General features: G+C 37.7%; 49 protein-coding genes and 1 other RNA gene. 30 read left to right on the top strand and 20 right to left on the bottom strand.

The annotated features are described in order from the left end of the window. Positions 1-150 precede the first annotated feature (150 nt). The 5 genes from F3G66_RS08005 to typA form a co-directional block, all read right to left on the bottom strand. Positions 151-459, bottom strand: a complete 309-nt coding sequence (locus tag F3G66_RS08005; RefSeq protein WP_149707751.1) for an SEL1-like repeat protein — start codon at positions 457-459, stop codon at positions 151-153. 204 nt (positions 460-663) lie between these two features. After that, complete coding sequence (locus tag F3G66_RS09485; protein WP_188115851.1) at positions 664-840, bottom strand: hypothetical protein; 177 nt, start codon at positions 838-840, stop codon at positions 664-666. A 19-nt stretch (positions 841-859) separates the two neighbouring features. Beyond that, the gene (proC, locus tag F3G66_RS08000) at positions 860-1,774 is read right to left on the bottom strand and encodes a pyrroline-5-carboxylate reductase (RefSeq protein WP_149707750.1); all 915 of its coding nucleotides are present in this window, start codon (positions 1,772-1,774) and stop codon (positions 860-862) included. Then, positions 1,771-2,328 (bottom strand): hypothetical protein, encoded by a 558-nt coding sequence (locus F3G66_RS07995; RefSeq protein ID WP_149707749.1) that lies wholly within the window; start codon positions 2,326-2,328, stop codon positions 1,771-1,773. Before F3G66_RS07995 ends, proC begins: the two co-directional genes overlap by 4 nt. A gap of 276 nt (positions 2,329-2,604) precedes the next feature. Beyond that, positions 2,605-4,407, bottom strand: coding sequence for a translational GTPase TypA (gene typA, locus F3G66_RS07990; protein ID WP_149707748.1), 1,803 nt, complete (start codon positions 4,405-4,407; stop codon positions 2,605-2,607). Between the two features lie 161 nt (positions 4,408-4,568). Between typA and F3G66_RS07985 the strand changes: the two genes are divergently transcribed. From F3G66_RS07985 to F3G66_RS07975, 3 genes are read left to right on the top strand one after another with little or no spacing between them, the layout of a single operon-like run. Then, positions 4,569-5,966, top strand: coding sequence for a flagellar hook-length control protein FliK (locus tag F3G66_RS07985; RefSeq protein WP_149707747.1), 1,398 nt, complete (start codon positions 4,569-4,571; stop codon positions 5,964-5,966). 8 nt (positions 5,967-5,974) lie between these two features. After that, entirely contained in the window at positions 5,975-6,682 is a 708-nt protein-coding gene (locus F3G66_RS07980) for a flagellar basal body rod modification protein (RefSeq protein WP_149707746.1), read from the top strand. Positions 6,683-6,687: 5 nt separating this feature from the next. Beyond that, positions 6,688-8,289 carry a flagellar hook protein FlgE gene (locus F3G66_RS07975; RefSeq protein WP_188115850.1) on the top strand — a complete coding sequence of 534 codons (1,602 nt, stop codon included), beginning with the start codon at positions 6,688-6,690 and terminating at the stop codon, positions 8,287-8,289. Between the two features lie 45 nt (positions 8,290-8,334). On the opposite strand, the gene F3G66_RS07970 is transcribed toward F3G66_RS07975, so the two are convergent. Then, positions 8,335-8,760, bottom strand: coding sequence for a hypothetical protein (locus tag F3G66_RS07970; RefSeq protein ID WP_072595304.1), 426 nt, complete (start codon positions 8,758-8,760; stop codon positions 8,335-8,337). A 112-nt stretch (positions 8,761-8,872) separates the two neighbouring features. Between F3G66_RS07970 and ffs the strand changes: the two genes are divergently transcribed. Beyond that, an RNA gene (gene ffs / locus F3G66_RS07965) (signal recognition particle sRNA small type) lies at positions 8,873-8,970 on the top strand. On the opposite strand, the gene F3G66_RS07960 is transcribed toward ffs, so the two are convergent. The 5 genes from F3G66_RS07960 to dnaA form a co-directional block, all read right to left on the bottom strand. Continuing rightward, entirely contained in the window at positions 8,957-10,192 is a 1,236-nt protein-coding gene (locus tag F3G66_RS07960; protein ID WP_149707745.1) for an HD domain-containing protein, read from the bottom strand. The genes ffs and F3G66_RS07960 overlap by 14 nt on opposite strands. After that, entirely contained in the window at positions 10,192-10,809 is a 618-nt protein-coding gene (queF, locus tag F3G66_RS07955; RefSeq protein WP_223154243.1) for a preQ(1) synthase, read from the bottom strand. The genes F3G66_RS07960 and queF overlap by 1 nt, the downstream gene beginning before the upstream one ends. Positions 10,810-10,826: 17 nt before the next feature. After that, positions 10,827-13,136 (bottom strand): DNA topoisomerase (ATP-hydrolyzing) subunit B, encoded by a 2,310-nt coding sequence (gene gyrB, locus F3G66_RS07950; protein ID WP_149707744.1) that lies wholly within the window; start codon positions 13,134-13,136, stop codon positions 10,827-10,829. A 14-nt stretch (positions 13,137-13,150) separates the two neighbouring features. Then, entirely contained in the window at positions 13,151-14,224 is a 1,074-nt protein-coding gene (dnaN, locus tag F3G66_RS07945; protein WP_149707743.1) for a DNA polymerase III subunit beta, read from the bottom strand. 154 nt (positions 14,225-14,378) lie between these two features. Further along, a complete protein-coding gene (gene dnaA, locus F3G66_RS07940) occupies positions 14,379-15,689 on the bottom strand; it encodes a chromosomal replication initiator protein DnaA (protein WP_149707742.1) in 1,311 nt (436 codons plus the stop codon). Between the two features lie 122 nt (positions 15,690-15,811). On the opposite strand from dnaA, the gene ruvC reads away from it, so the two are divergent. The 4 genes from ruvC to F3G66_RS07920 all read left to right on the top strand — a co-directional run bounded on the left by ruvC (position 15,812) and on the right by F3G66_RS07920 (position 18,756). After that, positions 15,812-16,291: a crossover junction endodeoxyribonuclease RuvC gene (gene ruvC, locus F3G66_RS07935; RefSeq protein WP_178140253.1), complete on the top strand. Its 480-nt coding sequence runs from the start codon at positions 15,812-15,814 to the stop codon at positions 16,289-16,291. A 17-nt stretch (positions 16,292-16,308) separates the two neighbouring features. Further along, positions 16,309-16,998 (top strand): MOSC domain-containing protein, encoded by a 690-nt coding sequence (locus F3G66_RS07930; RefSeq protein WP_149707741.1) that lies wholly within the window; start codon positions 16,309-16,311, stop codon positions 16,996-16,998. Positions 16,999-17,132: 134 nt separating this feature from the next. Beyond that, entirely contained in the window at positions 17,133-17,648 is a 516-nt protein-coding gene (luxS, locus tag F3G66_RS07925; RefSeq protein WP_149707740.1) for an S-ribosylhomocysteine lyase, read from the top strand. A 1-nt stretch (position 17,649) separates the two neighbouring features. Further along, positions 17,650-18,756, top strand: a complete 1,107-nt coding sequence (locus F3G66_RS07920; RefSeq protein WP_149707739.1) for a DNA adenine methylase — start codon at positions 17,650-17,652, stop codon at positions 18,754-18,756. Between the two features lie 45 nt (positions 18,757-18,801). Here the strand turns inward: F3G66_RS07920 and thyX are convergent, their stop codons facing one another. The 3 genes from thyX to F3G66_RS07905 all read right to left on the bottom strand — a co-directional run bounded on the left by thyX (position 18,802) and on the right by F3G66_RS07905 (position 23,503). Next, entirely contained in the window at positions 18,802-19,431 is a 630-nt protein-coding gene (gene thyX / locus F3G66_RS07915) for an FAD-dependent thymidylate synthase (RefSeq protein ID WP_149707738.1), read from the bottom strand. Positions 19,432-19,549: 118 nt separating this feature from the next. After that, on the bottom strand, positions 19,550-22,015 hold the full coding sequence (gene flgE, locus F3G66_RS07910) for a flagellar hook protein FlgE (protein WP_149707737.1): 2,466 nt from the start codon (positions 22,013-22,015) through the stop codon (positions 19,550-19,552). Positions 22,016-22,135: 120 nt separating this feature from the next. Next, positions 22,136-23,503: a Na+/H+ antiporter NhaC family protein gene (locus tag F3G66_RS07905; protein WP_149707736.1), complete on the bottom strand. Its 1,368-nt coding sequence runs from the start codon at positions 23,501-23,503 to the stop codon at positions 22,136-22,138. A gap of 119 nt (positions 23,504-23,622) precedes the next feature. Between F3G66_RS07905 and pyrE the strand changes: the two genes are divergently transcribed. The 15 genes from pyrE (at position 23,623) to F3G66_RS07830 (ending at position 39,264) form a co-directional block, all read left to right on the top strand. Then, complete coding sequence (gene pyrE, locus F3G66_RS07900) at positions 23,623-24,231, top strand: orotate phosphoribosyltransferase (protein ID WP_149707735.1); 609 nt, start codon at positions 23,623-23,625, stop codon at positions 24,229-24,231. Positions 24,232-24,474: 243 nt separating this feature from the next. Further along, positions 24,475-25,164 carry a response regulator transcription factor gene (locus F3G66_RS07895; protein ID WP_054197345.1) on the top strand — a complete coding sequence of 230 codons (690 nt, stop codon included), beginning with the start codon at positions 24,475-24,477 and terminating at the stop codon, positions 25,162-25,164. Beyond that, positions 25,154-26,581, top strand: coding sequence for a c-type heme family protein (locus tag F3G66_RS07890; protein WP_149707734.1), 1,428 nt, complete (start codon positions 25,154-25,156; stop codon positions 26,579-26,581). Before F3G66_RS07895 ends, F3G66_RS07890 begins: the two co-directional genes overlap by 11 nt. 95 nt (positions 26,582-26,676) lie before the next feature. After that, entirely contained in the window at positions 26,677-28,743 is a 2,067-nt protein-coding gene (locus F3G66_RS07885) for a multiheme c-type cytochrome (RefSeq protein WP_021090404.1), read from the top strand. Between the two features lie 44 nt (positions 28,744-28,787). Then, positions 28,788-29,546: an FKBP-type peptidyl-prolyl cis-trans isomerase gene (locus F3G66_RS07880; RefSeq protein ID WP_149707733.1), complete on the top strand. Its 759-nt coding sequence runs from the start codon at positions 28,788-28,790 to the stop codon at positions 29,544-29,546. Positions 29,547-29,566: 20 nt separating this feature from the next. Beyond that, positions 29,567-30,238 carry a 4Fe-4S dicluster domain-containing protein gene (locus F3G66_RS07875; protein ID WP_149707732.1) on the top strand — a complete coding sequence of 224 codons (672 nt, stop codon included), beginning with the start codon at positions 29,567-29,569 and terminating at the stop codon, positions 30,236-30,238. A gap of 1 nt (position 30,239) precedes the next feature. Beyond that, the gene (gene nrfD / locus F3G66_RS07870; RefSeq protein ID WP_084109952.1) at positions 30,240-31,205 is read left to right on the top strand and encodes an NrfD/PsrC family molybdoenzyme membrane anchor subunit; all 966 of its coding nucleotides are present in this window, start codon (positions 30,240-30,242) and stop codon (positions 31,203-31,205) included. 14 nt (positions 31,206-31,219) lie between these two features. Beyond that, positions 31,220-33,835 (top strand): cytochrome c biogenesis protein, encoded by a 2,616-nt coding sequence (locus F3G66_RS07865; RefSeq protein WP_149707731.1) that lies wholly within the window; start codon positions 31,220-31,222, stop codon positions 33,833-33,835. Positions 33,836-33,843: 8 nt separating this feature from the next. Next, the gene (locus F3G66_RS07860; RefSeq protein WP_149707730.1) at positions 33,844-34,668 is read left to right on the top strand and encodes an SEL1-like repeat protein; all 825 of its coding nucleotides are present in this window, start codon (positions 33,844-33,846) and stop codon (positions 34,666-34,668) included. Between the two features lie 67 nt (positions 34,669-34,735). Beyond that, the gene (locus F3G66_RS07855) at positions 34,736-35,857 is read left to right on the top strand and encodes a nitrous oxide reductase accessory protein NosL (protein WP_149707729.1); all 1,122 of its coding nucleotides are present in this window, start codon (positions 34,736-34,738) and stop codon (positions 35,855-35,857) included. 1 nt (position 35,858) lies between these two features. After that, entirely contained in the window at positions 35,859-36,044 is a 186-nt protein-coding gene (locus F3G66_RS07850) for a hypothetical protein (RefSeq protein WP_103625229.1), read from the top strand. Continuing rightward, entirely contained in the window at positions 36,034-37,143 is a 1,110-nt protein-coding gene (locus tag F3G66_RS07845) for an ABC transporter permease (RefSeq protein ID WP_149707728.1), read from the top strand. Before F3G66_RS07850 ends, F3G66_RS07845 begins: the two co-directional genes overlap by 11 nt. Beyond that, positions 37,140-37,808, top strand: a complete 669-nt coding sequence (locus tag F3G66_RS07840) for an ABC transporter ATP-binding protein (protein WP_149707727.1) — start codon at positions 37,140-37,142, stop codon at positions 37,806-37,808. Before F3G66_RS07845 ends, F3G66_RS07840 begins: the two co-directional genes overlap by 4 nt. Continuing rightward, positions 37,805-38,758, top strand: a complete 954-nt coding sequence (locus F3G66_RS07835; RefSeq protein ID WP_149707726.1) for a hypothetical protein — start codon at positions 37,805-37,807, stop codon at positions 38,756-38,758. Before F3G66_RS07840 ends, F3G66_RS07835 begins: the two co-directional genes overlap by 4 nt. Continuing rightward, positions 38,755-39,264 carry a hypothetical protein gene (locus F3G66_RS07830; RefSeq protein ID WP_149707725.1) on the top strand — a complete coding sequence of 170 codons (510 nt, stop codon included), beginning with the start codon at positions 38,755-38,757 and terminating at the stop codon, positions 39,262-39,264. Before F3G66_RS07835 ends, F3G66_RS07830 begins: the two co-directional genes overlap by 4 nt. 10 nt (positions 39,265-39,274) lie before the next feature. Here the strand turns inward: F3G66_RS07830 and F3G66_RS07825 are convergent, their stop codons facing one another. From F3G66_RS07825 to rsmA, 5 genes are all read right to left on the bottom strand, one after another. Then, positions 39,275-39,844 (bottom strand): tetratricopeptide repeat protein, encoded by a 570-nt coding sequence (locus F3G66_RS07825; protein WP_223154242.1) that lies wholly within the window; start codon positions 39,842-39,844, stop codon positions 39,275-39,277. Between the two features lie 108 nt (positions 39,845-39,952). Further along, entirely contained in the window at positions 39,953-40,726 is a 774-nt protein-coding gene (locus F3G66_RS07820; protein ID WP_149707723.1) for a pseudouridine synthase, read from the bottom strand. 1 nt (position 40,727) lies between these two features. Then, positions 40,728-41,681, bottom strand: coding sequence for a KpsF/GutQ family sugar-phosphate isomerase (locus F3G66_RS07815; RefSeq protein WP_149707722.1), 954 nt, complete (start codon positions 41,679-41,681; stop codon positions 40,728-40,730). 9 nt (positions 41,682-41,690) lie between these two features. Further along, positions 41,691-43,820: a ribonuclease J gene (locus F3G66_RS07810; protein WP_188115849.1), complete on the bottom strand. Its 2,130-nt coding sequence runs from the start codon at positions 43,818-43,820 to the stop codon at positions 41,691-41,693. Beyond that, positions 43,786-44,628 (bottom strand): 16S rRNA (adenine(1518)-N(6)/adenine(1519)-N(6))-dimethyltransferase RsmA, encoded by an 843-nt coding sequence (gene rsmA, locus F3G66_RS07805; protein WP_149707784.1) that lies wholly within the window; start codon positions 44,626-44,628, stop codon positions 43,786-43,788. The genes F3G66_RS07810 and rsmA overlap by 35 nt, the downstream gene beginning before the upstream one ends. Positions 44,629-44,734: 106 nt before the next feature. On the opposite strand from rsmA, the gene F3G66_RS07800 reads away from it, so the two are divergent. The 4 genes from F3G66_RS07800 to rlmN are packed head-to-tail and all read left to right on the top strand — an operon-like array spanning position 44,735 to position 50,584. Continuing rightward, on the top strand, positions 44,735-48,019 hold the full coding sequence (locus F3G66_RS07800) for a DEAD/DEAH box helicase (RefSeq protein ID WP_149707721.1): 3,285 nt from the start codon (positions 44,735-44,737) through the stop codon (positions 48,017-48,019). Further along, positions 48,016-48,771 (top strand): imidazole glycerol phosphate synthase subunit HisF, encoded by a 756-nt coding sequence (hisF, locus tag F3G66_RS07795; protein WP_103649234.1) that lies wholly within the window; start codon positions 48,016-48,018, stop codon positions 48,769-48,771. Before F3G66_RS07800 ends, hisF begins: the two co-directional genes overlap by 4 nt. Further along, a complete protein-coding gene (locus tag F3G66_RS07790) occupies positions 48,771-49,451 on the top strand; it encodes a purine-nucleoside phosphorylase (protein WP_149707720.1) in 681 nt (226 codons plus the stop codon). Before hisF ends, F3G66_RS07790 begins: the two co-directional genes overlap by 1 nt. After that, positions 49,448-50,584: a 23S rRNA (adenine(2503)-C(2))-methyltransferase RlmN gene (rlmN, locus tag F3G66_RS07785; protein ID WP_149707719.1), complete on the top strand. Its 1,137-nt coding sequence runs from the start codon at positions 49,448-49,450 to the stop codon at positions 50,582-50,584. The genes F3G66_RS07790 and rlmN overlap by 4 nt, the downstream gene beginning before the upstream one ends. 260 nt (positions 50,585-50,844) lie before the next feature. Here rlmN and F3G66_RS07780 read toward each other — a convergent pair whose 3' ends face one another. Continuing rightward, entirely contained in the window at positions 50,845-51,759 is a 915-nt protein-coding gene (locus tag F3G66_RS07780; RefSeq protein ID WP_149707718.1) for a pseudouridine synthase family protein, read from the bottom strand. Between the two features lie 184 nt (positions 51,760-51,943). Between F3G66_RS07780 and purB the strand changes: the two genes are divergently transcribed. The 3 genes from purB (at position 51,944) to F3G66_RS07765 (ending at position 57,576) form a co-directional block, all read left to right on the top strand. Further along, positions 51,944-53,275: an adenylosuccinate lyase gene (purB, locus tag F3G66_RS07775; protein WP_149707717.1), complete on the top strand. Its 1,332-nt coding sequence runs from the start codon at positions 51,944-51,946 to the stop codon at positions 53,273-53,275. 217 nt (positions 53,276-53,492) lie between these two features. Beyond that, the gene (locus F3G66_RS07770) at positions 53,493-55,868 is read left to right on the top strand and encodes a ribonucleoside-diphosphate reductase subunit alpha (protein WP_149707716.1); all 2,376 of its coding nucleotides are present in this window, start codon (positions 53,493-53,495) and stop codon (positions 55,866-55,868) included. Between the two features lie 34 nt (positions 55,869-55,902). Continuing rightward, the gene (locus F3G66_RS07765) at positions 55,903-57,576 is read left to right on the top strand and encodes a DUF262 domain-containing protein (protein WP_149707715.1); all 1,674 of its coding nucleotides are present in this window, start codon (positions 55,903-55,905) and stop codon (positions 57,574-57,576) included. Positions 57,577-57,671: the final 95 nt, after the last annotated feature.

Raw genomic sequence — 57,671 nt, 5'->3', positions numbered from 1 at the left:
AGCTTTTATAAACTTAAAAACTTAAATTAGTAAACTTCTTGCAGTATTTATAAGCATGCTAAAAGTTACTACTCTACATTGCTAGCTATGTTAAGACTTTCTAGAGTTTTATCGTTTTAAAAATTTTTATCAAAACGCCTTATTATCAATCTAACAGCTTTGCTTATCGCCTAGCTCGCACGCCTTTTTTCGCATTTGCTTTGCCTTTTTCGCGTCTTTTTTTACTTGCTCGTATCTGTTTTCGTTGAAATTTCCCTCATACAGCCACGTCGCCCTCTCACAGCCGCCTACGTAGCCTAGCTTACACGAGCGCTCGTAATACTCCATCATCTCGCCTATATCGCCTCCCGTTCGCTCTATCATCCAGCCCACGTTGTAGCATCCGGGAGCGTATTTTTTGTTGCATAGAGTATTGTTTATCGCAAACGACTGCACCTCGTCGCCTAGCTCTTCTTGCATGAAATTTGCTAATGCCAAGCAACCTGGCAAATAATCGTAAAGGACGCAGCTAGCCTTGTAATACGCGCTAATCTTGGTCTCGCGCTCGCTCTTATCCGCGGCTTTTACTAGATTATTTTTATAAAGTTCGCCAAGATAAAAGCAGCCCTCGCCGTCTCCTTTAGCGCAGGCTAGGCTAAATAGCCCCTCCGCCGCGCCGTAGTCTTACTTTAAGTTAGCCACTACCATGCCCGCTTGCACGCACTCTTTGGTGGCGTTTAGGTCGGGATTTTTGCATTTTTTGAGCTTTTCTAGCGTATCTGCGGCTAGCAAGGGCGAAAGGCCAGGCTCGCTAGCGAATAAATTTAACGCTACAAAGAGCGCAAATAATAAATTTTTCATTTTTATCCTTTAAATTTACCTAACCCCGCGCTTTGGCGATGCAAGCGGCGACGGCCTGCATCAAAGCGCCGCGAAATCCGCCGTTTTCAAGCGCGGTAAGCCCCTCGATCGTGGTTCCCGCCGGCGAGCAGACCTCGTCTTTTAGCGCGGCAGGGTGCTTGCCGCTTTGGATCAGACGCGCCGTTCCTTCTACGGCTGCGCAGACGGCGTCGTAGCAAAGCTGCCTAGGCAATCCGCCCCGCACGCCCGCATCGGCCGCAGCCTCGATAAAGGCACACGCATACGCCGGCAGGCTTCCCGCGATGCCCGTAAATGCGGCAAACCCGGCCTCGTCTATCTCGTAAATTTTACCGATTTTAGCGATTATCTCGCGCACGGTCTCTTTCTTAGCCTCGCTAAATCCAGCGTCAAAGCAAAGAGCCGTGGCCGACGCTCCGATGCAAGCCGCGATATTTGGCATCGCGCGAGCTATATAAACGCCCTCGCCTACGATTTGCCTAGCGCGATTTATGTCAAAATTAGGCGCCAAAAGAAGCAAAATTTTGCCCGCAAGCTCGGGCGCGATCAGGCGCAAGATAGCCTCGTAGCTAGCAGGTTTAGTAGCCAGTACGACCGCATCCGCTTCGCGCGCTAGATCCGTTTCGCTCGCTGCTATTTTTACGCTAAATCTCTGCCGCAAGGCTTCGTTTTTGCTTCTAGCATAGGCTAGGATTTCAAATTTCGTCTTTTTTTCGTATTCGCGCGGGCTTACGTTTTTATCCGTTTGTGCTAAATTTTCCGCCCCATGTGCCTCGCCACCGCCGTCAAATTTTCGCTCGTCCTCGGCCAAGCTTCGCCCCGCGTCCGCTTCGTCAGATTGCGCGCGCCAAAGCGCCTCTATCATCGCGCCGCCCATATTTCCGCCGCCGATAAAGCCGATTTTTACGCCTTTCATTTCGCCGCCTTTTTTAGAGTGCTGATTTTGACCGCTTTGCCCGCGATCGCCTCGCGTACCGCCGCGCTATCCGCCCAGATCGCGCCCGCGACCAGCTCATAGACGTCCTTCGTGTCGTTTTCAAATTTGATCGCTGCTTTTAGCGTCGGCGCTTCGCCCTGTTTCGCCGCGCCCGCGTACTGCTCGAGCATGTTTTTGCTAAGCTTGCCGTAGACTTCGCCGTCTTGGCTTAGATATATCCGCACGGCGCGCTTATCCGAGTTTTTGCCGCCCTTTTCGCCCTTGCCGGCGCTAACGCTCATCTCGTAGGCGGTTTCTCCCGTCGGGAAGTCCTTAAATTTAGCGTCCGGGACGAAAATGCGAACATTATCCGTTACCGTCTTCGTTTCGTGCGTCTGCGGCGTTATACCCGTTAGCACGATCGTGGATTTCACGTCCGAGCCTTTGTCCGAAACAAGCGCGGAGATCGGCACGCGCGTAAGTAGCGTCGTCTCGTAGCAGCCGCTAAAAATAAACGCCGCAGTAAGAGTGAAGATAAATTTTAGTTTTTTCATCGGTTCCCTTTAAATTTTCGCCGATTCTAGCATAAACTAAGCATTTTCATATTGATTACATTAAAAGTAAAAATAGAAAAGTAAGTATGGTATTTTAAAGTATAAATGGTTTTAAGATTGATAAATTTTAAATGAGAGAATGGCTCTATTTCGTCTTAAACAAAGCCGATTTAAATAAATAATGCAAAAAAGTATGAGAAATTTATATAATTTTTTTGCCGTTTTTAGAGTTTAATTATTAGCCCCTTTACAAAGGGGCTAAAATGATAAATTTGATTAAAGTTTTGCTTTTCTTTTGCGTTCTGTTGGATCTAAATAGCGCTTGCGAACGCGGATATTTATAGGCGTAACCTCGACTAGCTCGTCATCTTCTATCCACTCTAGCGCGCGCTCAAGGCTTAGCTTTCTAGGTGGCACAAGCTTGATCGCATCGTCACTACCGCTAGCACGCACGTTTGTTAGGTTTTTACCCTTGATAGGATTTACGTCAAGGTCGTTTGGACGGCTGTGCTCGCCGATGATCATGCCCACATAGACTTTTGCTTGCGGATCAAGGAAAAGCACACCGCGATCTTGTAAGTTAAATAGCGAATAAGCAAGCGTTACGCCGTTTTCCATCGAAACTAAAGCACCATTTGTTCTATGCTCGACGGTACCGCTAAGTGGTCTAAACTCCAAAAAGCTGTGGTTCATAACGCCCTCGCCTTTTGTGTCAGTTAAAAACTGACTTCTAAAGCCGATAAGTCCGCGCGCTGGAATCTCAAACTCGATCCTTGTTTGGCCATCGCCTGTTGGGTTCATAGAGACCATTTCCGCTTTTCTTTTGCCAAGTTTTTCTATGACTGTGCCTGTCGTATCATCAGGTGCGTCGATAACCAAAAGCTCATATGGCTCGCATTTTACGCCGTTTATCTCTTTTACGATGACCTCAGGTCTGCCAAGTAAAAACTCATAACCCTCGCGGCGCATATTTTCAGCCAAAATAGTAATCTGAAGCTCACCACGGCCACTTACTTTAAATTTGCCCTCGCCGATGTTTTCGTATTTCATCGCGATATTTGTCTTCATCTCGTTTGCAAGGCGCTCATCGATCTTGTTTGATGTGACGTGTTTGCCTTCAGTGCCTGCTAGTGGGCCGTCATTTACAGAAAATACAACGCTAAGGGTTGGCTCTTCGATATGGAGTGGATCAAGCGGATGAGGGTTGTTTGGATCAACGACGCTATCGCCAACGTCAAGCGCATCAAAGCCAGCGATCGCTACGATGTCGCCGGTACCAGCTTCGTTAATATCGGTTCTTTCAAGACCCATAAAACCAATTAACTTTGAAATTCTACCAGTTGTCTTTGTACCATCAGCCTTTGCGAGCATGACATTTTGGTTTTTAGATATCTTGCCGTTAAAAATTCTTGCAATACCGATCTTGCCGACGTAGTTATCATAATCAAGAGTAAACACTTGAAGCTGGAGTGGGTTCTCGTCACTACCACTTGGAGCTGGCACATGAGCTAGGATGGTCTCAAAAAGTGGCTGCATATTTATATTTTCATCACTTAGTTTTAGCTTTGCATAGCCATTTTTAGCAGCGGCATAAACGACTGGAAATTCTAACTGCTCATCGTTTGCGTCAAGTGCTACAAAAAGGTCAAAAATTTCATTTATAACGCGGTCTGGATCACCTGCTGGCTTATCTATCTTATTTACAACAACGATTGGACGAAGTCCTAGTGAAAGCGCCTTTTTGACGACGAATTTAGTTTGTGGCATAACGCCCTCTTGCGCATCGACAAGTAGCAAAACGCCATCAACCATCTTAAGAACACGCTCAACCTCACCACCAAAGTCAGCATGGCCCGGAGTATCGATGATGTTGATCTTTGTATCTTTGTAACGAATAGCAGTATTTTTAGAAAGAATCGTGATACCACGCTCTCTTTCGATGTCGTTACTATCCATTACACGCTCGCCAAGGTTTTGATGCTCATTAAATGTTCCTGACTGTTTTAAAAGCTCATCAACCATTGTTGTTTTACCGTGGTCGACGTGTGCGATAACGGCTATATTTCGTATCTTTTCCAAATTTTTCTCCGTTTATTAGTTTGCTATTTTTCGTTTGTCAGTTTTAAAATAGGGGCAGATTATAGCCAAATTTTTATAAATTTTAAGCTGATATCAAGAAATTAATTTTTGGAATAGATTTTGCATGTTTGGTATTAAGTTTAAAAATTTGAAAGGTTTAAATGCAAGCTTATACAGCGAAAAATAACGTAGATTTGCTGGCTCCTGCTGGAGGTAAAAAGCCATCTGCTTCTAAGAAATCCCAAAACAACGGCGAATTTTTGTCTATGGTTTTAGATGCAGCTGCAAGCAAAGCAAATAGCGGCCAAAAAATCACTGAAAAAGATGTCAAAGAGATAGTAAAAACGGTTACCACTCAAAAAGAGACATTGCAAAAAGCTCAAAGCGAAAGTGCAGCAAAAATTTCAACCGCACTTGAAGAAAATTTGGATGAAAATACAAAAAATGAGCTCTATGAAAATGCAAATTTCATGCAGCTTTTACAAGTTTTAGAAATTCTAAATGGCAATGAAAAAGTAAGTAAATTTCCAAATTTCAGCGACAAAATAGCAAATTTCTTAAGTGTGCCTGAAAACGTTGAAGAGCTTAGCAATGTTAAAAGCGTTAGCGATCTTATCGACCTTGCTAAGAAATTTGACCTTGGCCTTAAAAATATAGAAATTTCAAACGAAGATGTGCCAAAACTAAATGAGATGTTTAAAAATTTAGGTAAGAAAGAATTTTTCACACCAATAAAAACTGAAGAGAAGCCTTTTTACCTAAAAGAGCTAAAAAATGAAGTCGAGCAAACCATTATCAAAAATGAACCAAAAGAGGTCGTAAAGCTTGATACCTTATTAAAAGAGGTAGTGGCAAATCCAACTAATGAAGTTAAAAATTTAGTAAAAGAAGAGCCTAAAAAGCTAGATAGTGAAGTAAAGCTTGATGATGAGATAGTGGATGTTGAGCCAGAGGAGCAGCTAAAAGAGCCTAAAGTAAAGGTAAATTTACAAGAGCAAAAGGCGCAAAAAGCTCCAACTCTCGAGTCGCTACTCTTCCCAGAAAGAGAGCAGATGAGCGAGCCTGAGCCAAGCGAGGAGACATTTAACAGCGATAATAAATCAGAGCTAAATCAAATGGTAAAAGATATCGCTAGTAGCGCTAAACACCAGCTTCAAACAAAGGCTGAGATAAAAGAGACGCTTAGTAACTTCTCTTCTACACTAAAAGAGCAGGTGCAAAATTACAAAGCTCCGATCACTCGTTTTAACATAACGCTTAATCCACTAAATTTAGGTGAAGTTGAGATCACGATGGTAAATCGAGGTAACAACTTACATGTAAATTTTAACTCAACCACGGCTACTATGAATTTATTTTTACAAAATCAAGCCGAGTTTAAAAATAGCCTTGTAAATATGGGATTTACCGAGCTTGAGATGAATTTCTCAGATCAAAATCAAAGACAAGATAAAAAAGAACAAGCAAAAAACAAATATAGCTCAAATCAAAGTGAAGAGAGCGAAAACGCTCAAGCGGAACAAAGCTTGCTTGAGCTAGTAATACCAAGATATATTTAGGAGAGATAATGGCTTCAGTTTCAGATATAACTACACAAACAACACAACAAAAAAATGCCGAGAAAAAGGCAAAAGCAAAGCAAGATGCAGCAGCTGGCACAGGAACTAACCCAAATGCGCAGCTAGATAAAGATGCATTTATGAAGCTACTTTTAACAGAGCTTCAGTATCAAGACCCAACAAGTCCTATGGATACTGAAAAGATGCTTACACAAACTAGCCAGCTAGCATCACTAGAGATGCAACAAAATACAAACTCAGCTATGAAAGAGCTTGTAAATCAATTAAAATCAAATGCAAATGCCTACGCTATCTCAGCCCTTGGTAAAATGGTCTCAACTGGTTCAAACTCAGTTTTACTAACAGATGAGCAAAAAACTGTAAATTTTGCACTTTATTTTAAATCAGATCTTGTAAATGGTAAGCTTGAAATTAAAAATGCAAATGGAGAGGTCGTTCGTTCAATCGATATAAAAGATCTAAAATCAGGAGTTCGCAGAATATCTTGGGATGGTAAAGATGATTCTGGAAAACAATTACCAAATGGTGCATATACAGTCTCTGTTAATTACACTGGAAAAGATGGTAATTCATACAAGACTCAAGTAGGTAGCTATCCGGTCGAGGCAGTAAAATTTGTAGATGGTAAAGCTATGATAAAAATCGCAGGCGAATATGTCCCAATGGATAAAATATCTGAATTTTACGAAGGATAAAAGCCATGATGAGAGGTTTTTACAACGGAATTAGTGGCATTAAAACACAAAGCTTTGGCATGGATGTTTGGGCAAATAATATCTCAAATATCAACAACGTAGGTTTTAAAGCTTCAATCCCTGAGTTTAAAAATTTAATCAATCAACATATGGCTTCTGCTGGAAGTGGTCCAACTAACAATCAAGTAGGTCTTGGAGCTACGAAACAAACGACAGCTTTAAAGATGACAAATGGTAGTTTTCAAAATACCGATAATAACTTCGACCTAGCCATAGGTGGTAAAGGTTTTTTTGGTGTCGTTGATAAAAATGGTAGAAACTACTACACAAGAACAGGTAGCTTTGATATAGATGGGGCTGGAAATTTAGTAGATAATAAAGGCAACTTACTTCTTGGTACGTTAACAAGTTTTACTCCAGTCACCCCAAGTGCTAATGCTCTTAGAAAATATGGTCAAACAAAAGGTACCACGCAGGCATTTACTGCAAAAGAAGAGGATCTAAAACTAGGCGATACTGGCTCACAAAAAGGTATAAATTTACCTCATTTTTTATATATGCCAGCCAAGCAAACAAAAAATATAAATTTAAAAGGTAACCTAGACTCAAGTCTAATAACAAATAGACAAACAACAGCCATTGATGCGGCAAATTTTAATTATACACTTGATAATACAAACAAAACTATCTCACTAAATGGACAAATCCCGCTAAGTCAGACAAGATTTGGTGCAAAAGCAGGCGATAGCGTAGTGGTAAAAGTAAAAGACGGTGATGGTAAAATTAGTGAGTTTTCAACCACACTAGAGAGCGATGGCAGCTGGCATATAAACAATAAAAGCCTAAAATTTATGAATTTTGCTAGCTTAGATGTAAAAGCTGAAGTTACATCACTAGTTGAAGTAGCTAATAAAGAAAAACTAAGCTCAGAGATATATAACAGTGATGGTACAAAAAGCTTAGTAACTATAAATTTTACAAAGCAAATCCCTCAAGGTGGCAATCAAACTATCTGGAATGCCACAGCTACGATAACTGATGCTAATGGTGTTGTACAAAATACAGCTATGGGAACACTTACTTTTGATGGTAGCGGTAGGCTTGTTACAAATACATTAACAAGCGTTGGAAACGTAGCTTTAAATTTTCTTGGCGATGGAGATGCAAATGTCTATAATGGCATAACAAGCTCGGCTAATTCAAAAAAAGACTTTGTCATAAAAGCAGATGGCTACGCCGAAGGAAATCTCACAAAATATAGCGTTGATGATCGTGGAAATATCATGGCAAATTTTGACAATTCGCGCTCATTTATAGTTGCAAAAATAGCTCTATATCACTTCCAAAATGAACAGGGCGTATCAAAAGTGGGTGATAATCTCTATGAAGCAACTCCAAATTCAGGCGAGGCATTTTTTTATAAAAATAAAGCTGGTGAGACTATTTATGGCTCACAAATTCTTGCAAATAAACTTGAAATGAGTAACGTCGATCTTGGTCAAGCGCTAAGTGAGGTTATCGTTACGCAAAAGGCTTATGAGGCTAGTGCAAAAAGTATCACAACAAGTGATGAGATGATCCAGACTGCTATTCAGATGAAGAAATGATTTTTATACTAGTTGATGATTAAAAATTTAAAATGAATGATAATTTCAAGAATAGAGTTTAACTTCGTTTATCAAAAACTCATAAACTCTTTGCTGAACTAAAATTTCTTCCTCACAGCCACTCATCAAGCGACGAAGGTGAGAAAAATCTATCTTTTTGGCGTATCTTTTGTGATCTTTTAGGTCTTTATCAATGCTTAAAAGTAGTGCATCAAGTGTGATCCTATCGTTTCTTTTAACTCTTGCTACATACTCTTTAACAGTTTGGATCAAAAAGTCTTTTCTTGTTTGGTCATTTTCATAAATTTCATTTGTAATGTCATTTAAAACAAAAAAATCATCTTCGTCTGGGTCAAATTTAGCAGAGATCATTGCGGCAAAAATTTTGGCACGAAACTCTAAAGATTTGTGATGATAGATAAAAAAATCTCTAAAAGCTGATAAAAAACGAAGTTTAAACTTTCCAGACATTACTCTACTTTTTATGAAATTTGGGCTGATTATATACTTTTAAAGCTAAATTTTTAAAAATGTAACTATAAAACAAAATTTAAGTATAGTTTCTGTATGATTGCGAAGCTCCTTCTTAGACCTGTGCAATGCTTTTTATGAGCACCGCTTCAGGGTGGGAACACAGCAGAGCACTTGTATTAAGTGTGTGCCGCAGTTATCTGAGAGGGGGTCTTTCTAAACCAAAATGTTCATTAAAATCATCACAAATTTCTAAAAAATCCACTCCGTCGATCTTAGGTTTTTCGCTAAAAAATTTATACATATTATTAAATCCATCAGTTAGCTCTTTTGACTTGACGCCATAGCTTATAGAAATTCCAGCTTCTATGTAGGCTGATAGCTTGTCGCAGTATTTTAGTGCTTTGCCATCGATTGGGTTAAATTTATCATCATTTACGTTCTCCATCGTTCCTTCGTGGCAGATGATTTTACGCTCGTAAGTTCTATTTTCAAACTCATCTTTTATAAATTTTTCACCATCTTTTCTGATACCAAGGATGTAGCTAAACTCATCTTTGATCTTTTCTGGCACAAATGGTAAAATCCTCTCATCAATAAGCCTCATCTCATACTCACTGATGATCTCATTTAGCCCCTTTACACCGTACTTTACAGGGCTTATGATATCTCTTGTGAGACTCTCTGGTAGATCATGAAATAGTGCGCAAAAGAAGTTATTTTCTAGGCGTTTTTTGCAAGCTTTTGCTTTTAGTGAGTAAAAATAGCTAAGTATCGCAACAACTAGCATATGTCCTAAGACTGCGGTTTCAGGGATACGAGGCGTTTGTGCCCAGCGCTTTTGAAACCTTAGCCTGCCGCTTAGATCTACAAGGCGGGCTAATTTTTGATTCATAGCGATCTTTCTAACGCCAATTAACTCATAATAATCCTCCATCTCCTCCTCAACCTTAGCCTTAAGCTCTTCTATATCACTTAAAAACTGGCTCGTTTGATAGACGATAGAAAATTCCCACCTCGTGGCAAGATAGCTCGCTGCTTTTAGTATAAGGCGCTCTTTTTCGTGAGTTTTGTCGTTTTTATAGTGGTTTTTAAATCTCTCTAAAAACTCGCCATTTTCAATATCTGAAATAAGGCTATCAAGATTACTTAAGACCCAGCTATTTATCTGCTCTTTTTTTGTCTTTTGGATGTGGTGAAAGACATCTGGTCGTATGTCTGTGACTACAACCCTACTTAAAAACTCAAAAATTCCAGCCTCTATGATATAGTTCATATCGGCGTCTTGCTCTTGTTTTGCTATGAAATAAGCGATGATAAATTTATGAGCTTGCTTATCAAGCTCTACTAAATTTGTCATCTTTGGATAGTCGTTCCAACGTGATATAGATGCTGCTTTAAAGATATGTTCTATAAGCTTAGCACTTATCATTATTTATCCTTTTTGACTACTTTTGGCTTCTTATCATCGGCATAGCTTATCTTTCTAAAGCCCTCTTTATTTGAGCTTCTTCTTGGTTTGTCATCTTTTTTAAATTTATCATCTCTGCTGCCCCTGCTGCTACCACGATCACTTGTGCTTCGTCTCTCACGTGGCTTATCGCTAAAGTTTCTCTCCCTACTTCTTGGAGTAAATTCTTTCTCCTCAGCTGGCTTTTTTACGACTAGATCAGAGCTGATCTCGATAACTGTATGGACATTTCCACGTGGGTTAAAGTCACCAACTATCTTCATAAATTTTGGCTCAAGTTTTTTCTCTAAAACAGAATAAATTTCATTTATACTATCTTCGTGGCTGATGTTGCGGTTCATAAAGCTATTTATATAAAGCTTTATCGCTTTTAACTCTACTACAAGCTTATTTGGGATGTATTCAAGATATATGGTCGCAAAGTCGGGATAACCAGAGCGAGGGCAAAGGCAGCAAAACTCAGGCAGAGTGATCTTTATGACATAGTCCCTTGTTTGCTTATTTTCCCAGACCTCAAGGTCACTCTCTACGTCAAATTCTTTTAAAATTTTCTCACCGTATTTCATCTCTTCGCTCATTTTTTATCCTTTTTCTTTTAAATATCCAAGTGTTTAACGTCTTTTGCGTGGTCTTGGATGTAATTTCTTCTTGGCTCGACCTCATCGCCCATGAAGAGATTAAACGTATCAGAAGCGCTTATAGCATCGTTTATATCGATCTTTAAAAGTCTTCTGTTCTCAGGGTTCATCGTAGTCTCCCAAAGCTGCTCAGGGTTCATCTCACCAAGACCTTTGTAGCGCTGGATATATGCACCTTTTTTCGCATTCTTCTCTACTTCATCAAGCACATCTATAACGTCACTATGCAAGTCTAGGCCGCGCTCTTTTATCTTTTGGCTGATGTAAAGCGCCTCTTCATAGAGTGGGTTTGTAAATAAATTTTCATTTACCACAAGCTCTTCTAAGCCGCTTTCAGTTTGCACATAAATTCTAATCTCATCTTCACTAACGTAGTGGTTTAGTATATTGTGACCCTCAGCTTTTAAGAAATTCTTTAAAATTTCAAAAATTTCATTGTAGCTTTTTGAGACAATGTCTGGATTTTCTATCATATAGCGGATCGCTGAAAGGACGTTAAAGCGTTTTTCAAGCTCTTTTAAGACGCTTCTATAAGCTGCAACGATCTTTAAGAAATCAATCAAATCAGCACTGCCTATACCCTCTATATCAACACCTTCGATACCAGTTTCGATGAGAAATTCATTTAGCGCCTTTTCATCTTTTAGATAAATTTCTTTCTTACCTTTTTTATAGCGATAAAGTGGCGGCTGAGCTAGGTAGATATGACCATTTTCTACAACTTTATTTAAAAATCTAAAGAAGAAAGTTAAAAGTAGTGTTTGGATATGGCTACCATCGACATCGGCGTCGGTCATTATGATGATCTTATGATATCTAAGCTTTTCAGCGTCAAATTCATCTCCAATACCGCAACCTAGCGCTGTTATCATATTTTTTATCTCATCAGACTTTAAAATTTTATCTAGTCTTGCCTTTTCAACGTTTAGAATTTTACCTTTAAGCGGCAATATCGCTTGAAAAACCCTATCACGCCCCTGCTTTGCTGAACCGCCCGCAGAGTCGCCCTCCACTAGATATAGCTCGCTAATTACTGGATCTTTACTTTGACAATCAGCTAATTTGCCAGGTAATGTGCCTACGCTCATACTCTCTTTTTTGCGAGTTAGATCCCTAGCTTTTTTAGCAGCTTCTCTACCACGAGCTGCCATTAGAGCTTTATCCATTATCGCTCTTGCTTCGATAGGATTTTCTTCAAAATACTTTGTAAGCACGTCGAAAACCATCTTTTGAACGATAGGTTTTACATAGCTTGAGCCTAGTTTGCCCTTTGTTTGTCCCTCAAACTGCGGCTCTGGCACCTTTACGCTTACAACTGCGATAAGTCCCTCACGGATATCTTCGCCAGTTATCTTTGTATCTTTTTCACGTGCAGCAGCGTTTGCTTGAACGTAGTTTGTGATAACTCTTGTAAGACCAGCTCTAAAGCCAGCCTCGTGCGTACCGCCATCTGGAGTTTTGATGTTATTTACAAAGCTTAGTAAATTTTCACTGTAAGTGTCGTTGTAAAGCAAGGCAAAATCAACCATAACGTCATCTTCACCACCGCTAAATGATACTGCTTTACTGACAGCATTTGCCTTATTCATATCAGTTACAAAGCTCTCAAGTCCGCCCTCAAAATGAAAACTCTCACTTCTGCCATTTCTTTGATCTTTAAAATTTATAGTTATCTTTGGGTTTAGATATGCTAGCTCGCGAAATCTTTTTACTAAAATTTCATCATCAAATTCAGTCACTTCAAATATACTATCATCTGGCCAAAATTCGACTTGTGTGCCTGTACGGTTTGTAGTTTTTATGACTTCAAGATCGCTTTGTGGAATACCTTTTGCAAATTCTTGTCTGTGAAGTTTGCCATCACGTTTGATATTTACGACTAGTTTTTTAGAAAGGGCATTTACTACAGATACACCAACGCCGTGAAGACCGCCAGATACCTTATAAGTGTCCTTGTCAAATTTACCACCAGCGTGAAGTACAGTTAGAACAACAGTCGCAGCTGAAATTTTCTCAGTTGGGTGCATATCCACTGGGATACCACGGCCATTATCGCTGATGATCGCTGAGCCCTCACGTGTAAGCTCAACATCTATAGTATCGCAGTATCCAGCCATCGCTTCGTCGATAGAGTTATCAACGACTTCGTAGATCATATGGTGAAGACCGCTTATGTTAGTATCACCTATATACATGCCTGGGCGCTTCCTGACCGCCTCAAGCCCTTTTAGTACTTTGATATTTTCTGCGCCGTAATTATTTTCCATAATCTTGCCTTATCTTATAAATTTATCGGCATTATAACTGTTGTCAGCTCCTTTGAACTTACAACAAATGCTAGTGAGCTTTCATTAAATCCAAGCTCAAAATTTTCATCCTCGATGCTACTTAAAAAGTCAAGTAGATATCTATTTTTTATACCTATGAAAAATTCATCTCCAATCTCTAAACCAGTTTGATAATCTATCGTAGTTTTTGCTTCAGAGTTATCTTCTATAACACTTTCAAATGTTATATTGTCTTTTGAAAAAGTTATTTTCATTGTATCACTTAGCATTGAGATAGTTTTTATACCCTCTATCATCTTATCTCTACTTAGCTGAAGTCTTTTTCTAACCTCTTTTGGTATGACACGCTCGTAATCTGGAAATTTACCATTTATAAGTTTTGTGAAAAATTCAAAATTTTGGCTTTGAGCGATTAAGATATTTTCATCATAGTAAATTTCTATCTTGTCAAAAAATAGTTTTTGTATTTCATTGATAGCTTTTTTAGGGATTATTAGTGAAAATTCTTTTTCAGTTGGTGTTTGAAATCTAAATACACTAAGTCTTCTCGTATCAGTACCAACGATATTTATAAAGTCTTTTTTAATATCAAGAAAAGCTCCGTTTAGTTCAAATTTTGGGTTATTACTATCAATACTTGGTAAAATTTTCTTTAAACTTCTTCCTAACATAACAGCATCAACATCAAATTTTGATTTACCATCAATTGTTGGAAATTCTGGGAAATCTTCAAATTTATACATCGGAAGTTTATATTTTGAGTTTTTTTGTTTTATATAAAGATAGTTGTTTACAGTTTCTAACATCACTTCTTCGTCTTTTAGACTTTTTATAATGTCAAGTAATTTTTTACCATTTGCAGTTGCGTAACCTTCATCAACGATTTTTACATTACTTAGCTTATATGCTAGACCTATTTCATGATCAGTTGCTTTTATGTTTAAAACACCATCTTTTGCTGAGATATAAATGTGAGAAGTTATAGCACTAAGATCTCTTTTTTCAAGATATGGATTTGTATTTGTTACTATGCTTTCAAGCATATTTTTGTTTATTAAAACCTTCATTAAAAACTTCCTTCTATTTTTAAATTTAATTTTTTTGTTTTAGTAGGTGATGTTAAAAAGTGAAAAGTGCTTTCAAACATCGAAATACAGCTATTTGAAATGTGAAAAATTATATTTTCTTTTTCACATTTATTCACAAATTTCATATTGTATTTTATCCTTTTGTCAAAATTTTGTTTTTTAATTCAGTAACTTTTAGACTAAAAATTTCATTAGTTTGTATTAGTTCATTTATCTTTTTAATATTATGACTAACGGCACTGTGATCCTTCATACCAAAATAGTTTGCGATTTGTGGCATTGAGTTTGTTGTAAGCATCTTTGCAAGATATATGATGATTCGTCTTGCTTCTACGATATTTGTAACTCTTGATTTGCTTTTTATATCACTTTGTTTGATATTTAGTTCTTTGCTAACTATTTCAACGATAGTATCGAAATTTATATTTTCACGTTTTTCTTTGATTAGATCTTTTAATATACTTTTTGCAAGATCAAGTGTGATCTCTTCTTTCATAAGAGTTTTAAATACGTTTAAATTTATGATAGCTCCCTCGATCTCACGGATATTATCTCCCATGTTTGTAGCTATGTAGTTTATTACCTCTTTATTTAGATCGATTTTATCAAATTCGCATTTTTTGATGATGATGGCTATCTTTGTATCAAGTTCAGGTGGCGTAATATCAGCCATAAAAGCCTTATCAAATCTTGAAATCATCCTATCCTCAAAGCCTTTTAGTGTCTTTGGAGGTCGATCTGAAGTCATAACTATTTGACCATTTTTTGCTAAAAGTTCATTATATGTGTTGAAAAATTCCTCTTGGATTTTATCAGTTTTACCAAGAAACTGTACATCGTCTATTAGTAAAACATCGCAGTTTCTATATTTTTCACGAAATTTTGGCATTGAGTGGTTATTTATGTGACTGGTAAAATCTATCATAAATTGTTCGCTAGTTACGCAAATAACGGTTTTTCCTTTATTTAGGCAGTGATTTCCGACTGACTGAAGTAAGTGAGTCTTGCCAAGTCCTGTCGTGCCATATATAAAAAGTGGATTATAAAGTACACCAGGTTTTTCAGCGGCTGCTTTTGCGCTTAAAAATGCGTATTGATTTGACGCTCCACAGACAAAATTTTCAAATGTGTAGCTTGGATTTAAAATGCTACTTTGTGTTTTTATCTGCTTAACATTTATTTGATTTTGTTTTGATGTCTTGCTACTTTTAGTAGATGAAATTTCTATATTTGGTTTTATGCCTGTTTTAACTTCATATAGGTGAGCAATTTTATCAGCATATCTTGTATTTATAAATTTAGCCATCAACTCATTTGGTGCAGTAAATACGATAATATGATCGTCTGAAGCCTTTTCGTTAAATTTTAATTGCTTGATATAACTTTGGTATTCTTCAGGTGAAATTTGTGTTGAAAGATTTTCTAAAATTTCGTCTGCTATCAAATTTTTATGCCTTAAATTTCGAGAATTTTTATAGTGATACTATCTTAATTTTAATAAAACCTTTGTTAAACTCCGACAAACTTTTTCACATCGTGAAAAAGTCGTGAAAAAGTATTGAAAAGATAGTGATGAAAATTTTAGGAATCGACCCAGGTACGAAGAATTGTGGTTATGCAATACTTGAAAAAAATAAATTTAAAACTACTCTTCTTGAAGCAGGGCTCATAAAAATAAAACCAAACACACTTCAATATCAGATTACCGAGCTTTGCGAAGGGCTCGATCTCATCTTTAAAAATCATAAATTCGACGAGGTCGCAATCGAAGATATATTTTTTGCTTACAACCCAAAAACGGTTTTAAAACTTGCTCAGTTTCGAGGAGCACTTAGCCTTAAAATTTTACAGCTTCATGGTGATTTTGCTGAGTATACTCCACTTCAGGTAAAAAAAACTGTCACTGGCAAGGCCAAAGCTGATAAAGAGCAAGTGGCATTTATGGTGAAGAAAATTTTAGGTATAAACAAAGAGATAAAACCACTTGATATCACTGATGCAATCGCAATCGCACTAACTCACGCAAATAATTTAAGAATAAGCTAAATTTTGATAGGAAAAAGATGGCAACATTAAAAGCTTTACTAATCGGTGAGGTAAAAAACTGTGGCTCGCAAAGTGCGACTGATAAGCTAAATTTACCTTGGAGCTCAGCTATATTTAAAGTAGCTCAAAATGGTGAAATTTTTGCAAATGAGCTTGGTTTTGAGGGTGATAGCGTCGCTGATACAAAGCACCATGGAGGCCCTGAAAAGGCAGTTTTTGCAAATTCATTTGCAAATTACGCCGATTGGGAGAGTTTTTTAGGATTAAAAAATATGGCTTATGGTGCGATGGGAGAGAATTTATGCATTGATGGACTTGATGAGAGCTGCGTATATGTGGGCGATATCCATAAGTTGGGCTCGCTTGTGCTTCAAGTCTCGCAACCTAGAAAGCCATGCTTTAAGCTCTCAAGAAGATGGGGCAATGAAAATATGGCTACTCACATCTTTGAAACTGGGCTTACTGGCTGGTATTACCGCGTCATAACACCAGGATCGTGCAAAGTGGGCGACGTGATAGAAGTTATAGAAAAAGATCCAGTTCATATGAGCATTTTAGAGATAAATAGGCTTTTTTTCGCACCAAATAAAAATTTAAATTTACTAGAGAAATTTAACTCTCTTACCGCTCTTCCAAAAAGTTGGTATAGTGACATAGAAAGACGTATTCAAGGTATTTATAGTACGGAATATATGAGAAATTTATAATAGTAAGTAAAAGTTTTGTTATTTTAACACCCACAAATATTCAAATATTACAAGGCTTATGTGAAATTTTGCATGAGCCTTTAAATTTTAAACATTTTTTACGCTAGAATTACCAAAAATTTAAAGGAGAAGATATGCCATTACTTGATAGTTTTTGTGTAGATCACGTAAAAATGCAAGCCCCAGGAGTTAGACTAGCAAAGAGTATGAAGACTCCAAAAGGCGATGATATCAGCGTTTTTGATTTGAGATTTTGTAAGCCAAATGAAGAAATTTTGTCAGAAAAAGGTACTCATACATTAGAGCATTTATTTGCTGGCTTTATGAGAAACCATCTAAACGGCAACGGCGTAGAGATCATAGACATTTCACCGATGGGCTGTAGGACTGGCTTTTATATGAGTGTAATCGGCACACCTAGCGAAGAAGCTGTAAAAAAAGCATGGCTTGCCTCTATGAAAGACATCTTAGAAGTCAAAGACCAAGATAAAATCCCAGAGCTAAATAAATTTCAATGCGGCACTTACAAGATGCACTCACTTGATGAAGCGCACGCCATAGCAAACAAAATTTTAGCACAAGGTCTAGTCATCATAAACAACGAAGAGATCAAGCTTGACGTTGATGCTATGGGACTAAAAAAGCACTGATTTGAAGCCAACAAAACAAGAAAATCAAGCCTATTTAAAAGAGCAAATTTTAACCTATCTTGGTAACAAACGCTCTCTTTTAGGCTTTATAGATCTAGGCGTAAAATACGCAAAAGATGAACTTAAAAAAGATAAGCTTAGCTGTTGCGACCTCTTTAGCGGAAGTGGCGTGGTGGCTAGGTTTTTAAAACAAAATAGCGAATTTCTAGTCGCAAACGACTTGGAGTTTTATAGCTTCATCACAAACTCATGCTACCTGCAAAACGCCACAAATGAGCTAAGAGATGAGATAAATTTTTGGCAAAAAAAGCTTGAAAAAGAGATAGAAAATAACCTTTCTGAAGGCTTTATAACAAAACTTTACGCTCCAAAAGATGATGAAAATATCGCTTTTGGTGAGCGGGTCTTTTACACGAGAAAAAATGCCAAATTAATTGACACTGCTAGAAGGCTCATAGATGAGATGTTGCCAGAGGAGATGAGAAAATTTTTCATAGCTCCACTACTTTATAATGCAAGTGTGCATGCAAATACAAGTGGAATTTTTAAAGGTTTTCATAAAAATAAAGATGGAGTTGGCCAGTTTGGTGGCAGGGGGCAAAACGCCATTTCAAGGATCACTTCTGATATAAATTTAACTAAACCAATTTTTTCAAATTTTAGCGTGCCATTTGAGGTCTATCAAAAGGACGCAAATTTGCTCGCAAAAGAGCTTGACGACCTTGATCTAGTCTATCTTGATCCGCCTTATAATCAGCACCCATACGGTTCAAACTATTTCATGCTAAATCTCATCGCAAGCAACACTGAGCCAAGTAAAATTTCAAAAGTCTCAGGCATCGCAAAGGACTGGAACAGATCAGTTTTTAATAAAAAATCATCAGCAAGCGAGGCATTTTTTGAGCTGATATCAAATTTAAAAGCGAAATTTGTGCTTATCTCGTTTAACTCAGAGGGCTTTATCAACCAAGATGAATTTGATCAAAATCTAAATAAAATGGGCAAGGTTCAACTATTGCGCCAAAAGTATAACGCCTACCGCGGCAGCAGAAATTTAAAAGCTAGAAACATCCACGTAGACGAGCTTCTTTACGTTTTACAAAAGTAAATTTAGCGCTCATTTCATCACTTCTAAATCTCACTAACGTAATTGTTAGTTTTGCTCATCCTCTGGCAAACACTTCTCAAAGATAAATTTATGCTCATTTGGCAAGGCATCGTAGATAGCATTTGCTAAATTTCTTATCTCCCAAAGGGCTGACTTTGAGCTTCTTAAAGAGATGAAATTTTGCAAGCTTCTAGCGTTTATGCTCCATGTAAGCTCGGTTTTATAGCACTCTGGCAAGCAGTATTTAACTATATCAAGGCTTTTTGTAGTTGAGGCTAAAATTTCACGTAAATTTTCAAGCGCTTTTATGCTTGCGTTATCGACCATTTCGTCATTTGTTAGCACGATAAATTTGGACGCACGCTCAAACTGCCCTACTTCAAATTTCTCCTCCTTTTTTAGCTCTTTTAGCGTGTAGCGGGTTGATTTGACGCTTAGACTTGCCAAGCGGTGACGAGCTAGCTCTTGAAGTAGCGCACGAGAGATACTTTGGATGTAGAAGTTGTAGTATAGGTGCTCTAAGGTAGAGGCGTGTTTAAATTTATTGCCTACTCTATCTATTAGCTCAACATCTTTTTCGCCACCGTTATCGCTTTTATCAAAGCTTTGCCAGCATGTGCGGATAGCGTGAGAGCAGATATTTAGTGGAGTGTGATTTAGTAGTGTTACTTGCATTCTTTCTCTTTTGTAAAATTTTTTAACATTTTACAAAAAGAAGGCTGATTTTATTTGTAAATTTAAAGCATAAATTTCAAAGGGAGACAAACGCTCCCTTTTGTAAAAGTATTAGTTATTATTGTTTTAATTGAAGAAGTGTATTTAACATCTCATCACTTGTTGTGATCGTTTTTGAGTTTGCTTGGAAACCTCTTTGAATAACGATAAGATCTGTTAGCGCACGGCTTAGATCGACGTTACTAGCTTCAAGTTTTGAAGCCGCAATCGTTCCCTTATCGCCTGTGCCAGCTGCACCGATAACTGCTTCACCTGAGTTTGCGGTTTGTGAAAAGACATTTCCTCCCTCGCTTTGAAGACCTTCGTTGTTTGTAAAGGTAGCAAGTGCTACTTTAGCCAGGCCAAAGCTTTGACCATTTGAAAATGAGCCTATTATCGTTCCAGTCTCATCTATTTTTATGCCGTTTAATGTGCCGCCTGTGTAGCCATCTTGCGAGATTGATTCAGTTGATGAGTCTTTATCAAAGCTTGTTAAGCCATTAAAGTCAGTTCCAAGACCAAAATTTAAGCTAATGTTTTGGCCACTTTGTGAGCCGTTGTTAGCTGAAAATGTTATAGTTGCTGGATGGAAACTTGCAAGTGAGCCATTTGCGTTAAATCTAGCTGAGCCAGTTATAACGTTATCTGGACCCTGACCTGAATAGTTTATCTTAGCTGGCTCTGGCACTTGTATAACCATGCTCCACTCAGTTCCACCATCTGTTGTAGTGCCCGTTTTTGCCCATTTTATACTAACTGTGTGTTTTGAACCAAGTGAGTCAAAAATTTCTGCCGTTGAGCCGTGGCTTGACATCATCATCTTACCACTTGCTCTTAGAGCTTGGCCCGGGCTTAGTGCGCCATCAAGTGCTTTCATAATAGTTGTAAGTCTAACATTTTCATTTATAGCAGGTGTAGCGCCTTGAGCTGGCTTTGTAAGACCAGTTGTTGTCATATAAAGTGCTTGATCAGCTACTTCGTTTGATGGATTTTCTAACTTAAACTGACCTTGTTTATTTACAGTTATTTTTACTCCATCATTTATATCAGTATCAGTTCCAGCCATTCTTACTACAGCTTTTAAACCAGCTACTTTCTTTTGTCCATCTGTTAGTGCAGGCAAACCAGCTGCAGCTGCATCATTCTCTGCTTGTGTAACTGCATTATCATATGTTGTTTGATAGGCACCGGTAAGTGCAGCAGAAGCAGCTGCAGAAGTATCTGCATCTTCTATTAAACCTATTGCATTTCTTACACCAACATCAGTTGTTTTAACCTTATTATTTCCTTTATAATCAACAAAGTATCTTGCATCTTTTTGCATAGCAGCACGAAGATCTTCTGTTGTAGTTACTTGCCTTTCTTTCGCATCGTCATATTCGTGAACTGCTGTTGTTTGTGAACTCGTGTAGACATATTGATAAGCTGTGATAATCTCTTTATCATCTAAACCAGCAACTGTATTATTGCCGACATTTACCTTTAGATGGATATTTTTCGTCTCTTTTGTAGTACCTGAGTTATTTCTATTTATAAGTGTTAGTTTATTGCCTTCTGAAATTTCAGCTCTAACGCCAGTTGTATTATATTGAGCATTGATTTTTTCAGCTACTTCGCTTATACTTTTTACTTTTCCAGTTATATTTACACCATTTAATGTTATATCTAATTTTTTTTCCCCACCTAATGAGCCAATGTTGTTAGGTAATCCACTTCCTATTTCAAATTTTTCAGTTTTAGCATTTGCATAGCTTACCCAGATGCCTTGTCCATTTCTTAACGCAAGACCATTTCCAAGCTCATCAAATGTAACACCAAGATCTACACCACGCTCCGTTAAATTTTGCTCTTTTCTTGAGTTCGTGTAAAATTTATCATTATTTACATCATTTTCACTATGTTTTTCACTACTTGATATAATACCATCATCATCATAGTCTATACCACCAGCAACCGAGTCTAGTGAATAAATAGGAGTGCTTCTTTGTCCTATGGTATTGCCTGAGTCAAGGTTACCTTTTATCTTTACTTCTGTTGTCGCTCTTGCTGGAGTGGTAAGACCCTCTTTGATCACGATATTTTTTATCGGTCCAGTTGAGTCGATAGTGCCAGTTTCTTCATCTCTTGTCCAGCCTTGAACGATATAACCACTATTGTTTACAAAATTTCCAGCTTTATCACGGACAAAGTCACCATTTCTTGTATAGTATCTTGTAGTTCCACCATCTGGAGATACGACAAAGAAACCATTTCCTTGAAGTGCGAGGTCTGTTTGCTTATCAGTAGATGTTAGTGTACCTTGTGAGAAAATTCTCGTAGTTGAGTTTATAGTCGTTCCTAGACCTATTTGCATAGCATTTTGACCGCCTAGCTGACCTTGTGGAGCAGTAGCGACTCTTGGAGTTTGGCTTAGTATATCAGCAAAATTTGCACGGTTGTATTTATAACCATAAGTATTGACGTTTGCGATATTGTTGCCTTCTACGTCCATGGCTATCTGGTGGGCTTGTAGGCCTGAAACACCAGACCAAAGTGATCTCATCATTGACTTATCCTTTTTGCATTTTAAATTTTTATATTTTTCAAAAGCAAAAGATGTTCCAAAATTTATATTGATAAAAAGTAGAAGAAATAAAAAGAAATTTGGCGTAATTAACGCCAAATTTTATCCAAGTATCATAGCTCCAACGATGCCACCGATGATGAGTGGTATATTGAAAAATACAAATGTAGGCACACAAGTATCATATATGTGGTTGTGCTCACCATCAGCATTTAGACCGCTTGTTGGCCCAAGTGTGCTATCGCTTGCAGGACTTCCAGCATCTCCTAGAGCTGCAGCTATACCAACTAACAAGATGATGGCTGGTACGCCAAAACCAAGGCTAACGCATAGTGGCACATAGATAGAAGCTAAGATAGGGATCGTACCAAAGCTAGTGCCTATACCCATCGTAACGAGAAGACCAATAAGAAGCATCAAAAGTGCTCCGCCTATCTTGCCGCCAGATACCAAGCTAGCGTATTTTACAAGCTCGTCTATGCCGCCACTCTCTCTTAGGATAGTGCCATAACCTGCAGCAACTAGCATGATAAATGCGATAAATCCCATCATAGCAAGGCCGTTATCCATGATCTTATCTACTTTTTTATATTCTATTCCGCCAAAAACGACCATAACCAAAAGTCCAAGTAATGCACCAAGAGGTAGTAGCTCAGTATAAATTTGCACACCAAAAGCTACAACTGCACCAGCTAAAACCGCCCACTCTTTTTTAGTCATCTCAAGGCTTTTTGCGCGCTCGATCTCATCAAGCTCTTCTTTTTCAAATTTTGAAGTTTTATAAACTCTTTTTTTACCGTAAAAAAGTATGGCAAGGATAAGTCCGATAAGCATAGAAGCGCCACCTATCCACATAACAGAAGAGATATCGGAAATAGATGTGGTTATGCCGTTATTTGCTAGCTCTTTTTTTAAGATATTGTGAAAAAGCAGACCAAAGCCAACGCTAAGGCTTACATAAGGCGCTTGAAGACCAAATGTCAAAGCACAAGCCACGGCACGTCTATCTATCCCCATTTTGTTCATAATAGCAAGAAGTGGCGGGATCAAAATAGGTATAAAAGCTATGTGAACTGGGATTAAATTTTGAGATAAGCACGCTATAAATGCAATAGTTAGTATAAAAATCACTTTATTTGAGCTAAGGAATTTACTCAAAGCATTTATCAAGATAGCAGTTAAATTTGTATTTGCGATGGCGGCTGCTAAAGCGCCAAGTAAAATATAACTAAGCGATGTTTCAAGATTGCCTTGCATACCGCTTATGAGGCTTTGTGTAGTCTCTTTTAGGGCTGTAAAGAGGCTATCGATCCCATTTACAATACCACTTTCAAATCCACTAAATCCATGCTTATACATTACTCCCGCAACAAGAGCAGAGATAAGGATAGAAAGCAAAATGTTAAAACGCAATAGACAAAGTATCGTCATTACCAAAATGCTAAAAACAACAGGGTTAAATATAAGCATGAGCGTCCTTTTTGTGAGTGTTGAGAGATTATACAAATGTGTGGCTTATTAAATTTTAAAAAGAGTGGCTTAAGTGGGCTTGTGTTAAGATTTTGAGTAAATTTTAAAAGGAAAAAACGATGGATTTAGAGAAAATTTATAAAGAGGCTGGGGCATATTTAGAGGGACATTTTTTACTAAGCAGTGGCAATCACTCGCAGTTTTATCTCCAAAGCGCAAAGGTGCTTGAAGACCCAGCTTTGGCTGGAAAGCTAGCTGATGAGCTTGCCCGTGTGATAGAGAAATTTGGCATTAAATTTGATAGCGTTTGCTCGCCTGCACTTGGAGGAATTTTAGCTGGCTATGAGCTAGCTCGCGCAGCAAAGAAGCGATTTATATTTACAGAGCGAGTTGAAAAGATAATGAGTCTTAGACGTGGTTTTGAGGTAAAAAAGGGTGAGAAATTTATCGTTTGTGAAGACATCATCACGACTGGCGGCTCGGCACTTGAAGCAGCACAAGTGATAGAGAGCCTTGGCGGCGAGGTAGTTGGCTTTGCAGCGCTTGCAAACCGCGGCTTTTGTAAGGTTGTAAATTTAGACAATGAAGCTAAGCCAAATGCCAAACTACCAAGCAATAAGCCATTTTTTGCTTTAGGAAATTTTGAGTTTGAAATTTATGAGCCTGAGCATTGCCCACTTTGTAAAAATGGAAGCAAAGCGATCAAACCTGGAAGTAGAGGCAACTAAAATTTATACTATAAATATAGCTATCTTTCTTTTTAAAATTGATCGATAGCTAAAATTTTTAGAAAAATCAAAAAATAGTAATCATAAAAAATTTTAATCAAGACTTCAAATCACTTCAACAAAAATTTATAGTTTAATTTTTAAAAATAATCTGTCTTTTATATTGGTATGAATTATTTTTTAGATAATCTTATTTTTTAAGCTACCAAGTGATAATATCTGCTCAAAAAGCGAGATGAAGCTATGCAAGAATATGATATTTTAGACGTTTTATCAAACAAAAAGGTCCTTTGTCTTGAAGATGAAGAGGCGATTTTAAAAAATATTTGTGCTTCTTTGGAGCTATTTTTTGCCGAAGTAAATGGCGTAACAGATGGCTATGATGCACTTGAGCTAGCGATGAGCGATGCTTATGATGTTTTGGTGCTTGATATAAGCGTGCCAAATATCGATGGCCTAGAGATCGCTAAAAAAGTAAGAACCATAAATCAAAAAATTCCTATCGTGATCTTATCAAGCCACATCGAGCAAGAGTATTTGTGGAGAGCAGTTGAGCTAAAGATCACAAGGTATCTTGCAAAGCCATACGATAAAAAGTCATTTATAAAAGCCCTAGAAGACGTTGCTTTAGAGCTTGTTGGACGCAAGCCGACTCTTAGGCTAAATGATGAATTAGAATACGATTTTGGTAAAAAAGTACTTTATATAAATGGTGAAATTTCTCATCTAAGTAAGAGTGAAAGTAGGCTTTTAGAGTATTTTTTAAACAACAAAAATCAAACTATAACTTATGAACAAATTTTTGATTATATTTGGGAGTATGAGCAGCCAAGCAAAGAGGCGATAAAGACGATCGTAAAAGAGCTTAGAAGGAAGCTTGGCAAAGATGTGATTAAAAATTTATACGGTGTAGGTTATCTTTGTGAAATATAAATTTCAGCTAATCGTTAGTGTTTTTATCTTTGTTTATCTCTTAATATCCGCACTTGTTTTAAATTTTTATAATAATCTTGCAATGAAAGATGCCAAAAAAGAGGCGTATTATGTGCTTGAGAGTATAAATTCTGTAAGAGAGTACATCGCAGGCGTTCAGCGTCCGCTAATAGAGCAGCTAAAGCATGATGGCATTATAAAAGAGGATTTTTTTGATGAGAGATTGCTTTCATCTTCATATATAAGCCGTGAAATTTATAATATCCAAAAGAAAAAATACAATCTTGACTTTGACTACAAACTAGTAGCCATGGCACCTTTAAATAAAGCTCATGAACCAAATGAATTTGAAGCGCAGGTATTAAGAGGCTTTAAAGAGAATAAATTTAGTGAGTTTTCAAAGATTATAAAAGATGAAAATGGCTCACAATTTTTTGTAGGGCTTCCTATAAGAAGTCAAAATACATCTTGCCTAGCCTGTCACAATAGTGAAAGTGCTCCAAAACAGATGTTAGATCGTTATGAAATTTCAAATGGAAAAATTTCTGAAGCAAGTGAGATGATGGCAATGCTATCTTTTAAAATCCCACTACGTGCCATTTTTTCTTACCATTTAAAAGAGGTTGTCATCATAATGAGCGCGATAGCCTTTGTATTTGGGATATTTTTGCTACTTGTTTATAAGATGCATAGGCGTGGCGAAGAGAGTAAAAGGCAGACCGAGCAGCTAATGATACATCAAAGCCGCCTAGCCTCAATGGGCGAGATGATAGGCAATATTTCACATCAGTGGAAGCAGCCTTTAGCTCAAATCAGCTCAGCTTTAATAAATTTAGAACTCTATCAGGAGCGAAAAAAGCTTGATGAAGCAAAAATTTATGAGTTTATAGAAGAGACTAGCAAGCAGATAAATTTCATGTCTGAAACGGTTGATGATTTTAAAAACTTTTTTAAGCCAAATACTTTAAAAAGGGAGTTTAGCGTAGAGGAAGTGATAAATCAGACCATAAAAATTCTAAACGCCTCACTTAAGAAATATCAAATCGAAATAGAGATCGATATAAGAGAAAATTTTACGATTTTTGCAAATTTTAATGAAATAATCCAAATTTTAATAAATATTATAAATAACGCAAAAGATGCATTTAAACAAAGCTATGTAAAGCCAAGAATAATAAAAATTTATACTTTTATAAAAGATAATCGTAAAAATTTATGCGTGCAAAATAACGCAGGAGCGATAAAGGCCTCGTTTTTAAAAGTTATCTTTGAGCCACACTTTAGCACAAAAGAGTCTGGCAGTGGGCTTGGTCTATATATGAGCCGGCTAATCGCTAGCAAAAATAACGCCCTAATCTTTGCTAGAAACGTAGATGAAAATAGTATTACATTTACAATTAGTTTCGAAAATTTATAATTTATTAAAATTCCCCCTTTTCTACCCTTTTTTGGTGTTAGTATTATCAGTATGAAATCATTTTGATTTTAGGATAAAAAATTAAAGGAGGGCACATGAGAAATCTACAAAAAGCCTTAGCTGGTTTGCTCATGGGTGTTAGCATCTTCGCTTCACAAGCCTGTTGCGAAGAGCATAATATGCAGATGTCCGATAAAGCACGTGATGTTATCGCAAATCCTAAAGGCACACTGCAAAGTAGAGGTGTTATCTCCTTGCAAGACTACGTTGTAGAAGAGCAAGAGATGTATAACTGGTTATTTAAAAACCACCCTATTTTTACAAAGTATGGTGGTAAAACCGTCGGCAAAATGGTCGTTCACGACCGCGGCTTAGAGTGGCTTGCCGAGGGACATGGCTTTGATATGTCAAAGCTTAGTAAAAGAGATGGCGGTAAGGGCTATAGTTCTATGATGTATAGAATTCCAGCCACTTCATCACTTCAGTTTCCTAACAAATTTGTAGGACCAGAAAAGTGCGGTGAGTGTCACCCAGCTCAGTATGAAGTGTGGAGCAGATCTCGCCACGCAACTACTATGCGTTTCCCTGGCGAGCACCCAGAGGTTAATAACAACCTAACTGAGCCAGTATTTGACAAAGATACAGCTTCTATCCTTCCAAAAGGTATCACTCCAGATGTTATCTACGCAACTGTTGGTCACTTAAGAACAAAAATGGGCTACGTTGATGCGTGGCTACTTCGTGGTACTTACTACGTTGAGGGCGGTTTGCTAAGAGATGGTACAGGTCAGATCGTAGCTGGTGGTAACCAATGGCAAAGAACATGGGCGTTAAATTTAGACGACGCAACTGTTAAAAAGATAAAAGAGCTTGTTCCAGAATTTCCTGGCACTCTTGAAGAGTACGGCGATAATGGCGGATATGTTAGAGGTCTAGCTTCATACGCCGCAAAACATAAAAAATCAATGTTTTTTCAAGCGAACTCATCATATTGTGAAGTTTGTCACCCAGTTAAATTTGATTTCAAATCAAAAGCAGAATTTTACGCAGCACTTGGTAATGCCAAAGAGCTTCAAAAACACACTATCTCAAAAGGCGTAAGCTGTGAGGAGTGCCACGGAGCTGGCGGTCACCTTGATGGGGCTACAAATTTTAGAACATCAAACTGCGAACGCTGCCACCAAAGGTTTAACTTTAGCCCAGATCTAGCTCGTGCTAATCCGCTTAATAACGGTAAGCTTGATCTCTCACTTAGCTCTAAATTTAAATCAATGGGACCAGGATGTGGTTCTGAAGGTTCACAATCATACTTTACAGCTCACTATGATAAAGGTATGAGATGTGTTACTTGCCACGATCCACACGACAATACAGGTCCAGTTGTAGGCGATAAGAGCGTAACTGGTATGAACTATAACTCAGAACAAGGTTATCTAAGCTCATTCTATACTAAACCAAAAATTAGAAAAGAGTGTAAAGATTGCCACGAAACTCAAGCATATATCGCATCTAAAGCAGATACTCACAAAGATAACACTTGTGCATCTTGCCACATGCCATTTATGATGAGTTGCGAGAATTTCTACGCTGTTCAGTTCCAAGACAACGCTGGCTTTGATACTCAAAGAAGATCTCACATCTGGAAGATCATGGTTGATCCAAAAGAGAAATCTCTAGTACCAGGCGATGCTGCTAAAGGTCCAAGAGATGCTAAAGATTGGCACTTTGAGAGAGATAAAAATGGCCATAACTACGTTGACTTGATGTGGGCGTGCGCTAGAACATCTTGGGCTGATAAAGATATGAAAGATACCAAAGGCTGCCACAGTCCAGTACTATCTGAGCTAAAACCAACACTTCACTTCAAAAACCAAAAACAAGTTTATGATGAAGTTATGGGATGGCAAACTCCAGTTAAGAATGAATTCTCTGAAGTTAAGATTGGTATTGAAGGACTTTACTCACTACTTGAGACTAAAAAACTTGATGCAAGTGATAAAGTAAGAGTTTATGAGCTTATCCAAAATGCTCAAGAGATCATCGATATGGTTGAAAAAGATGGTTCGTGGGGTATGCACGGATTTAAATTTACTAAACAAAAACTCGATGCATCAAAAGAGTATATAAAAGAAGCTCAAAGAATTTTGAATAAAAATTTATAGCATTTAGGGGCTAGTTTTAGCCCCTTTAATCTTAAGGGTCCGATATGAAAAATAAGGTTTTAAAATTTACGCTACTTCTTAGCTTAAGTGCTTCTGGTTTGCTTGCAAATGTAGATTCAAATGAGTCTTATGCTATGGGAGCAACAAGTGGTGGATATGTTTTAAAAGGGTTACTTGAACAAAAACAAATAGGCATTAGCTACGATGCTGAGGCCGTTATCAAAGGTTTTAGTGATGCACTAAAAGGAGAGCTAAAACTAAGCGATGATGAGATAGCAAAGCTACTAAACAAAAGAGCTGAAAATTTAGACAAGATAGTAAAAGAAAAAGAAGCCGCCGCACTTAAAGAGAATTTAAAGCAAGGCAAGGCTTTTATGGATAAAAATGCAAAAAATAAAAATGTAAAAACGACAAAATCAAAATTGCAATATGAAATTTTAAAATCAAGCAAAAAGGGAGCAACTCCAAAACAAGAGAGTATCATCATAGCAAACTACAAAGCTAGCTTTATCGATGGTAAGGTCTTTGATGAGACAAAAGAGGCTCCAGCTCATCTTTCTATGCTAAATTTGATCCCAGGTCTTGAAGAGGGCTTAATGCTCATGAAAGAGGGCGATAAGTTTAAATTTGTTATCCCGCCAGAACTTGCATACGGCGATAGCGGCATGGAGGGCATACCTGGAGGCGAGACTATTGTTTTTGAGATAGAGCTTGTTAAGGTCTTAAAGCCAGGTGAATTAGCCGAGGCTGCAAAGAAAATTCATGAAAAAGAACTAAATGAGGGTATTAAAAAGCCTCATTAAGATAAAAAATGGAGTTAAAAATGCAAAATCAAAAAAATAGAAGAGCCTTTTTAAAAAGCATGGTAGTTGCGGCTGCTGGTGCTGGTGCGGCAAGTAGTGGTTTTGCTTTTAAGAGTGAAGAAAGTGTAAAAAAACCACACTTTGGTATGATATTTGACCAAAATAAATGTGTTGGCTGTACGGGCTGCGAGATAGCTTGCAGAAAGGTAAATTTAGTCCCAAAAGGACAGATGAGACTTTTTATAGAAGATAAGACTAATCCTAAAAATTTACTCGATAAAAGATTTGTAAGAGTGTCTTGTCAGCAGTGCGTTGATGCGCCTTGTGTAGCTGTTTGTCCGACCAAGGCTTGTCATAAAGACGAAAAAACTGGCATACAAACTACAAACATAGATGATTGTATCGCCTGTAAATACTGCATCGTAGCCTGTCCATATGACGTGAGATATATCGATAAGGTTACGCATTCAGCTCAAAGCTGTAACTTTTGCGTAGATACAAATTTAAAGGACGACAAAGAGCCAGCTTGCGTAGAAGCTTGTAGATATGAGGCGATCGTCTTTGGTGACCTTAACGATGAAGATTCGCACATCAGCAAGCTACTAGCCGTAAAAGATAGCATAAGACTAAGAGCAGAGCTTGGCACAAAACCAAGCCTTAGATATATTCCTAAAGTAAAAATGGGGGTGTAAGATGGATGGTGCATTAAATTTTACTGCAACATTTTCGCATGGAGTAGAGTGGGGCTGGCCGATCGCTGTTTATCTTTTGCTAGCTGGTATGAGTGGTGGAGCGCTAATCGCTGCCATACTTTTAAAACACTATAAAAAGCAAGAGAGCTTTAGCCCATTTTTCAAGGCTGCTTCACTTTTAGCGTTCGTTAGCATCATGCTTGGTATGGTTTGCCTGATAGCTGATCTTGAAAAGCCACTTTTGTTTTGGAAAATTTTGATTAATTATAATTTCACATCAGTTATGTCTATCGGTGTTGCTGGACTTTGTGTCTTTATACCGCTTAGCTTTTTGATGTGCCTTTATGCATTTAATGATGAGATTTCAAATTTCTTAGCCAAAAGTTTAAAATCCTTTAGCGCTCTTTTTGCATTAATAATGAAAATTTTGATACCGCTTTATCCATTTTTAAGTCGTATTTGTCTTATTTTTGCTGTAATAATTTGCGCTTATACTGGATTTTTGATCTCAGTTTTGATTAGATTTCCACTTTTAAACACAGCTGTGCTTCCAGCTTTATTTATAGCTTCAGGACTAAGTGCTGGCATAAGTGGCAGTAGCTTGGTCGCAGCAGCTTTATTTAAAGAAGATCCACATTCAAGCGACCTTCATTCGCTTCATAGTGTAGAATTTAGCGTTTTGGGAGCTGAAATTTTACTCATTTTAATGCTTTTTGTATCGCTTTTACTTGGCTCAAGTTATCAGCAAAATGCAGCTGTTGCTTTTTATAGTGGCGTTTGGGCAAATTTCTTTTGGCTTGGTGTTGTGCTGGTTGGCTTTATTGTGCCTTTTGTTTTAAATTTTGCATTTGGCAAAAAAGTAGCTAGTCTAAAATTTAGCTTTTATATCAGTTCATTAGCGGCTGTTATCGGTGTTTTACTGCTTAGGGTGTTTATACTTTATGCGGGACAAACTTATAGCATTTAAGGTAGAGGCGAGCGATGAGAATTTTAAATATCTACCGCTTGTCTTTGATATTATTATTTATCCTTGCTTTTGGTGCAGGACTTGCGACTTTTTTAGAAAATTTTTATGACACACAAACGGCCAGAGTGCTTGTCTATGAAGCGCTTTGGTACGAGTGTGTTATGCTTGCTTGCACTATTTGTTTAGCCATTAGTATCGTAAAAACCAAGATGTATAAAAAATTTGGCGCATTTTTGATACATCTTGCTTTTATCGTTATCTTCATCGGGGCTGCACTTACAAGGTATTTTGGCGAAGAGGGCGTGCTACATCTAAGAGTTGGCGAGAGCGGCAACACCATGCAAAGCGTCAAGCCTTATCTTATAGTCGAAATGCTTGGAGAAAATTTTAGTTATCCATTAAAATTAAGCTTATTTGGTAAAAACGACTTTGAATTTAAAAATTTTATAGATGGCAAGGAATTTATAATTAACTTGCTTGGATATAAAAAAGATGAGAAAAGCGCTCCTGCTACGCTTAGTTTAGAGATAAGCTTTAACGGCGAAAAAAAGAGCGTTAAGCTAAAAGGCGGAGCTGGATATGAGCTGGAGCCTAGTGTGCTAAGTTTTGGTGGGCAAGAGGTGAAATTTTACTTTAGCTCAAAGGCTTTAAATTTGCCATTTTCATTAAAGCTTGACGAGTTTATTTTAGAGCGATATGCGGGGCTAAATAGTCCATCATCTTATACAAGCAAAGTAAGTATCGCTGGCAGTAAGTACGACATCTCGCTAAATAATCCACTAACGATTGATGGCTATAAAATTTTTCAGTCCTCATACGATCCTGACGAGCTTGGAAGTGCTTTTGAGATCAGCCGTGATCCTGGCAAAATCCCAACCTATATCGGATATTTTTTGCTTTGCCTTGGCTTTGCGGCAAATTTATTTAGCAAAAAGAGCCGTTTTTTTAGGCTGCTAAATTTTATAAAAGGTTCGCAAATCGCATTTTTGGCGATTTTGCTTTTAAATGCTACTCCAAATTTTGCTAATGAAAATAATAAAAATTTAGACGCTCATGCAAGTAAATTTGCCAAAATTTTGACTCAAGCTGATAGCAGAATCGCTCCAGCTGGCTCTTACTCTAGAGCTGTGATAAGTAAAATTTCGACCAAAACTACGCTATTTGGGCTTAGTAGCGAGGAGCTAATGCTATCTTTTGCCATCTCGCCAAAAGAGTGGATGGACAAAAGGATAGTAAAGATCACAAGTGAGCGTGTGGGCGAGCTTTTGGGGGTTAATGAAAAATTTGCTAGTTTTAACGATGTTTTTAACGAAAATGGCGAGTATAAGCTGGCTAAATTTGTAGAAGCTGCAAATGAAAAATCCGCCTCAAAAAGAGATAAATTTGACAACGATGTCATTAAATTTGACGAGAGATTAAATGTCTTATATCTTGCACTAAAGGGAGAAATTTTAAAATTTATACCAGCTAAAAATGGCGATAAATTAACATGGCTAGGCGTAAATGAAGCCTTTGGCTCAAGTGAAATTTCAAGTGAGCTTAAAAGCGTTTTAGGCGCTTATATAGAAAATTTAAGCCTTTGCGTAAAAAGTGGTGAGTGTAAAGAGGCTGATAGGAGTTTGGAAAAAATTTCAAGCTATCAAAGAAGCACTCTAGGCTCCCTTGCGCCAAGCGAGGCAAAGGTGGAGCTTGAAGTGCTTTATAATCAAATGGAAATTTTTAAATTTCTTATATATTTTTACATGATCCTTGGGCTAGTTTCGCTCGTTCTTGGCTTTTATAGGCTATTTTCTGGAAAGAAATTTAGATTTGAAAAAGCACTTAGCCTTGCGTTTTATTTTGGCTTTGTGGTACATTTGTTAAATTTAGCTCTTCGTGCTTATATCTCAGGGCATGCACCTTGGAGTGATGCTTACGAGAGTTTAGTCTATATCTCGCTCGCAAGTGTATTAGCTGGAGTTTTATTTTTTAAACATCAAAGCTTTGCTCTTGGAGCTGCTTCACTTTTTGCAAGTGTGAGCTTGCTGGTAGCTCATCTAAATTTTATAAATCCACAAATAACAAATCTAGTTCCAGTTTTAAAGTCATTTTGGCTTAGTGTGCATGTAAGTGTCATCACGGCAAGCTATGGCTTTTTGGGCTTTAGCTTTGTGCTTGGGCTTCTTGGGCTTCTTTTAATGGCTATAAAAAATAAAAAAAACGAGCAAAAGCTCAGCGAGCAGATAAGATACCTCGCCGCAACTAATGAGCTAAGCCTCATCATAGGACTTAGTTTGCTAACTATTGGAAATTTCCTTGGTGGCGTCTGGGCGAATGAGAGCTGGGGTAGATACTGGGGCTGGGATAGCAAAGAGAGCTGGTCGTACATTACGATAATTATTTATGCCATTGTGCTTCATTTAAGATTTATCCCAAGATTAAAAAATATTTTTACCTTTTTAGTAGCTAGCGTGTTCTCTTTTGGTTCAGTTATTTTTACCTATTTTGGTGTAAATTTCTATCTAAGCGGACTTCACTCATACGCAAATGGCGATGGATTTAGCGTTTCAAATTTGCTTTATTTGCTTTTAATGCTCTTGGCTTTGCTAATCGCCTTTGCTTATAGAGGTAAGGATATAAAAGAGATTTAGGAGATATGATGAAAAAGAGTTTGGTTTTATTGTTTGCTTGTTTGGGACTATTAAATGCTGGCTATATCAAAGAGGCTTTAAGCGCAAAAGACGATCACAATAAGCTAGCGCAAATTTATGAAGATGCTTGCGATAAAGAGAAAAAGGCATCAGGCTGCTACAATCTAGCCGTGCTTTACAGCAGAGGTGATGGCAATGTCAAAAAGGACGAAGCAAAGGCGGCGATGCTTTACGAAAAGGCTTGTGATCAAAACTTCTCTATGGCTTGCAGCAACCTTGGCTACGTCTATGAAAAAGGCAAAGGTGTGGAAAAAGACCTAGCAAAAGCAGTTAAATTTTATGAAAAGGCTTGTAAGGATAATGAGGGTTGCACAGAGCTTGGCTTGCTTTATGCAAATGGCACCGGCGTGACAAAGGATCTTAAAAAGGCAAAAGAGCTTTACGAAAAGGCTTGCAAAGCAGGGGACGGCATAGGATGTAGCAACCTTGGCTATCTATATGCACAAGGCGAAGGTGTAGAAAAAGACTATGCAAAAGCCAAAGTAAACTACGAAATGGCTTGCGCAAACGAAGCTGGCATAGGGTGTGATAATCTTGGGTTTTTATATGTTTATGCACAAGGTATTGATCAAAATCTTACAAAAGCCACAAAACTTTATGAGCAAGCGTGTATATATGGATATGAAAAGGGCTGCAACAACTACGCTATCATGCTAGCTGAGGGCAAAGGTGTGAAAGAAGACGTGGAGAAAGCACGTGAAATTTTTACTAGAAGCTGCAAAAATGGCTTAAAAGAAGCGTGTGAGAATTTAGAAATTTTAGGAAAGCATTGATGTTTGATAAAGTTAGCTCAGTGGCATTTAGGGCTTATATAATATAAAAATACTAAAGGAGATAATTATGATTTTACGTTCTATCTTGGGTTCGGCACTGTTAGCTACCTTGATTTTTGGTGCCTCGGCAAATGAACAAGCTGTCAAAATGAAACCGATGTTTCAAAGCGTGGATCCTAGCAAGGCTACACTAGTAGGAAGTGGCGAGGGTAAGGAGTACTGCGCTGTTTGTGGAATGAATTTGGTTAAATTTTATAAGACTAATCACGTATATAACGGCAAGCAAGTAGCATCACTCCACTGCTTATACGAGCTAACAGAAGGCAAGATCCCAAGCGAGGCACAAGTCGTTGATACTAAAAATCTAAATTTAATCGATGTAAATAAAGCCTTTTATGTCGTTGGCAGTAGTGTTAAAGGCACAATGACTAGAAATAGCAAATATGCCTTCTCAACTGAGGCTGACGCAAAAGAATTTCAAGCAGAAAATGGTGGCGAGATAATGAACTTTGCCAAAGCTTACGAGATCGCTGGACAGGATTTCGAGGGTGATAATAAAATGATAAAAGCTAAACGCGAGGACGGCGTTTATGCGCATGGTAAAGAATTTTACGAGGCAAACTGCGACAAAACTGATCCAAAAAGCTTTAAGGCTATCTCTGAGCTAAAAGCTCATCTTAAACAAGTATGCGACGCAAAAGAGGCTAACAAAGCTCCAGAGTATGATAAACACCTACAAGCTGCCGCTTTGTATCTATGGGACGCTCCAGCAAATTTAGGTACTAGCAACCAAGCTTCAAAACCTAAACAAGAAATAAAAAAACCTGAGAGAATAGTCGTACCAAAGGGCACAAGATGTGCGGTATGTGGCATGCTTGTCAAAAATTCTCCATGGGCGACACTCATCAAAGCAGATGGCAAGGATTATTATTTTGATGGCGTAAAAGATATGGCGCAATTTTACTTTGCGGATGGCAAAATGAAAGATGCTTATGTGAGTGACTATTACACGCTAGAAAAGCTTGATGCAAAAGATGCGTTTTATGTTCACGGCTCAAACGTTTACGGACCAATGGGCGATGAATTTATCCCATTTAAAGATGAAGCAAAGGCAGAGAGCTTTTTAAAAGATCATGCTGGCAAAGGTGTCATAAGATTTGACGAGATAAAGAATTTTATCGGTAAATAGCGTGAAATTTCTAGTTTTTTTGGCGTTATTTTTTGGACTTTCTTATACGCTTTTAGCGGTACACTATCTTAGCTTTGATCATAAAGCAAAGCAAGATGAGCTAAGAGAAATTTCTAAGATAACAAGAGCAAATGCTGCTTTTAGTTTTAATCAAAAGGGGCAAAAAGGCTTTGTCTATGATAGGTAAAAATTTTATAAACTACGCCGTGGTTCTGCTTTTTAAAGATAGGAAGGATCACCTTTTTAGCTTTTGCCTCTTTGCACTCATTATCTTTGTGCTAAGCTCGGTACTTTTCATCTCTGGATCGATCCAGCATGATCTTATAAATTTAGTAAAAGATAGATCAAGTATCGTAGTGAGCGCATTTCGTGCTGGCAAAAATGATCTCATGCACCCTGGCTATATCTATGACATCTCAAAGATTGATGGCGTGGCTGACGTTAGGGGCGTGGTTGATGGAGAGTACTACTTCGTTCAAAAGCGTGTTTGGTTTCATTTATATGAAGATGATAGCTTAAAAGAGGATGAGATGATAGTTGGCGATGGCGTAAAAGCTGCTATGAACGAGCTTTACTACGATGAGAGCTTTAACTTCTTAACTGAAGAGCGCATGATACCAGTAAAGATAGTAAAAACCATGCCAAAACAAAGCGCTCTTATCACAAATAACGCCATATTTTTGCACCCAAAAACGCTAAGGGCTATTTTGAATTTAAAAGATGAAGAGTATACAAAGCTCTATGTTGAGGTGCCAAACACAGATGAGATCAGTGAAGTGGCTTTAAAGATAGAGAATTTATATCCAAATTCTTTCGCTCTTAGTATAGAAGATGAAGTGGCTAAGGTTAGGCACCTTTACTATTATAAGGGTGGAATTTTTATGAGTATTTACGTTAGCGTTATGCTTATATTCTTTGTCTTGCTTAAAAACCAAATTTCACTCGCCTATGGTAGCAAAAAGCGTGAAATAGCTATTTTAAGAAGCATTGGTTTTTGTATAAAAGATATTATATTTTTAAAATTTATACAAAATTTCATCGTGAGCGTTAGTGCTTTTTTACTCGGTGTTATGCTGGCTTATCTTTTTGTTTTTGTATTAAACGCTCCACTTTTAAAAGGGATATTTTTAGGTAACGAGCTTTTAAATTTTACAAATTTTACGCCTATTTTAGAGTTTGATAAGCTCTTTTTGATCTTTGTTTTTGGTGTGATACCATTTTTGGCGTTTGTACTCATACCTTCATGGAGAGTAGCAAGTAGTGACATAAATGAGGGGCTAAAATGATAAATATAAGAGGTGTTAGCCTAGTTTATAACCAAAACAAACAAAATGAGTTTTGTGCTTTAAAAAATATAAATTTAGATATTAATGATGGCGAGCTAGTGATACTAAAAGGCATTAGTGGAAGTGGTAAAAGTACCCTACTTTCTCTTATCGCCCTACTTCAAAAGCCAACTAGCGGAGAAATTTTGATAGATGGCACTAACATCGCAAAGCTACCTGATGTCTTTTGCTCCGAGTTTAGACATAAAAGGCTTGGGCTTATCTTTCAAAATTTTAATCTCATCGAGGGGCTAAGTGTCTATGAAAATTTACTAGCTCCATTTGCCCTAACAAATTTCAAGGCAAATGTGCGAGATGGGATGATAAAAAAGGCTCTAGGCCTAGCAAATATCGCTCATAAAAAAGATGAGAACGTATCAAATTTAAGTGGTGGTGAGCGTCAAAGATGTGCGGTAGCTAGGGCTTTATCTATGGATGCTGATATCATCTTGGCTGATGAGCCAACGGCAAATTTAGATAGACAAAATGCACGTGCATTTTTAGGCTTACTAGAGTCTTTTAAAGCTCTAAAAAAGAGTGTTATTGTTGCTACTCACGATAGCATTTTTGATGAGCTAGGTGCAACAGATAGGGTTGTCAGCTTGCAAAACGGAGAGATAGTATGAGTGTCTTTTTATCAAACGCCGTTATTGCCTTTTTGTTAGCAGAGTTTGTACTTTTAGTTTTGATGAGCATTTCGCTCTTTTATGTTGTTAGGATCGTGAGGTCGTGGGATTACAACGCACTAACATCGCTTCAATACTCGCTTGAAAAGCAAAACTATCTTGTAAATACGATCTTGCTTTTTTGCGTCTGTATCAAGATCGTATTGTTTATATTTTTTGCACTTTGCCTAAATGAACTCTCTGATATTGTGCCCGGTGCCATGTGCTCGGCTGGCGTGATTGGCTCAAATAAATTTGGTGGCATACTGATGCTCACTAAAATTTTGCTGATCTTTGGGCTTGGCATTTGGCTGGTTATAAACAAGCTTGACTTGCAAGCTCTAAATTTCCCTTATCTAAAGAAAAAATATGCCATTTTTATCTGCCTTTTTGTCATGATACTACTTGAGCTTGGTATAGAAATTTCGTTTTTTTACAATATCCCATTAAAAGTGCCGGTCTTTTGCTGCTCTGTCACTTTTCAAGCTCCAAAGCTACCATTTGGCTATACAAATTTTGGCTTAGTAAGCGTATTTTACGTGCTATTTTTTGTCATTTTGGTGCTAAATTTCTTAAAGCAAAGTATGGCGAGCTTTGTGGCAAATTTGTTGTTTTTGGTGCTTAGCTACTATGCCATTACCTACTTTTTTGGCCTTTATGTTTATGAACAGCCAAACCATAAATGCCCATACTGCATGCTAAAAAGTGATTATTTTTATGTTGGCTACCTCATCTGGGGCAGTTTGTTTCTAGGCGTTTTTTACGGTCTTATGCCATATCTTGTTGAGATTATCACAAAGACAAACTACTCACACAAGCTTAAATTTTCATCGACCTGGTTAGGTGTTTGCGTGCTGATATGCTCGCTTTATGTACTTAAATACTATTTGTTAAGAGGATTTTTATTTTGATAAAGCAAATTTTTTCTTTGTGTTTGTTAGCCCTAGTTTTAGCCGTGCTTGCCTATAATGCCGACATAAGTGATGATAAAATTTTAGTTTTAAATAATGGCAAATCAGAGCCAATCGAGCAACTTACGCCAAATAAATTTATATGTTATGAGAGTAGGACACTTATCGCTGATAACAACGACACAGCCCAAGCCATCATGCCAAATGGCGACATCTACTTCTTTAATGACATTACAAATTCTTTCATCTGGTATATGGCTGAAAAAGATAAGGAGAAAATCAAGCTATATGTCTATTCAAGAGATACGAATCGCTATATCCTAGCGCAAGATGCTTGGTATTCAAGGGTTGATATAACGCCGATGGGATACGGCATAGGGGCGTACGAGTTTCACACCTACGGTATAAATGACAACTATTTTAAAGAGGTCTTGCTCTACGCAGCACGTGGCGAAACATTGCTAAATCCGTACATAAACATCCTACTTTCAGAAAATAAGATATAAATTTATGAAGTTAGTTGATCTGTTTTAGATGATTGATTGTTTTAATCATAGTTTTAAACATGATCTCAATCTTTTCATCATTGTCATCTGTGGCGTTGCTATCAATCATCTTATTAAGATAGTCGCACCCATCTTGATATCCTAGAGTGCAAGCTTTAAAAACATACCTTTTTACCAAGCGATAGTCCTGATTTATGCCTTTGCCTAGCGCATATAAAACACCTAAATTATGGCAAGCTTGAGCGACATCGCCGTCGCAAGCCTTTTTGTATAGATTGATAGCCTTGATATAGTTTTGTCCTATGCCTTGATCTTTTATGCATAAAGCCCCTAAATTTAGACAGCTACCAGCAAATCCGCCATCGCACGATCGTTTATACAGCTCGGCTACTTTGTGATAGTCTTGTTTTACGCCTTTGGCATCCTCGTATAAAATTCCCAACTTATGACAAGCACGGGCAACATTGCCATTACAACCTTTTTGCCATTGCTTGGCAGCTTTATCAAACTCGCCTTTATTATAAGCTTTAAGCCCAAGCTCAAAAAGATCCTCGCAAAAGCCAGTGGTTAGTAATATCACAGATAAAAGAACAGCCTTTTTCTTTTTTCTCCATTTTTGTAAATTTTTAAATAAATTTGTAGTTATTTTTGTTTAACTTGCCTCCTTTTTAGAGAAAGCAAGCCAAATTTAGTATCTAATGTTATTAACCTTTAAAAAGTCTCTTAGGTCTTCATATTCGCTATTTTCGAAGTAGCGCCATTTGCCAGGCTTTAGCATATCAAGGCTAATACGCCCAAAGCTAACACGTTTTAGGTCCATCACTTCAAGGTCAAAGTAGCCAAAGAAGCGGCGAAGCTCCCTGTTTTGCCCCTCGTTGATGATGACCTTTAGTTTTGTATAGCCGCCGCTTGAGCCAAAGACTTTATAGGCTAGAAATGGCTTAAATTCCATTGATTTTATAGTGGTTTTTGCGTGAGCGCCTTTGGTGGCGTCCTTGGCAAAAAAGCCATTTGTCATCGCCTCAATTACCTCTTTTGTCACTTCGCCTTTTACTTTTAGATAGTATTCGCGCTCTAAGTCGCTATTCATCAAAGCTGTGGCGATTGCTGGGGCGTCAGTTAGTAAAAGTAGCCCCTCACTTGCATAGTCTAAGCGCCCTACGCTAACAAATTTTGCAAATTTCTTATCTAGCGTGTCATAGATCGTCTTTCGTCCGCGGTCATCTTTTTTGCTAACAAGCTCACCCTTTTGTTTATGATAAACGATAACAGTAAATTCCTTTTTTAGCTTTATCAAACGACCATTTATACGTACTTTGTCATCTTCATCCACGCTTGTGGCAAGGTCGCTAACCACACGTCCTGCTATGCTAACCTTGCCAGCTTTTATCAGCTCATCTGCCTCACGGCGTGAGTAATTTGTGTTATGTGAGATAAATTTATTTAGTCTTGTTTTTTCCATTTTATAGTCCTAAATTTGCAAGGTCATGGATGTGTAAAACGCCCACGGGTACGCCATTTTCTACAACGGCTAGAAGCTGAATTTTATACTTTTCTATTAAAGCTAACGCATCCACGGCTAACATTTCCTTGTCGTTTATCTCTTTTGGATGTAAGGTTGCAAATTTCATTGCTGGCTCGTCTAGGTCAAAGTCCTCTCGCATAAGTGCACGTCTAAGATCGCCGTCGCTTAAAATAGCATCTAACACACCATCTTTATCGACGATTAGGACCGTGCCAAGTTTACCGTGTGTCATAGTATCGATTGCTTTTTTTAGGCTCGCATTCCAGTGAACTATCGGTAAATTTTCGCTTCTCATCACATCTTTTACCTTTAAAAATAGCCTCTTTCCAAGGCTACCACCTGGATGAAAATTTGCAAAGTCCTCTTTTTTAAAGCCTCGCCTTTGCATCAAACAAACAGCCAACGCATCGCCAAGAGCTAACGTTAGTGTAGTTGATGCTGTTGGAGCGGCATTTAGTGGGCAGGCCTCTTTCTCTACATCTATGCCAATAAATGCATCGCTAAATTTACCAAGCGAGCTTGTTTTACTTCTTGCCATTGCGACGATCTTTATGCCAAAGCGCTTTACGTGAGGTAAAATTTTGATAAGCTCATCGCTTTCACCACTAAAGCTAATGGCTAACAAAACATCATCTTTTTCTATCATGCCAAGGTCGCCATGCATAGCCTCTGTTGGGTGTAAGAAAAAGCTTGGTGTGCCAGTGCTTGCAAGCGTGGCAGCGATCTTTGCGCCTACGTGACCGCTCTTGCCTACGCCTGTGACTATGACCTTGCCTTTTGTATTAAATATCAAATTTACAGCATCTTCTATCTCTAAGTTTTTAGCATGTCTTAAAAGCTCGTTTGCTTCTATCTTTAAAACTTCGGCTGCGATTTGGTTGATTGTTTGCATAAATTTCCCTTACATTAGATAGATGATCGGCACGATAGTTGGGTACTTTTTGACCTTTCTAAAGATATGCTTTCTAATCACTTGACGCACTTGTGACTCGAGCAGTCTGCCATCTTTCAAAAGCTCCTCTTTGACATTGCTTAAAAACTGCGTCAAAATTTCTTGCATCTCTTTGCTAAACTCCGCATCTTGTTTATTGCCTACAAGTCCGTAGCTAATGACGCGAGGTTTATTTATAAGCTTTGCGCCATGACGTGAAATTTGAGCGATTATCATGACAACACCTGCTTCAGCAAGGTTTTGTCTATCGATGACGACATCGTCTGAGATTTGTTTATTTATTTGATTGTCTATGAAGACTTTGCCGGTTTTTACCGTTTTTACACGTTTTAAGTATTTTTGACAGATCTCCATTTGATCGCCATCGCTCATTAGATAGATGTTTCTCTCGTCTACGCCGCAGCTTATAGCTGTCTCTTTGTGTTTTGCGATGTGATTGTACTCGCCATGCACCGGTAAGAAAAATTTTGGTTTTATAAGACGTAGCATCAGCTTTTGCTCTTCTTGTGCCGCGTGACCGCTGACGTGGATCTCGCTAAAGTCTTGATAAGCGACGCTTGCACCTGATTTTATTAGGAAATTTAATACAGTTGAGATACTGCTTTCATTGCCAGGGATCGCCTTTGAGCTGATGATGATCTGATCGGTTGGCTTTATTTTGATGTATTTGTGCTCGTCGGTAGCCATTCGGTAGAGTGCGCTCATAGTTTCGCCCTGACTTCCGGTTGTTACTATCAGCACTTCGTTATCTTTAAATTTGCCGACTTCGTTAGCGTCGATAAAAATTTTCTTATCAAGCTTGATGTAGCCAAGCTCCATAGCAGTGTATAAATTTCGCTCCATTGATCTACCGATGACACAGACTTTGCGGTTGTATTTTAGACCCCACTCGATTGCTTGATAGACGCGGTGGATGTTTGAACTAAATGTGCTCATAATGACGCGGCCTTTAGCTTTGGAAAATATCGCGTCAAAGGTCTTACCTACGCTGCTTTCGCTTTTAGTAAAGCCCTCTCTATAGCTATTCGTGCTATCGCTCATGAGGCACAGTACGCCGCGCTCGCCGTAGTATGCGAGTCTGCCAAGGTCTGTTGGGTAGCCGTCGATCGGCGTATGGTCGATCTTAAAGTCGCCCGTGTGGATGATGGTGCCCGCCTTTGTCGTGATGGCAAGTGCGCTAGCGTCGATGATAGAGTGGGTGATATGTATCCACTCGACCTCAAAATCCCCTATCAGATATGGCTTGCGCTTTTCGACCGAGCGGAAAAGCGAACGCTCCTGCTTTAGCCCGTGCTCTTCAAATTTGTTATTTATCATACCGAGCGGTAGCGGCGTGGCGTAAATCGGAAATTTAAACTCTTTATAAAAGTAGGGCACCGCGCCGATGTGATCCTCGTGGGCGTGCGTGATGACGACGCCTTTTATCTTGTCTTTTATCTTGCGTACGTAGTCAAAGTCGGGGATCAGGATATCCACGCCGTGCATGCTCTCGCTAGGAAAGCTCATGCCGATATCTACGATGATCGCACTCGTGTCAGTCTCAAATATCGTCATATTTCCGCCGATCTCACCCAGCCCGCCAAGAGGCGTGACTCGGATCCTGTGATCGGTCGAGTTTAGGTATTTCATCGGCTCGAGGCGCAGTTCATGGACGGCTTTGTTCGCCTCCATAGCGCTAGCTATATCTTGCTGCCACTGCTCGTTTCCGTTTAGCTTAGCTGGTAAATTTTTCTTTGGCTTTTTAGCCTTTTTTGGCTTTTCTTTTTGTTCTTGCGTTTTGGTTTTTGTTTCTTGTGGTTCTTGTTTTTGATCTTTTGGCTTATTATTTTCGCCATTTTTATTTTGATTTTTGTTATTTCTTGGCTTTTTTGGGCGAGAATTTTGGCTCTTTGGCTCGGCGTACGTTTCAGTTTCAGCTTGCTCTGCTGCAAAGAAGTTATCTATCACGCTTTTGCTTGCTAGTGAAGCTTGCTCGGTAATTTCGCTTTCTTGTTTTGGTTTGTTTTTTGGTCTAAATCTTCGTCTTTTGTTGTTTTTGCTTTGATTAGTTACAACTTTCTCTTCGTTTTTGTCGTTCATTATCTTCCTTTAATCTTTCAAATACTTTTAGATAAGAATCGACATCTAGCTCGTGTGGACGTAATTTTTGGTTCAAAGCTAGGCTTTCAAAAATTTCTTCTAACGCATTTTTGTCAAAATTTGTGGATAAATTTTTCAAAAGCGTCTTTCTTGGCGAAGCAAACGCATCTCTTAAAAATACTTTAAAAGCCTCGTATTGTTTTGCATCTTTGAAAATCCCGTCTTTGCCAAAAATCTTTTTTGTTTTTTGTAGTTTGATGACTGAAGATGTGACCTTTGGAGGTGGATTAAAAAGCTTTGCATCCACGTCAAACAAAAGCTCACATCTGCCCTGGAGTGAAGCGAGGATCGATAAAGCACTAAATTCTTTATCCTTGCTCTTTGCACTAAATTTAAGAGCAACCTCTTTTTGTATCATCACGATAAGGCCAAGGCATTTTTCGTCATCTATCGCATTTAGTATCATTTTCGTAGCAACATAATAGGGCAAATTTGCGACCAAAAAGTAGTTCTGGCTACTTAGTCCGCCCTCTTGCTGCCACTGCTCTAATGCATCTTTACAAAAAAGTTTTAATTGTCCATTTTGGATCTCATTTGCAAATTTGGCCTTTAAAATTTGAAACAGCTCACAATCTATCTCAAAACAGGTTGTCTTATAAATTTGCAAAAGTCTAAATGTCAAATCACCTAAGCCAGGCCCAATCTCAACGACGTTTGCTACGTCATTGGGTATCGCTTGGATGATCTTATCTAGTGTCGCTTTGTCTTGTAAAAAATTCTGTCCAAAGTGCTTTTTTGCCTTTATCATAGCCGCGATATTAGCCAAAAATTACTTATACAATGATTACAAGTTTAGTTTAATCATATATAAAATGGACTATAATCACTAAATAACAACAAAATAAGGCACAAATTTGAGTAAGGCAAACACCTTAAAATACTTTTTATTATCACAATATCTAGAGCCAAAAACCTTAAATGAGCCAAAAAAGACAAATACCAAATTTAAAAAATCAATAGACCTTGAGATCGCAAATTTTGATGAGAAATTTCTACAAATTTTAAGGGCATTTGACAGGTCGCTTTTAAAAAATGGTATAGAAATTTCTATTTATGGTGGCATTTTTGAGACTGACTTGCTTGCTCTTGCGATATCAAAGCTAGCAAATATTAAATTTGAAAAAGAGCAAATTTTAGATGAGCTACGATCTGAGCAAACGAGCTTTGATAAGGCGTTTTGCTATAAATTTAAGCTTGCTGGTGATTTGGCATTTTGTAAAGATGATCAAAATTTTGCTTTAAAAGATGTAAATTTAGATGATGATTTAACTCCATTTTTTACACCAAGCTCATCTGATGATCTTTTCATCTCAACAGCTCCTTGGGCAATGGCTCGCCTAGATTATCTAAAAGAGATAAGCCAAAGTGACTTTAGCAAAGAGTGTGAGCATATAAAAGACAAGCTATCTATCTATAAAGAAAAAATAGAATTTGGCAAATATATAAAGCTTATAAATGATGAGCTAAAAAGTGCACTTAAAACACCATTTTGTAATGATTTCTTAAGGCTTGAAATAAAGATCATAAATCCAAATTTTAAAGAAAATGATAGCCTTTTAAATAGCTTTTTTATAGATGATATAAATTTGCTTATAAAATTTTACGAGTCAGGCAGGACGCACGAGCTAACGGATCAGTTTTTAGACGAGGGCAGTGAGAATAAATTTGAAAGACTTGATGTAAGAGATGAGCAAAATAAAAGGCTTGTTAGAGATTTTTTTAAAGCAGAAGAGTATCCAAGATCGGCCTTTGCTAGTGACTTCGCTCTAAATTTTTCACAGCAAATTGCTGTTAATAACATCATTAAAAAATTTAAAGAAAAAAGTGGTGGAATCTATAGCGTAAATGGTGCTCCAGGCACTGGCAAAACAACGCTTTTAAAAGATGTAATGGCTGAAGTCGTTACGCTTAGAGCGATAAAGCTTGCGCAAATGAGCAGACATGATATCTTTGCTCCAGTTCGAGATAGTAGCGATAAGGTGCTTTATTTTACTCTAAATAAAGAACTTCAGGGCTATGAGATGGTTGTTAGCTCTTGTAATAACGGTGCGGTTGAAATTTTAAGTAAAGAGCTTAGCCAGCTAAAAAGTATCGGTAGTTATGCAGGTGAGATTGATTATTTTAAATTTATAGCTACAAGGCTTCTCTCGGCTGATGAAAAGACAAATTTTGGAGAAAAATCTTTTATCTCAAAACCTGCATGGGGGCTTTTTTGCATACCTCTTGGCTCAAAGCAAAATAAGTCAAATTTTGTTTTTAACGCGATTAATGGCGTAAAGATCGAAAAAACGCATAGTCAATTTGAAGACATTTCAAAAGAATTTAAAGAATTTATAGAACAAGATGGCTTTTTAATGGGGCTTGGCAAGTATTTGGCTACTGGCGAAGAAGTTGATGATTACGACGAGGCAAAGGAGAAATTTAATCAAGCCCTACACGAAGTAAATCTACTTTTTAGCGAGATTAGGATCAAAGAAGAGGAGCTAAAAAGTATAAATAGCGAGCTTATAAATATCGATAAAAAACTTGATAACTATAATTCGGCAAAGCAAATAGACGAGCTCTTAAGGCCACTAATAGATGAACTGGATTTGAGCAAAAATGAACTAGAACAAAAGGTGGCTGAAGCTAACGAGCTAACAAAGCTTATTGGTCAAAATGAAATTTTACAAGAGTATCTGAGTACGCCTCCAAAGCCATCATTTTTTATTTTCCAGCAAATTTTAAAGACGCAAGCTTTTGAAAAATATAACAATGAAGCGCAAAAAGTTAGTGAGATAAATCGCCAAATAGCTGAGCAAAATTTGAAAGCAAGCAAGCAAAATAGTGAAAATAAAGAGAAGAATGAAGTAAAATTAAACGAACTAAAAGCTCAAATAACTCAGCTTGAAGAGAAAATTTTAGAACTTAATACCAAGATAGACCATCTAAACAAGCTTAATGATGACTTTATTAGACGTCAAAAATTAATTGGTAGAAGTGAAGAACTTGATGGCTTTTTAAATAGTAGTTTTAATCAGAGTAATGAAGAAATACAAAAGAGCATGCCATTTATGATGGAGCGTGATCTTGATGGGAAATCCCACAAGACAAAGCTTTTTAACGCAAGAATCAAGCTTTTTAAAGAAGCACTTAATCTGCATAAAGCTACTATTTTTGCTTGCAAAGAGGCTGTTAGAACAAATTTGCGAGCTCTTAGCGTTATATTTAATGATGAAAAAATGGCTGAGAAAAACGGGCTTGAGGCTAAAGATAGACGTGAAATAATAAAAGGATTGTTTTTGCTAACACCAGTTGTTAGCTCTACTTTCGCATCTTTTAATAATACCTTTAAAGAGCTACTAAATGGCGATATAGGTTTGCTCTTAATAGATGAGGCAGGGCAGGCAAATTTAACTAACGCATTAGGTGCACTGCTTCGTTCAAACATGGCTGTTGTAGTTGGCGATCCGCTTCAACTTGAGCCTGTTGTAACATTGCCACCGGCTTTAAATAATGCTATTTTACGCTACTGTGATGTAAAGGATGAGTTTAATCTACTAAAATCATCAGTTCAACTTCGAGCCGATAAAGTACAAAATATTGGTACATATATAAAAGGAGAGGGTAAGTCCATTTGGGTTGGTTCGCCACTTATCGTTCATAGAAGGTGCGCCAACCCTATGTTTAAAATTTCAAACGAAACAACATATGATGATATGATGATACTTGGCAGAAGTAGTGAAAGTAAACTTAGTGATCCTAATATCAAAACAGAATGGATTGATGTTAGTAGTGATGAATGGATAGGTAATTATAATAAAGCTGAAGGTATGATCGTTAAAGAGATTTTAGATGGTAAGCTAGCCAAGCTAAAAGATAGCGTTAAAATAATAACACCTTTTAAAGATGTTTGTAAAAATTTAAAAGGAGCTGGCACTATCCATACTATGCAAGGCAAAGAAGCCAATGTTGTTATCTTTGTTCTTGGCGGTGCCACAAAAGGTGCTAGAGCATGGGCTGCTAGTACGCCAAATTTACTAAATGTAGCACTAACAAGAGCAAAAGAGGTTGTTTATATAGTTGGTAACCGAGAAAATTGGTCTAATTTGCCATATTTTGAGGTAGCAGCTAGAAAAATAGATAAAGGACAGATTTGAATCATTTTGCAAAACGCATAATCCCATGCCTTGATGTAAAAGATGGCAGAGTTGTAAAAGGTGTAAATTTTGTAGGACTTGTCGATGCTGGAGATCCTGTGGAGATAGCTAAAAGATACAACGATGAGGGTGCTGATGAGCTTTGCTTTTTGGATATCACTGCCTCTCATCTTGGGCGTGATACGATAGTTGATGTCGTTAAAAAGGTTGCAAGTAAGCTTTTTATCCCACTAACAGTTGGCGGAGGTATACGCACGATCGATGATATCTCTCGCCTTTTAAATGCTGGTTGCGATAAAGTAAGCTTAAATTCATCAGCTATACAAGAACCAAATTTGATTGATGAGGCAGCTAAGAAATTTGGCTCGCAATGTGTTGTAGTAGCGATCGATGCCAAGAAGATCGAAAATGGTTATAGCGTTTTTATAAATGGTGGCAGGATCGATACCAAAAAAGATGCCTTTTCTTGGGCAAAAGAGGTCGAGTCGCGAGGAGCAGGGGAGATATTGCTAACCTCTATGGATAACGACGGTGTCAAACAAGGCTTTAATCTTGAGCTAACAAAGATATTTAGTACGCTTTCTATACCTACTATCGCAAGTGGTGGTGCAGGTAAGATGGAGCACTTTAAAGAGGCTTTTGAAGCCGGGGCTGATGCGTGTTTGGCTGCTTCGATATTTCACTTTGGCGAAATCGAGATAAAAAAGCTAAAAGAGTATCTCAAGGCAAATGGCGTTGAGGTTAGGCTCTAATGTTAGTTATCTCTGCTGGAAAAAACGAAATTTTTGACTTTGCTTTGCCAATGGGTGTGGGCCTAGTTGATATGGCGATAAATTTGACAAAGTTTTTGCAAAAAAGATCGTGCATTGGAGCAGATGAAAAGAGTATAAAATTAAAAAATATCGATCTGCACTATCTTGCAAAGATTGAAGCTAAATTTGCAAATTCATCAAATCCAGAGCTACAAAATCTAATCCAAAATTTGTCAAAAAATCCTGAACGAAATTTGTATCAGATGCCAGAAAAAATAGTTTTTGTTGGCTCGGCAGGTCTTTATAAAGATGGTGAAATTTTACAAATTTATGAAAGCTCGGTTGGGGCAAATATTGAAATTTCTAGCGTAGAAAATAGATCTTATTCACCGATTGAGTGTGAAATTTCTTCTATCGTTTCACGTGGAACTATCAAAACAAATTCGTCAAATTTTATAACAACAGACAAAAATTTGGCTCATAAGATATTTGAAAAAGGCTATTTTTTAGAAAATATGGAGTTTTTTTCTGTTCTAAGAGTAGCTCAAATTTTTAAAATTCCAGCTTATGGAATTTTTGTAGCGACAAATTCTTGTGATAAAAATGCACATGCTGATTTTATAAAAAATCACGCAGAGGCCAAGAAAATTCTAACAAAATATATAAAGGAAAATATGTGATAAATTTGCTTGATCTTAGTATTGATGAGCTAAAAGAGTTAGTTTCTCCGCCATTTAGAGCAACACAAATCTACGAGTGGATATATAAAAAAAATGTAACCGAATTTAGTCAAATGCTAAATTTACCTAAGGATATGCGTCAAGATCTGGCTGAAAAATTTTATATCGATCCTTTAAAATGTGTAAAATTTGAGCAAAGTAGCGATAGTTCGATCAAGTATCTTTTTGAACTAAAAGATGGACTAAAGATAGAGAGTGTTTTGCTCCCGATGAAAGAGGAGATTAGTGATGAGAATGGAAAGATCAGTCGCCATGCTCGCTATACGGTTTGTGTTAGTTCGCAGGTTGGCTGTAAAATGGGATGTGCTTTTTGTCTAACAGCAAAGGGCGGGCTTGTTAGAAATTTGACTGCTGGCGAGATCGTAGGGCAAATTTTATGGATAAAAAGAGAGAATAAAATACCTTATGAAAGACGTATAAATGTCGTTTATATGGGTATGGGTGAGCCACTTGATAATCTTGCTAACGTTAGTAAAGCTATCAAAATTTTAGCTCTTAACGAGGGTCTAGCCATATCGCCACGTCGTCAAACCGTTTCAACTAGCGGACTTGGCAGCCAGATAAAAAAGCTTGGTGAGATGGATCTTGGCGTGTTATTGGCCATATCGCTTCATGCTGTTACTAACGAGCTTAGAAGTCGCCTGATGCCGATAAATAAGGCATATAATATCGAAGCTGTTATGGATGCTGTTAGAGGATTTCCTATCGATATGCGAAAGCGTGTAATGTTTGAATACCTTGTTATCAAGGATTTAAACGATAGCGTGAGTGATGCTAAAAAGTTAGTAAAATTACTTCATGGCATAAAAGCGAAGGTAAATCTTATATATTTTAACCCACATGAAGGCAGTGAATTTGGACGACCTGAGCTTACCAGCATGCTAAAATTTCAAGAATATCTAAGAGATCATGGCGTCACTTGTACGATCAGACAGAGTAAAGGGCTTGACATAAGTGCGGCTTGTGGGCAATTAAAACAACGCAATGAAAATGCAAAATTTAAAGCTATTTCCAGCGATAAAAATTTAAAAACACATTCGCTTGAAGATAATAGTAAAGCCAGTGTGAGTTAGAATGAGTGCACTTGATATAGCCGAAATAGTCTTTGTTGCTGTTGTGGTTTTACTTGGATTAGGGCTTATTTTAAAAGTTTTAAAAGATGAAAAAGATAGGAATAAATTCTAAGCCTTAACATCAAGATAAAGCCTAGCTCTCATAAAGAAATAAAATAGAACATTAATTATATAAACTACAAAATTATCATTGTGGTATCTAAAAGTGATAAACTTTGGCAAAAGTAGGTAAAGATTTATTAAAAAAAGAAAATTTTAGACTAAAGTAAACCTTCTTTTGCAAATCTATAAAACTCGCTTTCAGCGTCAAATTTACTTTTTATGTTATAAAAAATTTCATCAAATTTAAAAGAAATTTCATCCGAGTGAAGTAAGAGCCTTTTTGCTCCAGTTAAATTTATCCGTTCACGCTCGCTCATCTCTTTATCTAAAATTTTCTCGATCTGCGGACGTGGCAAACCATAAAGTGGTTCACCAAGGATCTTGTGTTTCACATGAAACAAATGCAACCGAATTTGATGCTGCCTGCCAGTGATAGGAATAGCCTGAACCAAAGTCGTATCGATATCGTCAAAATATCTGATCGGCAAAATTTTAGTAACAGCACTCTTGCCGTTTTCACAAATTTGCATCCGCATTTTCACATCGTCGTAGTTGTTTGCTAGATCCATTTTGGCATCGATCGTAAATTCTCGCTCGATCTTGCCTTGTACCATCGCGACGTAGCTTTTAGAAACCTCTCTATTTTCAAAGATTTTCTTTAGTTTAATCGTAGAATTTCTATCTTTGCCCACGACTATCACGCCACTCGTCTCAAAGTCCAGCCTATGTGCCACGCTCGCATCTCGCCCAAAAAGCGTGTAAATTTCATCATTTAGCGAGTATTCGCAGTGTCTGCCATTTGGGTGGCTAAGAACTCCACTTGGCTTGTCAAATACCGCAAAGCTCTCACACTCAAAGATCGGCTTAAGTCCCTTTGACTCCGCCTCATAGTCGATCAAAAATACTTCGCCACACAAAATGGCATTTTTCTCACTCACGACATCGCCACCACATATCAGCCTACCTTTATCTATGAGGCGTTGCGCTTCTCTCATACTAAAGCCAGTTTTCATTAAAATTTCATACGCTTTTTGTTTGTTTGCAGTGGCAATAAATTTATTTACGTAGGGCAAAGGCGATCCTTTTAAAACGAGTGAGCTATCTTAAGCACAAATTTATAAGCGTATAACCGACATTTCAGCACGGATTTTATATAATCCAAACTTAAATTTTATAAAATTATACGATGTAGTTTTTAGCTTTCAAGGCTAAAATTTACTTTTATGATAAAGAAAACTAATACAAAAAGGTTCAACAATGGTCGAAAGATACTCGCGCAAAGAGATGGCTAATAAGTGGAGCATGCAAGCAAAATACGACGCTTGGCTCAAGGTAGAAAAAGCTGCTGTTAAAGCTTGGAATAAGCTTGGCTTCATAAGCAACAGCGACTGCGAGAAAATTTGCAAAAACGCTAAATTTGAAGTGGCTCGTATCGATGAGATAGAAAAGACAACAAAGCACGACGTCATCGCGTTTTTAACAAGCGTAAGCGAGAGCCTTGGCGAGGAGAGTAGGTTCGTGCACTACGGCATGACCTCAAGCGACTGCATCGACACAGCCGTCGCACTTCAGATGAAAGAGAGCCTAGAGCTCATTATTAGCGACGTTGAGGAGTTCATGCAGGCGGTCAAAAACAGGGCAAACGAGCACAAGCACACGCTCATGGTCGGCAGAAGTCACGGCATCCACGGCGAGCCGATAACCTTTGGCCTTGTGCTTGCCATCTGGTATGACGAGATCGCAAGGGCGCTTAAGCTCATCAAAGATGCAAAAGATACGATCAGCTACGGCAAACTCTCAGGCGCTATGGGAAATTTAGCCCACGCTCCGATGGAATTTGAAGGGCTAACATGCGAGGAGCTAGGTCTAAAAGCTGCTCCAGCATCAAACCAAGTGATCCAGCGCGACCGCTACGCACATGTGGTAAGCGCCATCGCGGTTCTAGCCTCTACTTGCGAGAAGATCGCAGTTGCCGTTAGACACTACCAAAGGACTGAAGTTTACGAGGCGGAGGAGTATTTTAGCCCGGGACAAAAGGGCTCAAGCGCTATGCCACACAAACGCAACCCAGTCCTTAGTGAAAACATCACTGGTCTTTGCAGGGTGTTGCGCTCATACGTTACGCCAGCGCTAGAAAATGTCGCCCTTTGGCACGAGCGCGACATCAGCCATAGCTCAGTTGAGAGATTTATTCTGCCAGATATGTTTATCACGGCTGATTTTATGCTGGTTCGCATCAAAAATTTGATAGCAAATTTAGTCGTATATCCAGAAAATATGATGAAAAATTTAAATTTAACAGGCGGCTTAGTCTTTTCACAGCGCGTGCTTTTACAACTGCCTCAGCGTGGAATTTCTAGAGAGGACGCCTACAAGATCGTTCAGCGCAACGCTATGAAAGTATGGGCAGACTTACAAGAGGGCAAAAAAGCGATCGATGAGCAAGGTCACAGCCTATTTTTACAAAACTTGCTAAACGACGAGGACCTAACTAAAAGCCTTAGCAAAGATGAGATCAAAGAGTGCTTTGACTACAACTACTACACTAAAAATGTAGATAGAATTTTTGCCAGAGTTTTTGGCAAGTAATTTAAAAGCAAGAAGCAAATTTATGCTTCTTGCTTCAAGATGTCGCTTCAAAAATTTTTACAATCATTTTAAAATAAGATTAATTTTTTTAATTTTTAAAAATAAAATATTATTTTTCGAATTAAATTTTATATCAAAAATCACTTTTTAAACAAAGAGAGTTTTTATCTCCTTTTAGATAAAATCCCAAATTAAAATTTAATATGGAGAGATATTTTTGAAAGTTATAAAACGTAATGGCAGAACCGAAGAGCTTGATATCAGTAAGATCAAAAAATACACAAACGAAGCGGTCCTTGGACTAAGCAACGTAAGCCTTAGCGAGCTTGAAGTAGATGCGAAAATCCAGTTTAGAGATATGATAACGACTGAGGAAATTCAGCAAACTCTTATAAAAACAGCAGTTGATAAGATCGACATCGACCGCCCAAACTGGACATTTGTTGCTGCAAGGCTATTTTTATACGACCTTTATCACAAAGTATCTGGCTTTAACGGCTACAACCACCTAAAAGACTATCTCGTAAAGGGCGAAAAAGTAGGCCGTATCATCCCTGGACTAAAAGAGAAGTATGATCTTGAGGATCTAAACGCCTACATTAAGCCCGAGCGCGACCTTCAGTTTGCATACCTTGGTATCAAGACGCTTTATGATCGCTATCTTATCAAAGATAAGAGCGGCATGCCGATCGAACTGCCACAGCACATGTTTATGGCGATCGCGATGTTTCTAGCGCAAAACGAGCTAGATAGTCAAGGTTGGGCTAAGAAATTTTACGACCTCATCTCTAAATTTGAAGTGATGTTAGCCACGCCAACGCTCTCAAACGCAAGGACTACACGTCACCAGCTAAGTAGCTGTTACGTAGGCAGTACGCCTGATAATATCGAGGGCATTTTTGATAGCTACAAAGAGATGGCTCTTCTTTCAAAATTTGGCGGCGGTATCGGCTGGGACTGGAGCAAGGTGCGTGCGATGGGCGGCAGTATCGACGGACACAAAAACGCAGCTGGCGGTATCATACCATTTTTAAAAGTGACAAACGACATCGCAGTAGCGGTCGATCAGCTAGGTACTAGAAAGGGCGCGATCGCTGTTTATATCGAGCCTTGGCATATGGACGTGAGCGATTTTCTCGATCTTCGTAAAAACTCAGGCGAAGAGAGACGCCGTGCGCACGAGCTTTTCCCTGCGCTTTGGATAAACGATCTATTTATGAAGCGTGTCAAAGAAAATGGCCGCTGGAGCCTCTTTGACCCAGCTCAAGTAAGCGACCTTTGCGACCTTTACGGCGAGGAGTTTGAGAAGAGATATTTAGAGTATGAAAATGATGAAAATATCCAGAAAAACACCATCCTTGCAAAAGAGCTTTGGAAGAAAATTTTAACTAGCTATTTTGAAACTGGCATGCCATTTTTATGCTTCAAAGATAACGCCAACAAAGCAAATCCAAACGACCATGAGGGCATCATCAGAAGCTCAAATTTATGTACTGAAATTTTCCAAAACACAGCGCCAAACTACTATAAGATCAAGATCACTTATGAAGATGGCGGTGAGGAGCTATTTGACGAAGAAGAAGATGTTACCGTAGATAGCGGCATAACTAAAAAAGCCAAAAAGCTTAGCGCGCTTGATAGCCTAAAAGGCAAGCAAATTTTCATCGTAGAAAAAGAGAGCATCGAGGGCAAAACGGCAGTTTGCAACCTTGCAAGTATAAATTTAAGCAAGATAAACAGCAAAGAGGACATCGAGCGTGTCGTGCCGATAGCTATCAGGATGCTTGATAACGTTATAGATCTAAATTTCTACCCACACAAAAAGGTAAAACACACAAACCTTGCCTCTCGCTCGATCGGCCTTGGCGTCATGGGCGAAGCGCAAATGCTAGCTGAGAAAAACGTAAAATGGGGCAGCTATGAGCACTTGGCGCTGATAGACAGCATAATGGAAAACATAAGCTACAACGCGATCTATGCTAGCTCAAATTTAGCCGTAGAAAAGGGTATCTATCCAAAATTTGAAGGCTCAAAATGGAGCAAAGGCATCATGCCGATAGACACCGCAAACGAGAACGCAAAGGCTCTTTTAAACGACAAAGGCGGGCTATTTGACGAAAATGTCTGCGACTGGGACAAGCTAAGAGAGAAGGTTAAGCGTGACGGTATGAGAAATGGCTACCTAATGGCGATCGCTCCAACTAGCTCGATCTCGATCCTAGTTGGCACCACTCAGACCATCGAGCCAGTCTATAAGCGAAAGTGGTTTGAGCACAACCTAAGCGGTATGATCCCAAATGTCGTGCCAAATTTAAGCCCTGATACTTGGCAGTTTTACACGCCAGCTTACGAGCTTGATCAAAGAATTCTTATAAAAGCAGGCGCGATTCGCCAAAAGTGGATCGACCAAGGTCAAAGCTTAAATATCTTCATGAGCTTAGACAAAGCAAGTGGCGGATATCTAAGTGAAATTTACACGCTTGCATGGGAGCTTGGACTAAAATCAACCTACTATCTACGCTCAGAGTCGCCTGACAGCGAAAAACTAAACGATGTAGCTGACCGCTCGATCGAATGTGAGGGGTGTCAGTAAAATAAAAATCAATTTTTAAAAAAGGAGATGTAAAGTGGCTAGGGAAATAGATGCAAATGTAAAAAGTGTTTTGGAACTTTTGCAAGGAAATATAAAATTTATTATTCCAACATATCAAAGGCCATATATGTGGGATACAAAAAACCAATGCGAACAACTTTGGAGTGATTTAATTGACTTTATAGAAACATATAGAGACAAAAATAATGGAGAAGTAAATTTCGGATTTGATGAATATTTTTTGGGCTCAATAGTAGTTTTTCAAAATGAAAACAGAGAATTAGAAGTCATAGATGGACAACAGCGGCTGACAACATTAACACTTTTATATAGGGCTTTGTATGAAAAGACCAAGGATGTATCAAAGGGCTGGGCTAGAAATTTTGGTAAATGCATTTGGGCATTTGATGAGTGTAGCGAGGTATTCGATTTTTCAAAAAGAAAATTAAAAAGTGAAGTATCAACGCAGGTTGATAATGAGATTTTAGATAAAATTTTAGACCAAGAGTATTTTGATGATAAAAAATCAAAAAGTAAATATGCGGAAAATTTTCGTTTCTTTTTGGAAAAAATTGATAGCATGCCACATGTTTTATTTGATCCTTTTTGCAGAATGTTAATAGATGACAAAGGTCGTTTAAAAATTTTATTTATAAAATGTGATGAGCAAGAAAATGCATTAAGGATTTTTAATACCTTAAATAATAGAGGTCTGCCATTAAGCGATGCTGACATATTTAAAGGCATAATCTACGGCTATCAAAAAGATAAAGATTGTAAAAATAGATTTGCTAAACAGTGGCGTGAACTAGAAGAAAAATTAAAAGAAAACAATCTTAGTATCGATACTATTTTTATATATTATTCTCATGCAATTAGAGCTAGAAATAAGGATAAAAGCAAAGAGATTGCTTTTAGAAAATTTTATAATAAAGATCGCTTAAAGGATGAAAAGCTATTCTTAGAAATTCAAGAGTTGGCAGATTTTTGGTGCGGAGATTTTGATGATAAAATTAGTCTGCGTGCTTCACAATTTTTTGATGTAATTGATATTTTTCCTAACCAATATCCAAAATCATTGATTTCAGCATTTTATTTTTATTGTAAAGACAAAAATTTGGACTTTTTTGATGACAAAAATTTATTGCCATTTTTATCAAAAACGATAGCCAATTTATTTACAATTTATATAAATAATTCTACTGTAAATGCAATAAAAGACCCAATTTTTAATGCCTATGTAAGTCTTTACGAAAATGAGAATTTAGACTTTAAAATTAAAACCCAAGATATTTTGAATGATAAAGATAGGTTTAGAGAAGATTTTTTTAGAACTTCGAGTTTGATCAATGCCCTAATACTTTTAAATCTTTATCTACAATATGAAATGCAAGAAATTATCTATGGTGAAGTTGAGCATATATTGCCTAGAAACTGGCAGGATACATGCTATCAAAGTTTAAATAAGGATGAAGCTATTAGATATATTGAAAGTATTGGCAATAAAATGTGGCTAGAGAAACAATTAAATATAAAGGCAAGTAATCACTATTTTAAATCCAAAAAAGAAAAGTATAAAACCTCAAAATTTTTAGAGGCGGAACAATTATCTAAATTACCTCAAAATGAATGGGGCAAAGATGATATTATAGATAGAGAAAATAAAATTTTTGACAGAATTTATAATTTTTTAAAAAGTAATGTCTAATAGCTACATTAAATAGCAAATAAAAATTTTTATCGAAAGAAACCAATAGGCAAGTATTTAATTGTTAATTTTATATTTGCCTACTACTTCTAAAT

Source organism: Campylobacter concisus (genome assembly GCF_902460665.1).
Lineage (GTDB): Bacteria > Campylobacterota > Campylobacteria > Campylobacterales > Campylobacteraceae > Campylobacter_A > Campylobacter_A concisus_AL.
Note: the sequence above shows the minus strand (reverse complement) of the source record. Positions and strands in the feature narration are given on the sequence as shown.

Excerpts from the sequence above, each read along its gene's own strand:
- F3G66_RS08005 (WP_149707751.1), bottom strand. The coding sequence starts at position 459 with ATGCAAGAAGAGCTAGGCGACGAGGTGCAGTCGTTTGCGATAAACAAT.
- F3G66_RS09485 (WP_188115851.1), bottom strand. The coding sequence starts at position 840 with ATGAAAAATTTATTATTTGCGCTCTTTGTAGCGTTAAATTTATTCGCT.
- proC (WP_149707750.1), bottom strand. The coding sequence starts at position 1,774 with ATGAAAGGCGTAAAAATCGGCTTTATCGGCGGCGGAAATATGGGCGGC.
- F3G66_RS07995 (WP_149707749.1), bottom strand. The coding sequence starts at position 2,328 with ATGAAAAAACTAAAATTTATCTTCACTCTTACTGCGGCGTTTATTTTT.
- F3G66_RS07985 (WP_149707747.1), top strand. The coding sequence starts at position 4,569 with ATGCAAGCTTATACAGCGAAAAATAACGTAGATTTGCTGGCTCCTGCT.
- F3G66_RS07980 (WP_149707746.1), top strand. The coding sequence starts at position 5,975 with ATGGCTTCAGTTTCAGATATAACTACACAAACAACACAACAAAAAAAT.
- F3G66_RS07975 (WP_188115850.1), top strand. The coding sequence starts at position 6,688 with ATGATGAGAGGTTTTTACAACGGAATTAGTGGCATTAAAACACAAAGC.
- F3G66_RS07970 (WP_072595304.1), bottom strand. The coding sequence starts at position 8,760 with ATGTCTGGAAAGTTTAAACTTCGTTTTTTATCAGCTTTTAGAGATTTT.
- F3G66_RS07960 (WP_149707745.1), bottom strand. The coding sequence starts at position 10,192 with ATGATAAGTGCTAAGCTTATAGAACATATCTTTAAAGCAGCATCTATA.
- queF (WP_223154243.1), bottom strand. The coding sequence starts at position 10,809 with ATGAGCGAAGAGATGAAATACGGTGAGAAAATTTTAAAAGAATTTGAC.
- gyrB (WP_149707744.1), bottom strand. The coding sequence starts at position 13,136 with ATGGAAAATAATTACGGCGCAGAAAATATCAAAGTACTAAAAGGGCTT.
- dnaN (WP_149707743.1), bottom strand. The coding sequence starts at position 14,224 with ATGAAGGTTTTAATAAACAAAAATATGCTTGAAAGCATAGTAACAAAT.
- F3G66_RS07930 (WP_149707741.1), top strand. The coding sequence starts at position 16,309 with ATGGCAACATTAAAAGCTTTACTAATCGGTGAGGTAAAAAACTGTGGC.
- luxS (WP_149707740.1), top strand. The coding sequence starts at position 17,133 with ATGCCATTACTTGATAGTTTTTGTGTAGATCACGTAAAAATGCAAGCC.
- thyX (WP_149707738.1), bottom strand. The coding sequence starts at position 19,431 with ATGCAAGTAACACTACTAAATCACACTCCACTAAATATCTGCTCTCAC.
- flgE (WP_149707737.1), bottom strand. The coding sequence starts at position 22,015 with ATGATGAGATCACTTTGGTCTGGTGTTTCAGGCCTACAAGCCCACCAG.
- F3G66_RS07905 (WP_149707736.1), bottom strand. The coding sequence starts at position 23,503 with ATGCTTATATTTAACCCTGTTGTTTTTAGCATTTTGGTAATGACGATA.
- pyrE (WP_149707735.1), top strand. The coding sequence starts at position 23,623 with ATGGATTTAGAGAAAATTTATAAAGAGGCTGGGGCATATTTAGAGGGA.
- F3G66_RS07895 (WP_054197345.1), top strand. The coding sequence starts at position 24,475 with ATGCAAGAATATGATATTTTAGACGTTTTATCAAACAAAAAGGTCCTT.
- F3G66_RS07885 (WP_021090404.1), top strand. The coding sequence starts at position 26,677 with ATGAGAAATCTACAAAAAGCCTTAGCTGGTTTGCTCATGGGTGTTAGC.
- F3G66_RS07880 (WP_149707733.1), top strand. The coding sequence starts at position 28,788 with ATGAAAAATAAGGTTTTAAAATTTACGCTACTTCTTAGCTTAAGTGCT.
- F3G66_RS07875 (WP_149707732.1), top strand. The coding sequence starts at position 29,567 with ATGCAAAATCAAAAAAATAGAAGAGCCTTTTTAAAAAGCATGGTAGTT.
- nrfD (WP_084109952.1), top strand. The coding sequence starts at position 30,240 with ATGGATGGTGCATTAAATTTTACTGCAACATTTTCGCATGGAGTAGAG.
- F3G66_RS07865 (WP_149707731.1), top strand. The coding sequence starts at position 31,220 with ATGAGAATTTTAAATATCTACCGCTTGTCTTTGATATTATTATTTATC.
- F3G66_RS07860 (WP_149707730.1), top strand. The coding sequence starts at position 33,844 with ATGAAAAAGAGTTTGGTTTTATTGTTTGCTTGTTTGGGACTATTAAAT.
- F3G66_RS07855 (WP_149707729.1), top strand. The coding sequence starts at position 34,736 with ATGATTTTACGTTCTATCTTGGGTTCGGCACTGTTAGCTACCTTGATT.
- F3G66_RS07845 (WP_149707728.1), top strand. The coding sequence starts at position 36,034 with ATGATAGGTAAAAATTTTATAAACTACGCCGTGGTTCTGCTTTTTAAA.
- F3G66_RS07840 (WP_149707727.1), top strand. The coding sequence starts at position 37,140 with ATGATAAATATAAGAGGTGTTAGCCTAGTTTATAACCAAAACAAACAA.
- F3G66_RS07835 (WP_149707726.1), top strand. The coding sequence starts at position 37,805 with ATGAGTGTCTTTTTATCAAACGCCGTTATTGCCTTTTTGTTAGCAGAG.
- F3G66_RS07820 (WP_149707723.1), bottom strand. The coding sequence starts at position 40,726 with ATGGAAAAAACAAGACTAAATAAATTTATCTCACATAACACAAATTAC.
- F3G66_RS07815 (WP_149707722.1), bottom strand. The coding sequence starts at position 41,681 with ATGCAAACAATCAACCAAATCGCAGCCGAAGTTTTAAAGATAGAAGCA.
- F3G66_RS07810 (WP_188115849.1), bottom strand. The coding sequence starts at position 43,820 with ATGAACGACAAAAACGAAGAGAAAGTTGTAACTAATCAAAGCAAAAAC.
- rsmA (WP_149707784.1), bottom strand. The coding sequence starts at position 44,628 with ATGATAAAGGCAAAAAAGCACTTTGGACAGAATTTTTTACAAGACAAA.
- F3G66_RS07790 (WP_149707720.1), top strand. The coding sequence starts at position 48,771 with ATGTTAGTTATCTCTGCTGGAAAAAACGAAATTTTTGACTTTGCTTTG.
- purB (WP_149707717.1), top strand. The coding sequence starts at position 51,944 with ATGGTCGAAAGATACTCGCGCAAAGAGATGGCTAATAAGTGGAGCATG.